Source organism: Bradyrhizobium ivorense (genome assembly GCF_900696085.1).
GTDB lineage: Bacteria > Pseudomonadota > Alphaproteobacteria > Rhizobiales > Xanthobacteraceae > Bradyrhizobium > Bradyrhizobium ivorense.
Window position 1 is genome coordinate 168,775 of record NZ_CAADFC020000029.1, and the last position, 56,094, is coordinate 224,868.

Annotated in this window: 54 protein-coding genes and 1 riboswitch (2 of these 55 cut by a window edge); of the genes, 35 read left to right on the top strand and 19 right to left on the bottom strand. The window is 66.4% G+C overall.

Going from position 1 to position 56,094, the window contains the following annotated elements; translation table 11 throughout:
• From CI41S_RS35725 to CI41S_RS35755, 7 genes are all read left to right on the top strand, one after another.
• On the top strand, nt 1-110 hold the final stretch of the coding sequence (locus CI41S_RS35725; RefSeq protein WP_139863689.1) for a CaiB/BaiF CoA transferase family protein. It extends 1,162 nt beyond the left edge of the window; only the last 110 of its 1,272 coding nucleotides appear in the window; the start codon falls outside the window, past its left edge; its stop codon occupies nt 108-110.
• A gap of 155 nt (nt 111-265) precedes the next feature.
• On the top strand, nt 266-1,102 hold the full coding sequence (locus tag CI41S_RS35730) for an ABC transporter permease (protein WP_139863690.1): 837 nt from the start codon (nt 266-268) through the stop codon (nt 1,100-1,102).
• The gene (locus CI41S_RS35735) at nt 1,102-2,166 is read left to right on the top strand and encodes an ABC transporter ATP-binding protein (protein WP_172628322.1); all 1,065 of its coding nucleotides are present in this window, start codon (nt 1,102-1,104) and stop codon (nt 2,164-2,166) included. The genes CI41S_RS35730 and CI41S_RS35735 overlap by 1 nt, the downstream gene beginning before the upstream one ends.
• Before the next feature lie 59 nt (nt 2,167-2,225).
• Entirely contained in the window at nt 2,226-3,212 is a 987-nt protein-coding gene (locus CI41S_RS35740) for an extracellular solute-binding protein (RefSeq protein ID WP_244626788.1), read from the top strand.
• A gap of 37 nt (nt 3,213-3,249) precedes the next feature.
• Entirely contained in the window at nt 3,250-4,125 is an 876-nt protein-coding gene (locus CI41S_RS35745; RefSeq protein WP_139863760.1) for an ABC transporter permease, read from the top strand.
• Nucleotides 4,126-4,168: 43 nt separating this feature from the next.
• A complete protein-coding gene (locus CI41S_RS35750) occupies nt 4,169-5,776 on the top strand; it encodes an amidohydrolase family protein (protein ID WP_139863693.1) in 1,608 nt (535 codons plus the stop codon).
• The gene (locus tag CI41S_RS35755) at nt 5,773-6,792 is read left to right on the top strand and encodes a CobW family GTP-binding protein (RefSeq protein WP_139863694.1); all 1,020 of its coding nucleotides are present in this window, start codon (nt 5,773-5,775) and stop codon (nt 6,790-6,792) included. The genes CI41S_RS35750 and CI41S_RS35755 overlap by 4 nt, the downstream gene beginning before the upstream one ends.
• Nucleotides 6,793-6,984: 192 nt before the next feature.
• Here the strand turns inward: CI41S_RS35755 and CI41S_RS35760 are convergent, their stop codons facing one another.
• Nucleotides 6,985-7,911 (bottom strand): GlxA family transcriptional regulator, encoded by a 927-nt coding sequence (locus CI41S_RS35760; protein ID WP_139863695.1) that lies wholly within the window; start codon nt 7,909-7,911, stop codon nt 6,985-6,987.
• A 93-nt stretch (nt 7,912-8,004) separates the two neighbouring features.
• Here CI41S_RS35760 and CI41S_RS35765 point away from each other — a divergent pair, with 93 nt between their 5' ends.
• On the top strand, nt 8,005-8,832 hold the full coding sequence (locus CI41S_RS35765; RefSeq protein WP_139863696.1) for a dienelactone hydrolase family protein: 828 nt from the start codon (nt 8,005-8,007) through the stop codon (nt 8,830-8,832).
• On the opposite strand, the gene CI41S_RS35770 is transcribed toward CI41S_RS35765, so the two are convergent.
• From CI41S_RS35770 to cobU, 5 genes are read right to left on the bottom strand one after another with little or no spacing between them, the layout of a single operon-like run.
• The gene (locus tag CI41S_RS35770) at nt 8,815-9,564 is read right to left on the bottom strand and encodes a CbtA family protein (protein WP_139863697.1); all 750 of its coding nucleotides are present in this window, start codon (nt 9,562-9,564) and stop codon (nt 8,815-8,817) included. The genes CI41S_RS35765 and CI41S_RS35770 overlap by 18 nt on opposite strands.
• 4 nt (nt 9,565-9,568) lie before the next feature.
• Nucleotides 9,569-9,760 (bottom strand): CbtB domain-containing protein, encoded by a 192-nt coding sequence (locus CI41S_RS35775; protein WP_139863698.1) that lies wholly within the window; start codon nt 9,758-9,760, stop codon nt 9,569-9,571.
• Nucleotides 9,757-10,068, bottom strand: coding sequence for a hypothetical protein (locus CI41S_RS35780; RefSeq protein ID WP_139863699.1), 312 nt, complete (start codon nt 10,066-10,068; stop codon nt 9,757-9,759). Before CI41S_RS35780 ends, CI41S_RS35775 begins: the two co-directional genes overlap by 4 nt.
• On the bottom strand, nt 10,046-10,678 hold the full coding sequence (gene bluB, locus CI41S_RS35785) for a 5,6-dimethylbenzimidazole synthase (RefSeq protein WP_139863700.1): 633 nt from the start codon (nt 10,676-10,678) through the stop codon (nt 10,046-10,048). The genes CI41S_RS35780 and bluB overlap by 23 nt, the downstream gene beginning before the upstream one ends.
• Nucleotides 10,679-10,721: 43 nt before the next feature.
• Nucleotides 10,722-11,225, bottom strand: coding sequence for a bifunctional adenosylcobinamide kinase/adenosylcobinamide-phosphate guanylyltransferase (gene cobU / locus CI41S_RS35790; protein WP_139863701.1), 504 nt, complete (start codon nt 11,223-11,225; stop codon nt 10,722-10,724).
• A gap of 145 nt (nt 11,226-11,370) precedes the next feature.
• Between cobU and cbiB the strand changes: the two genes are divergently transcribed.
• Together cbiB and cobD are read left to right on the top strand one after the other, a co-directional pair.
• Nucleotides 11,371-12,294, top strand: a complete 924-nt coding sequence (gene cbiB, locus CI41S_RS35795) for an adenosylcobinamide-phosphate synthase CbiB (RefSeq protein WP_139863761.1) — start codon at nt 11,371-11,373, stop codon at nt 12,292-12,294.
• Between the two features lie 10 nt (nt 12,295-12,304).
• A complete protein-coding gene (gene cobD / locus CI41S_RS35800) occupies nt 12,305-13,270 on the top strand; it encodes a threonine-phosphate decarboxylase CobD (RefSeq protein ID WP_139863702.1) in 966 nt (321 codons plus the stop codon).
• A 3-nt stretch (nt 13,271-13,273) separates the two neighbouring features.
• On the opposite strand, the gene CI41S_RS35805 is transcribed toward cobD, so the two are convergent.
• Both CI41S_RS35805 and cobO read right to left on the bottom strand, forming a co-directional pair.
• Complete coding sequence (locus tag CI41S_RS35805; protein WP_139863703.1) at nt 13,274-14,722, bottom strand: cobyric acid synthase; 1,449 nt, start codon at nt 14,720-14,722, stop codon at nt 13,274-13,276.
• 12 nt (nt 14,723-14,734) lie between these two features.
• Nucleotides 14,735-15,388, bottom strand: coding sequence for a cob(I)yrinic acid a,c-diamide adenosyltransferase (gene cobO, locus CI41S_RS35810; RefSeq protein ID WP_139863704.1), 654 nt, complete (start codon nt 15,386-15,388; stop codon nt 14,735-14,737).
• A gap of 36 nt (nt 15,389-15,424) precedes the next feature.
• Nucleotides 15,425-15,630: riboswitch (cobalamin riboswitch) on the top strand.
• 92 nt (nt 15,631-15,722) lie between these two features.
• Here cobO and CI41S_RS35815 point away from each other — a divergent pair.
• Genes CI41S_RS35815 through cobJ form a run of 7 tightly spaced genes read left to right on the top strand, consistent with a single transcriptional unit; the run spans nt 15,723 to nt 23,626 of the window.
• The gene (locus tag CI41S_RS35815; RefSeq protein WP_139863705.1) at nt 15,723-16,094 is read left to right on the top strand and encodes a DUF1636 family protein; all 372 of its coding nucleotides are present in this window, start codon (nt 15,723-15,725) and stop codon (nt 16,092-16,094) included.
• Nucleotides 16,091-17,125 carry a cobalamin biosynthesis protein CobW gene (gene cobW / locus CI41S_RS35820; protein WP_139863706.1) on the top strand — a complete coding sequence of 345 codons (1,035 nt, stop codon included), beginning with the start codon at nt 16,091-16,093 and terminating at the stop codon, nt 17,123-17,125. The genes CI41S_RS35815 and cobW overlap by 4 nt, the downstream gene beginning before the upstream one ends.
• Complete coding sequence (gene cobN / locus CI41S_RS35825) at nt 17,125-20,373, top strand: cobaltochelatase subunit CobN (RefSeq protein ID WP_139863707.1); 3,249 nt, start codon at nt 17,125-17,127, stop codon at nt 20,371-20,373. Before cobW ends, cobN begins: the two co-directional genes overlap by 1 nt.
• Nucleotides 20,370-21,533 (top strand): precorrin-3B synthase, encoded by a 1,164-nt coding sequence (cobG, locus tag CI41S_RS35830; protein WP_139863708.1) that lies wholly within the window; start codon nt 20,370-20,372, stop codon nt 21,531-21,533. Before cobN ends, cobG begins: the two co-directional genes overlap by 4 nt.
• Nucleotides 21,533-22,162 carry a precorrin-8X methylmutase gene (locus CI41S_RS35835; protein ID WP_139863709.1) on the top strand — a complete coding sequence of 210 codons (630 nt, stop codon included), beginning with the start codon at nt 21,533-21,535 and terminating at the stop codon, nt 22,160-22,162. The genes cobG and CI41S_RS35835 overlap by 1 nt, the downstream gene beginning before the upstream one ends.
• Before the next feature lies 1 nt (nt 22,163).
• Nucleotides 22,164-22,895: a precorrin-2 C(20)-methyltransferase gene (locus tag CI41S_RS35840; RefSeq protein ID WP_139863710.1), complete on the top strand. Its 732-nt coding sequence runs from the start codon at nt 22,164-22,166 to the stop codon at nt 22,893-22,895.
• Nucleotides 22,892-23,626, top strand: a complete 735-nt coding sequence (gene cobJ / locus CI41S_RS35845; RefSeq protein WP_139863711.1) for a precorrin-3B C(17)-methyltransferase — start codon at nt 22,892-22,894, stop codon at nt 23,624-23,626. The genes CI41S_RS35840 and cobJ overlap by 4 nt, the downstream gene beginning before the upstream one ends.
• Here cobJ and CI41S_RS35850 read toward each other — a convergent pair.
• Entirely contained in the window at nt 23,602-24,351 is a 750-nt protein-coding gene (locus CI41S_RS35850) for a cobalt-precorrin-6A reductase (RefSeq protein WP_139863712.1), read from the bottom strand. The genes cobJ and CI41S_RS35850 overlap by 25 nt on opposite strands.
• Between CI41S_RS35850 and cbiE the strand changes: the two genes are divergently transcribed.
• Genes cbiE through cobF form a run of 6 tightly spaced genes read left to right on the top strand, consistent with a single transcriptional unit; the run spans nt 24,350 to nt 29,467 of the window.
• Complete coding sequence (cbiE, locus tag CI41S_RS35855) at nt 24,350-25,531, top strand: precorrin-6y C5,15-methyltransferase (decarboxylating) subunit CbiE (RefSeq protein WP_139863713.1); 1,182 nt, start codon at nt 24,350-24,352, stop codon at nt 25,529-25,531. The genes CI41S_RS35850 and cbiE overlap by 2 nt on opposite strands.
• Entirely contained in the window at nt 25,528-25,896 is a 369-nt protein-coding gene (locus CI41S_RS35860; RefSeq protein ID WP_172628324.1) for a cobalamin biosynthesis protein, read from the top strand. Before cbiE ends, CI41S_RS35860 begins: the two co-directional genes overlap by 4 nt.
• Complete coding sequence (cobM, locus tag CI41S_RS35865) at nt 25,893-26,678, top strand: precorrin-4 C(11)-methyltransferase (protein ID WP_139863715.1); 786 nt, start codon at nt 25,893-25,895, stop codon at nt 26,676-26,678. The genes CI41S_RS35860 and cobM overlap by 4 nt, the downstream gene beginning before the upstream one ends.
• Entirely contained in the window at nt 26,675-27,985 is a 1,311-nt protein-coding gene (locus CI41S_RS35870; RefSeq protein WP_139863716.1) for a cobyrinic acid a,c-diamide synthase CobB, read from the top strand. Before cobM ends, CI41S_RS35870 begins: the two co-directional genes overlap by 4 nt.
• Nucleotides 27,982-28,710 carry a uroporphyrinogen-III C-methyltransferase gene (gene cobA, locus CI41S_RS35875; protein WP_139863717.1) on the top strand — a complete coding sequence of 243 codons (729 nt, stop codon included), beginning with the start codon at nt 27,982-27,984 and terminating at the stop codon, nt 28,708-28,710. The genes CI41S_RS35870 and cobA overlap by 4 nt, the downstream gene beginning before the upstream one ends.
• Nucleotides 28,711-28,717: 7 nt before the next feature.
• Nucleotides 28,718-29,467, top strand: a complete 750-nt coding sequence (cobF, locus tag CI41S_RS35880; RefSeq protein WP_139863718.1) for a precorrin-6A synthase (deacetylating) — start codon at nt 28,718-28,720, stop codon at nt 29,465-29,467.
• A gap of 36 nt (nt 29,468-29,503) precedes the next feature.
• On the opposite strand, the gene CI41S_RS35885 is transcribed toward cobF, so the two are convergent.
• From CI41S_RS35885 to CI41S_RS35895, 3 genes are all read right to left on the bottom strand, one after another.
• Nucleotides 29,504-29,695 carry a hypothetical protein gene (locus CI41S_RS35885; protein ID WP_139863719.1) on the bottom strand — a complete coding sequence of 64 codons (192 nt, stop codon included), beginning with the start codon at nt 29,693-29,695 and terminating at the stop codon, nt 29,504-29,506.
• 286 nt (nt 29,696-29,981) lie between these two features.
• Nucleotides 29,982-30,491, bottom strand: a complete 510-nt coding sequence (locus CI41S_RS35890; RefSeq protein ID WP_139863720.1) for a YkgB family protein — start codon at nt 30,489-30,491, stop codon at nt 29,982-29,984.
• Between the two features lie 39 nt (nt 30,492-30,530).
• Complete coding sequence (locus CI41S_RS35895; RefSeq protein WP_139863721.1) at nt 30,531-31,067, bottom strand: carboxymuconolactone decarboxylase family protein; 537 nt, start codon at nt 31,065-31,067, stop codon at nt 30,531-30,533.
• Nucleotides 31,068-31,197: 130 nt separating this feature from the next.
• Here CI41S_RS35895 and CI41S_RS35900 point away from each other — a divergent pair, with 130 nt between their 5' ends.
• Nucleotides 31,198-32,196, top strand: coding sequence for an AraC family transcriptional regulator (locus CI41S_RS35900; protein ID WP_139863722.1), 999 nt, complete (start codon nt 31,198-31,200; stop codon nt 32,194-32,196).
• On the opposite strand, the gene CI41S_RS35905 is transcribed toward CI41S_RS35900, so the two are convergent.
• The 3 genes from CI41S_RS35905 to CI41S_RS35915 form a co-directional block, all read right to left on the bottom strand.
• Nucleotides 32,186-32,860, bottom strand: coding sequence for a peroxiredoxin-like family protein (locus CI41S_RS35905; RefSeq protein ID WP_139482788.1), 675 nt, complete (start codon nt 32,858-32,860; stop codon nt 32,186-32,188). The two genes, CI41S_RS35900 and CI41S_RS35905, sit on opposite strands and share 11 nt — an antisense overlap.
• Nucleotides 32,861-33,026: 166 nt before the next feature.
• Entirely contained in the window at nt 33,027-33,347 is a 321-nt protein-coding gene (locus CI41S_RS35910; protein ID WP_139863723.1) for a hypothetical protein, read from the bottom strand.
• A 162-nt stretch (nt 33,348-33,509) separates the two neighbouring features.
• Nucleotides 33,510-39,956 carry a DUF5801 repeats-in-toxin domain-containing protein gene (locus CI41S_RS35915; RefSeq protein ID WP_139863724.1) on the bottom strand — a complete coding sequence of 2,149 codons (6,447 nt, stop codon included), beginning with the start codon at nt 39,954-39,956 and terminating at the stop codon, nt 33,510-33,512.
• Between the two features lie 412 nt (nt 39,957-40,368).
• Here CI41S_RS35915 and CI41S_RS35920 point away from each other — a divergent pair, with 412 nt between their 5' ends.
• On the top strand, nt 40,369-41,022 hold the full coding sequence (locus CI41S_RS35920) for a FecR family protein (protein ID WP_229174050.1): 654 nt from the start codon (nt 40,369-40,371) through the stop codon (nt 41,020-41,022).
• A gap of 105 nt (nt 41,023-41,127) precedes the next feature.
• Nucleotides 41,128-42,009 (top strand): tetratricopeptide repeat protein, encoded by an 882-nt coding sequence (locus CI41S_RS35925; RefSeq protein ID WP_139863726.1) that lies wholly within the window; start codon nt 41,128-41,130, stop codon nt 42,007-42,009.
• Here CI41S_RS35925 and CI41S_RS35930 read toward each other — a convergent pair.
• A complete protein-coding gene (locus CI41S_RS35930) occupies nt 41,999-42,877 on the bottom strand; it encodes a LysR family transcriptional regulator (protein ID WP_139863727.1) in 879 nt (292 codons plus the stop codon). The genes CI41S_RS35925 and CI41S_RS35930 overlap by 11 nt on opposite strands.
• Nucleotides 42,878-43,067: 190 nt before the next feature.
• Between CI41S_RS35930 and CI41S_RS35935 the strand changes: the two genes are divergently transcribed.
• Complete coding sequence (locus CI41S_RS35935) at nt 43,068-44,231, top strand: patatin-like phospholipase family protein (protein WP_139863728.1); 1,164 nt, start codon at nt 43,068-43,070, stop codon at nt 44,229-44,231.
• 31 nt (nt 44,232-44,262) lie between these two features.
• On the opposite strand, the gene CI41S_RS35940 is transcribed toward CI41S_RS35935, so the two are convergent.
• Complete coding sequence (locus CI41S_RS35940; protein WP_172628325.1) at nt 44,263-45,471, bottom strand: ABC transporter substrate-binding protein; 1,209 nt, start codon at nt 45,469-45,471, stop codon at nt 44,263-44,265.
• A gap of 42 nt (nt 45,472-45,513) precedes the next feature.
• Entirely contained in the window at nt 45,514-46,653 is a 1,140-nt protein-coding gene (locus tag CI41S_RS35945) for an acyl-CoA dehydrogenase family protein (RefSeq protein ID WP_139863730.1), read from the bottom strand.
• An 82-nt stretch (nt 46,654-46,735) separates the two neighbouring features.
• Here CI41S_RS35945 and CI41S_RS35950 point away from each other — a divergent pair, with 82 nt between their 5' ends.
• Genes CI41S_RS35950 through CI41S_RS35965 form a run of 4 tightly spaced genes read left to right on the top strand, consistent with a single transcriptional unit; the run spans nt 46,736 to nt 51,899 of the window.
• Nucleotides 46,736-47,602 carry a FadR/GntR family transcriptional regulator gene (locus tag CI41S_RS35950; protein ID WP_172628326.1) on the top strand — a complete coding sequence of 289 codons (867 nt, stop codon included), beginning with the start codon at nt 46,736-46,738 and terminating at the stop codon, nt 47,600-47,602.
• A gap of 45 nt (nt 47,603-47,647) precedes the next feature.
• Complete coding sequence (locus tag CI41S_RS35955) at nt 47,648-48,457, top strand: enoyl-CoA hydratase/isomerase family protein (RefSeq protein ID WP_244626789.1); 810 nt, start codon at nt 47,648-47,650, stop codon at nt 48,455-48,457.
• 9 nt (nt 48,458-48,466) lie between these two features.
• Nucleotides 48,467-50,695 carry an acyl-CoA dehydrogenase family protein gene (locus tag CI41S_RS35960; protein ID WP_139863733.1) on the top strand — a complete coding sequence of 743 codons (2,229 nt, stop codon included), beginning with the start codon at nt 48,467-48,469 and terminating at the stop codon, nt 50,693-50,695.
• A 10-nt stretch (nt 50,696-50,705) separates the two neighbouring features.
• Nucleotides 50,706-51,899, top strand: coding sequence for a CaiB/BaiF CoA transferase family protein (locus tag CI41S_RS35965; protein WP_139863734.1), 1,194 nt, complete (start codon nt 50,706-50,708; stop codon nt 51,897-51,899).
• A 10-nt stretch (nt 51,900-51,909) separates the two neighbouring features.
• On the opposite strand, the gene CI41S_RS35970 is transcribed toward CI41S_RS35965, so the two are convergent.
• Entirely contained in the window at nt 51,910-52,404 is a 495-nt protein-coding gene (locus tag CI41S_RS35970) for a MarR family winged helix-turn-helix transcriptional regulator (protein WP_139863735.1), read from the bottom strand.
• A gap of 191 nt (nt 52,405-52,595) precedes the next feature.
• On the opposite strand from CI41S_RS35970, the gene CI41S_RS35975 reads away from it, so the two are divergent.
• The 4 genes in view from CI41S_RS35975 to CI41S_RS35990 are tightly spaced (at most 30 nt apart) and all read left to right on the top strand, a layout consistent with a single transcriptional unit that may run on beyond the window.
• The gene (locus tag CI41S_RS35975) at nt 52,596-52,913 is read left to right on the top strand and encodes a hypothetical protein (protein ID WP_139863736.1); all 318 of its coding nucleotides are present in this window, start codon (nt 52,596-52,598) and stop codon (nt 52,911-52,913) included.
• A gap of 14 nt (nt 52,914-52,927) precedes the next feature.
• Entirely contained in the window at nt 52,928-54,247 is a 1,320-nt protein-coding gene (locus tag CI41S_RS35980) for a Rieske 2Fe-2S domain-containing protein (RefSeq protein WP_139863737.1), read from the top strand.
• Nucleotides 54,244-55,290 (top strand): PDR/VanB family oxidoreductase, encoded by a 1,047-nt coding sequence (locus CI41S_RS35985; protein WP_244626790.1) that lies wholly within the window; start codon nt 54,244-54,246, stop codon nt 55,288-55,290. Before CI41S_RS35980 ends, CI41S_RS35985 begins: the two co-directional genes overlap by 4 nt.
• A 30-nt stretch (nt 55,291-55,320) precedes the next feature.
• Nucleotides 55,321-56,094, top strand: the 5' portion of a protein-coding gene (locus CI41S_RS35990; protein WP_139863738.1) for an ABC transporter substrate-binding protein. It continues 450 nt past the right edge of the window; 774 of the gene's 1,224 nt are visible here — the first part of the coding sequence; the start codon lies at nt 55,321-55,323; its stop codon lies beyond the right edge, outside the window.

Below are 56,094 nucleotides of genomic sequence, written 5' to 3' on the forward strand. Positions count from 1 at the left end.
TGGGCGAACTCGGCCTCACCGCGCAGCAGATCGATCAGCTCTATGCCGAGAAGGTGCTGGTGCAGGACCGCGAGCTGCGGGCCGGCAAGCAGCAGCGGCGGATCGCCTGAGAGGCGAACTCCAACCAGCAAAGAACGACGTGGATGGCCGGGACAAGCCCGGCCATGACGGAAAGTGATTCATTCCTATTGCGGGCTTGGCGAGCTCTGCGCAATCGGTCTACGATGCGCAAAACTGGTCGGGTGCTGGAAAAGAACCGCAAAGGATGCCGGCGTCACTGTTTGCCCCCCTGACGGAACGGCCGTCCTTGAATCGCGTCCTGCTGCGGACGCTGGTCGTGATCGCCTATCTCATCATCTTCGCGCCGGTCACGATGATCGTCGTGACCAGCTTTTTCTCGCAGGAGATCGTCAGCTTTCCGCCGACGGCGCTGACCTGGCGCTGGTACGTCAACGCCTGGGACAAGCCGGAATTTTTCCGCGGCCTGCTCACCAGCCTGCAGATCGCCTTGATCGCGGCCGCGATCGGCGTGCCGATCGGCACGGCCGCCGCGCTCGCCATCGTGCGCGGAGAATTTCCCGGCAAGCAGGCAATCAGCGCGCTGCTGCTGGCGCCGCTGGCGGTGCCCGGCGTCGTCGCGGGTTCCGGGCTCTACATGTTCTACGTGCTCGCGGAAAACGCGCTCGACCGCGACATCAAGGCGACGACCGAAGGGCTGGTCGCCGCCCATGTGCTGCTGACCATCCCGTGGACGGTGCGGCTCGTGGTCGCAAGCCTGCAGGGCCTCGACCGCGCGGCGGAGGAGGCGGCGGCCAATCTCGGCGCCAGCCCGTTCACGGTGTTCCGCCGCATCACGCTGCCGATGATGCGGCCCGGCATCGTCGCCGCGGCGATGTTCTCCTTCATCCAGAGCTTTGAGAACCTCGATCTGTCGCTGTTGCTGGTCGGTCCCGGCCGCATCACGCTGCCGGTCGCGATGCTCAACTATCTCGAATTCCGCATCGACCCGACGCTCGCGGCGGTTGCGACGGTGCAGATCCTGATCGTCGGCGTCCTGATGGTCGTGACCGATCGCTTCGTCAAACTGTCGCGGGTGGTCTGATGGCTAGTCTGATGATCGAAAGTTTGACCAAGCGGTTCGGCAGCTCGATCGCCGTCGACGGGCTCGATCTGAAGGTCAGGGAAGGCGAGCTGGTCGCGCTGCTCGGGCCGTCCGGCTGCGGCAAGACCACCACGTTGCGGATGGTCGCGGGCTTCCTGCCGCCGACCAGCGGACGGGTGCTGTTCGATACGGAGGACGTCACGCGATTGCCGGCGCACAAGCGCGCCACCGGCATGGTGTTTCAGTCCTATGCGCTGTTTCCGCACATGACGGCCGCGCAGAATGTCGGCTTCGGGCTCGAGATGCGCGGCCTCGGCGGCGCGGAACGACAGACAAAAGTCGAGGAGGCGCTGAGGCTGGTACGGCTGTCGCATCTCGGCGGCCGCCTTCCGCGGGAACTGTCCGGCGGCCAGCAACAGCGGGTCGCGCTGGCCCGCGCGCTGGTGATCAATCCAAAGCTGTTCCTGCTCGACGAACCCTTGTCCAACCTCGACGCAAAGCTGCGCGCCGAGGTCCGGGTCGAGATCCGCGCGCTGCAGCAGCGGCTCGGACTGACCACGCTGCTGGTGACGCATGACCGCGAGGAGGCGCTGACCATGGCCGACCGCCTTGTGGTGATGGAGGGCGGCCGGGTCAGGCAGATCGGCTCGCCGCGCGAACTCTATGATGCGCCGCAGGATGCGTTCGTCGCCGACTTCGTCGGCCGCTGCAACATCCTCAGCGGCCGGCGCGAGAACGAAACCGGGTTCCGCACCGAGAGCGGGCTGGTTTTACCGGTCGACACGGCGCCGAACGAGCGCGACAATGCCAATGCCTTCGCGCTGCGGCCGGAGCGGATCGCAATCCAGCCCGGCGCCAACGGCGATCTCAACGGCGCTGTCGAGGCCGTGACCTATCTGGGATCGCAGACCGAATACCATGTGCGCATCGGCAGGGAGGTGTTCGTCGTGATCCAGCAAACTCCCGGTGCCGACGAGCCGCTGGCGGCGCTCAAGCCGCAAGACCAGGTTTCACTCGCATGGGACCGCAAGGCTCCGCGGCTGGTCCCGCAAACATCGCTGTGAGGAACATTGCCATGATATCGCGACGTCATTTTTTGTCTGCCGGTGCCGGAGCTGCAACCATGCTGGCTGCGGGAGCGCCTAGCGCGCGTGCCGCATCGGGCCAGGTCGTGGTCGGCACCTGGGGCGGCGATTACGGCCAACTGCTCGGCGACCTCATCGACAAGCCGCTGCTAGCGCCGAAGGGTTTTGAGGTGCTGCAGGACGTCGCCAATGCCGATCCGCGCAAAACCAAGCTGCTGGCGGAGCGGCAGAGCCGGCGCGGCTCGATGGATGTCGCCTGCCTGTCGGACAGCGACCATTACATCGTCGCCGCCACCAACGTGTTCGAGCCGGTCGACGCCGCCAAGGTTTCACGGCTCGACAAGGTGTTTCCCGAGCTACGCACCGAAACCGCGATCCCGCACATCTATTCGGCGCAGGTGATCCTCTACAACGAGAACCTGGTGAAGACGCCGCCGACCTCGTTCGCGGATCTCTGGGACCCGAAATGGCGCGGCCGCGTCGGCCTCGCCGACATTCTCTATCCGGCGAACACGTTTGCCGCGGCGCTTGCCGGCGGCGGCAGCGCCTCGAATTTTGATCCCGCGGAAAAGATGCTGATGGAGCTGCGCTCGCTGGATGCAAAAATCTATCCGTCCAACGAGGCGCTGGCCGCCGGGCTGAAGTCCGAGGAGGTCTGGCTCACCACGATGTGGCTGGCGCGCGGCTTCATGTGGAAGAAGGCCGGCATTCCGCTCGCCCATGTCGTGCCGAAGGAGGGCGCGGTCGCCATCGTGTTCGAGGCCAGCGTGCCGCGCAATGCGCGCAACAAGGACGGCGGCTTCGCCTATCTCGACGCGATGCTCGACGCAAAGGCGCAGATCGCCTTTGCCGACAAGATGGGATATGTGCCGACGGTGTCCGACGCCGCGCTGCCGGAGGACCTCGCAAAGCAGGTCAGCCTCAGCGAGGCCGATCGCGCCCGGCTGCTGAAGCCCGATTACAAATACCAGACCGAGCGCTCGCAGCGCACGCTCGACTTCTGGAACAAGCAGTTCAAGGGCTGATGGCACTGGAGCCGGGACTTTGACGTTGGCTGAAGGCATGCGCGGCAAGGGCGGGGCGAGCGCCAAGGCGGCGTCGCCCGGCACGGCGTTGCTGGTGCTGCCGGCGTGCCTGCTGGTGCTCGGGCTTTTGATCGGCCCGATGCTGCTGATGTTCCGGATCTCGCTCAACCAGTTCAGCCCGACACAGCTGATGATCGAGGCGTTCTCGTTCGGCAATTACGCGCGCGCCGCGGCGGACCCCTATTATCAGGAGATCATCCTGACGACGCTCGGCATGGCGCTGCTCTGCACGGCGCTGACGCTGGTGATCGCCTTTCCGGCGGCGTACTGGCTCGGCCGGCTGCAGAGCCGCTGGAAGAGCCTCGTCGTGATTGCGACCCTGTTCCCGCTCTTGGTCGGCAATGTCGTGCGCTCCGCCGGCTGGATGGCGCTGTTCACGCGCGAGGGATTGATCAACACGGCCTTGCTGAAGGCGCACCTGATCGGCGAACCCTTGACGCTGATGTACACGCCGAAGGCCGTGGTTTTCGGCATCATCGCGGTGGTGCTGCCCTACATGATCCTGACCATCGCCTCGGTAATCGAGAGCATTCCGCGCGATCTGGAGGATGCCGCTGCCAATCTCGGCGCGTCGGGCTTCAGCCAGTTCTGGCGCGTGATCCTGCCGCTGTCGGCGCCCGGCGTTGCCGCCGGATCGATCCTGGTGTTCGTTTTATGCATGAACACCTATGCAACTGCGGTGCTTCTCGGCGGTCCCCGTTTCAAGATGATGGCGCCGGCGATCTTCGATCAGTTCGTGCGCGGCAACAACTGGCCGATGGGCGCCACGCTCGCCTTCATGCTGCTCGCGGTCACCATGAGTTTTACCATTTTCGGCAGCATCGCCTTTGCGCGGCGGTATCGGGCGAGATAGCCGGGCAACGGACAAGACCACTCAACAAGAAGGAGGCATTCCCATGGTCGATCAGGCGAAGTCGGACACGCTCCCGGGCGATGAACTCGCGCGCATCCGCAACAAGGGCGAGGTTCCGATCGTGGCGAAGGCGACCTCGCGCGATCGCGGCATCGGGCCGTTCAAGCGGCTGGCGCTGCGCAGCGCCACCGTGATCGACGGCACCGGCGCGCCGCCGATCGGCCCGGTTGACATTCTCGTCGAGGACGGCCGCATCGTCAGCCTGAAAAAGGTCGTGGGCTATGGCGCGGGCCCGAGCGAGCCGGCCGATCACGAGATCAACTGCCGCGGCAAATGGGTGACGCCGGGCTTCGTCGATTGCCACGCCCATGCCGGCGTTGCCTATCATTCCGCCAATGGCTGGGTGCCGCCGGTCGACTACGTCTACAAGCTCTGGCTCGCCCACGGCGTCACCACCGTGCGCGAGATGGGCTCGATGAACGGCCTCGGCTGGGTGATCGATCAGCGGCAGCGTTCGCAGGAGAACACGATCGCGGCGCCACGGTTGCTCGCCTACGCCTACTTCCCGGCGGTCAACGACATGGTCAAGACCATCTACACGCCGGAGCAGGGCCGCGAATGGCTGCGCAAGGTCAAGGAGCGCGGCGCCGACGGCATCAAGTTCTTCGGCGCGCCGCCGGCGATCATGGAGGCGGCGCTGGATGAATGCAAAAAGCTCGGCCTGCGCTCCGGCTGCCACCACGCCCAGATGGCGGTGACGCGGATGAACGCGCTGACCACGGCGGGCTGGGGCCTGACCAGCGCCGAGCATTATTACGGCCTGCCGGAAGCGCTGTACGAGGATCGCGTCGTGCAGAACTTTCCGCTCGACTACAACTACACCGACGAATATTTCCGCTTCTCGATCTCCGGACAGATGTTCGGCCAGGCCGCAAAACCCGGCACGCGCAAATGGGAGGAGACGCTGGAAAAATTTCTCGAGATCGGCTTCACCTTCGTGCCGACCTTCACGATCTACGACGCCAACCGCGACCTGATGCGCGCGCGCCAGGCCTATTGGCACAAGGACTATACCTGGAAGTCGATGTGGGACTACTTCACCCCGCAGCGCGGCGGCCACGGCTCCTACTGGTACCGCTGGTCGACCCAGAACGAGATCGAGTGGAAGGAAAACTACCGGCTCTGGATGGCCTTCATCAACGAATACAAGAACCGCGGCGGCCGGGTCTGCGCCGGCAGCGACTCCGGCTTCATCTACCAGATCTTCGGCTTCGGCTATATCCGCGAGCTGGAGCTGCTGCAGGAAGCCGGCTTCCATCCGCTCGAGGCGATCCGCGCCGCGACCTCGCAAGGAGCGGCGCTGTGCGGCATCCAGGATGAGGTCGGCACCATCGACGTCGGCATGCGCGCCGATCTTCTGGTGCACGAGCACAATCCGCTGACCGACTTCAAGCTGCTCTATGGCACCGGCGCGATGCGCTTCAACGACGCCACCAACGCGGTGGAATGGCATCACGGCCTGAAATACACCATCAAGGACGGCATCATCTACGACACCGAGGAGCTGCTGGCCGACGTCCGCGAGCTGGTGAAGGCGAGCTGGGAGAGCGACGTGCCGGAGAAATACGCCACCAAGATCGCCGCCGAATGAGCGAGGACGGGCTCGACTTCTACGTGCTGACCGGCTTCCTCGGCTCGGGGAAGACCACGCTGCTGCGTGATTTCCTTGAATTGCCGGAGGCCGCCGACACCGCCGTCATCGTCAACGAGGCCGGCGAGATCGGGCTCGACGGCGTGGTGCTGCGCGAAAGCGGCGGCGAGCTTCCGATCGCCGAGCTCGCCAATGGCTGCGTCTGCTGCCAGATCGGCAGCGACCTCGCGTTCACGATCGACCGTCTGGTGATGGCACCGCGTCCGCCCGGAGCCGGCCCGCTGCGGCGGATCATTCTGGAGACCAGCGGGCTGTCGATGCCGGGGCCGGTGCTGCGCACGCTCGCGACATTGGCCGAGCACCGGATGCGGGTTGCCGTGATCGGCACCTTCGATCTGACCCGCGGCAGCGATGTGGCCGAATACGAGGAAGCCGTGGCGCAATGGGCGGCGGCGCATCGCATCGTCACCACCAAGGCCGATCTCGCCGCGCCCGCGACGCTGACCGACGCGCCGTCGCGCATCGCCGATATCAATCCGGTTGCCGAAGTCGTCGCGATCGCGGATCGGACGGACGCGGTGCGGGCGGCGTTCGCGTCCTTGACGGTACCGCCACGGCTGGACATCGCGAGCGCGCCGGGGGCGGCGCATCCGCGCGTTGTGCTTTGCCTCGCCAGGCCAAGCGGCGAAGTCGCCTATCCCGATCTCGCGGCCTGGCTCGACAACGTCGCCGGCGCGCTCGGCGAACGCCTGCTGCGGATCAAGGGGCTGGTGCAGGTCACAGAGAGCCCGCGGCCGCTGCTGATCGAATGCGTCGGCACCACATTCTCGCCACCGCGTGTGCTCCGGATCGAAAAGCCGCCGTTCACCGGCCTCGTCATCATCGCCCGCGATGCGGCGGCGGCCGAGCTGGCGCAGGTCGCGCCGGCCGGGCTGTTCAAAGTTTCGCCCTGGAAAGCGCCGGAGGCGAGCAACGGCACCGATCGGCCCGCGATCAAGGCCGAGTGGGTCGCTTGAAGCGCTCCATTTCCCCGCCTGCGGGACCCTCCTGCCAAAACCCGAAAAACAACCCCATGCAAAGTAGCCGGCGGTCGGGGTTCGATCAGGCGCTTGACACGTCGGGCAAGTCAGGTGTAATTTTCCAAAATTCCGAAATCATGCACGATCGTCCCATTGCTGGGCATTTGGATTCGCGGGCTTCCCCGCCGCTTACCCGGCAGACCGAAAGTGCCGCGGTGAGTGCCGGGTGTCGCGGCGGATCAGCCGGCGCAAGGTCGACGGCTCGGCATATCCGACCTCGCGCGCGATCTGCTCGACCGAGAGGCGCGTGGTCTCGAGCAGCGCGCGCGCGGTCTCGATCCTGATCCGCTGCACGAACTGGATCGGCGACACGCCGCAGATCGCTTCCAGTCGCCGCGCAAAAGTCCGCGGCGCCAGCGCGACCGCATCGGCGACGTCCTTGATCGCAAAATCGCGCGCGATGTTGCTGCGGACCCATTTCTCGGCCCTGGTGATTTTGGGATCCTGGCTCGCCAGATAGTTGATCGCCATGAACGGCGCCTGCGACTGCCGCTCGTCGAGCAGCAAATAGTTGGCGCAGCCTTTTGCGAGGCCGGGGCTGCCGAAGCGGGCGACCACCGCGAGCATCAGGTCCATCTGCGCCATCGCGGCACCCGCGGTCGCGATCGGCCAGTCGGCGACCACCATGCGCTCGGTCTGCAACTCGACCCTGGGATAGCGCTGCCGGAACAGCGGCGCGAACCACCAGGTCGTGGTTGCGCGCTTGCCGTCGAGCAGCCCGGTTTCGGCCAGCAGAAAGCTGCTGGCGCAGGCGGCGGCGAGCATGGCGCCGTCCGCGAACGCCGTCGCCAGCATGTCGCGCGCGCGCCGGCATGCTGTCGTCGCGAGCTTCTGCTCCAGCAGCTCGGCGGATGCCGATCCGAGCCCCGGGACGATCACGAGGTCAACGCCGCGGATACGGCCGCCGCGGCGCCGCGGGCCGTAACGCAGCGTCGTCACCTCGAAGCGGGCGCGTTTGCCCGTGGCGAGCCGGTTGGCGGTGGCGAGCACGTCGTAGGTGATGGCGGCGCCCGAGGCGAGGCAGCCGTCGATCTCGACAACCGCAACCTTGGTCATGTCCTGAAATCCGCGATTAATGTCATTTTTGACACTAGCCGAGGATGCGGAAAATCGCAACTTTTGCCGCCGTTTCGACAGGGAGCACCGCAAATGCCGACACGGCCGCTGACGCAGGACGACCCGCTGGACGATTTCGCGCGCCGCGAGGTCACGCTCGATGGTGTGAGCAAGATCGTCCATATCGCGGGGCAGGGACCTGCTGTCATCGTGATGGCGGAGATGCCGGGCATCAGCCCGCATGTCGCGCGGTTCGCGCGCTGGGTGCGCGACGCCGGCTTCACCATCTACATGCCGTCGCTGTTCGGCCGCGACGGCGCCGTGGCCGGTGCGGAGGCGGGTGCCGCGGTGTTCCAGCGCGCCTGCGTCAGCGCGGAGTTTCGCGCGATGGCCGCCAACCAGTCGAGCCCGGTGACGCAGTGGCTGCGTTCGCTGGCGCGCTTCGCCCATGGCGAATGCGGCGGTCCTGGCGTCGGCGCCATCGGCATGTGTTTTACCGGAAACTTCGCGCTCACCATGATGCTGGAGCCGTCGATGCTGGCGCCGGTGCTGTCGCAGCCGTCATTGCCGCTGAACGATCCGGCGGGCATCGAGATTGCGCCCGACGAGGTCAAGGCGGTCCGCGAACGGCTGGAGCGCGAGGACCTGACCGTGCTGGCCTATCGTTTCGAGGGCGACAAGTTCTGCATGGCGCAGCGCTTTGCGGCCTATGCCGAGGCGCTCGGCGACCGCTTCGTCGGGCGGGTGCTGCCCGACAGCGCGGCGAACCGCGACGTGCCGCCATTCTTCCAGAATTTCGTCACCACGCCGCACAGCGTCGTGACCGTGCATCTGATCGACGAGGCCGGCCAGCCGACGATCGCGGCCCGCGACGAGATTTTGGCGTTCTTCAAACGGAGGCTGTCAACCGCGCGCGGTTGAGGCAGGACGCTCGAGCCAGGCGTACGCGGCGCTGGTCAGGCCGCCGAGCAGCGACCAGAAGATTAGGCTGGTCATCGTCACCGCGACCACGAACTGGTGCGACAGCGACGACGGCACCTTGGTCTCGACGTGCTCGAGCTCGGGCGCGCCGATCAGATGCGGCAGCATGATCAGCGCGACGCCGGCGATCGCCGCCGGCATCGAGCGGCGGAACACGATCAGGCCGAGGCCCGCTGCGGTGGCCAGCACCGCGGTGAGCCACCAGATCTGACGCGACAGCAGCGGCGCCGTCGGCACGCCCGGCAATTTGGGCGGCAACCCGAGCCCCGGCGCGATGGTGAACACGGCAAAGCCGGCGAGGCCCCACATCAGGCCTTCATGCCATGAGGCCGGCTCGCCGGTCGCGCCGCCGCGCAGCGAGAGGAAGCCGGCGAGCAGCAGCGCAAAGCCGATCGCGGTGAGGATGTTGGCCCCGGCGGTGTAGGCGTTGCGCTCCAGTCCCTCGCGCGGCTCCCACGCCTCCGCGCCGTGATCGTGCGCCGCCTGATCATGGACCAGGATCACGTGCGGCTGCGCCAATGCGGCGTCGTGCCGGTGCTCCGCGGCCTTCTCGTAAACCTCGGCCTTCAGGATCAGGGGGACGGTGCCGAACTGCTGGACCGCGGTGACGATCAGGCCGACCACGAAGCCGGCAATGACCGATGCGAACACGATCGAGCGAAAGGTGCCCATGCGGTCAGTGGCAGGGGAACGCGTTCGAGTGGCGCACGTCGTGCGCGGCGTTGTGGATCACGTCGATGTGAGAGAAGCCGACGACGCCGACGATGAACAGGCCGAGCACCATCGCCATCAGGGATTGCGTCAGCCGTCCGACCTGTCCGGCCGCGACCGGAAGATGCGTGGCTTGCGTAACCTGGGACTGGCTCATGGTTGTTCTCCGCGTTCGGTTTGACCGGCTTCTAGCAGCTTTCGGGCGATGTCGCGACTGGTAAGATGCAGATTTGTGCCAGGTAGAATGCGCTTGCGCGCGATCTTGGCGTGCGCCGCCGCCCGGAATGCAGCCTCAAAGCGCGCGAAATAGCCGAGGCTGGCCTCCGGCGTCGGTTCTGTGCCCAGCAGCGTCCGCAGCGCGCCGCGATGGACCGCGCAGATCGCGCCGTCCCCGACCGGAAAGACCAGCGAGGAGATGTCGGCGCGCCAGCGAGCGCCGCTGCTAGCGCCGGATCGTGAATTCACCCGGACCCCGCCGCGATTCCCATTTGGCCTGCTCGAGCTCCGGCCGATCACACTCGGCCTCGGGGTAGCCGACGCAGAGATAGCCGATGAATTTCCACGATTTTGGCACGTCGAGGATGTCATGGATGCGCAGTGGATCGAGGATCGACACCCAGCCGAGCCCGATGCCTTCCGCGCGGGCGGCCAGCCACATCGAGCAGATCGCGGCGACGACGGAATAGTCGACCGTCTCCGGCATCGTCGCGCGCCCGAGGCCGGAGCCGATGGTCGCGTCCTTTTCCGCAAACACGGCGAGATGGCCTGGTGCCTCCGCGAGGCCCGACAGCTTGAGCGCCGCATATTTTGCCGCGCGCTCGCCGGAATAGGATTTGAGCGCATCGGCGTTGCAGGACTTGAAATCCTCGATCACGGCGCGGCGCCGCGCTGCGTCGTCGACGACGACGAAGCGCCAGGGCTGGCTCAGGCCGACCGACGGCGACAGGCAGGCGATTTCGATCAGCCGCTCGAGCGTGCCATCAGGCAGCGGGTCGGTGCGAAAACGCCGGACGTCGCGGCGCCACACGAACAGCTCGTGCAGCTGGCGGCGAAATGCATCGTCGAATGCGACCATCAGCGGCGTCCCGACTCGGGCAGGGAGCGTATACCAGCAGATGTCATTTGAGCTTCATCGGCAAGCCGGCCACGACGAATTCCACTTCATTCGCGACCTCGGCAATGGTCTGGTTCATCAGGCCCGCGGCGTCGCGGAACGTCCGCGCCAATGCATTGTCAGGCACGATGCCGAGGCCAACTTCGTTGGTGACCAGGATGACCGGGCTTTGTTGCCGCGGCAGCGCGTTGGCGAGGCGCATGACTTCCTGCGGCCAGTCGCGCTCCGCATGCAGCAGGTTCGAGAGCCAGAGCGTCAGGCAATCGACCAGCCTGGCGCCGGCGCCATCGGTCTCGGTCAGCGCCTCGACAAGGTCGAGCGGCACTTCGCGCTCGATCCAGTCGTTGCCGCGCCGTGCGCGGTGTCTTGCGATCCGCTCGTCCATTTCCGCATCGAGCGCTTCGGCCGTTGCGATATAGACGGGCTGTCCCGCAAAGCTGCGCGCGCGGACTTCGGCGCGGCGGCTTTTCCCGGATCGAGCTCCGCCCGTGACCAGAATGACGGTCATCGTGATCTCCTGTTGCGTCCGCACTAGCCGCAATCGCGGCGAAAGACAAAGCCGAAATCCATCGCGGAGGGCTTGCGCTCGGCCAACGTCTTGCGCATCAGGGGAGGCCGAGGCGGGAGAAGGTGCGTTGGTTTTTGCGGGAGCGATGGCGGTGGCGATGGCGCTGGATGCCTTGATCGGCTGGCCAAACTGGCTGTTCGCGCGCGTCGGCCATCCCGTGACCTGGCTCGGCCGGCTGATCGATGCGGTCGATGGCGGCTGGAACCGGAGCTCCGATCCACCCACGGTCCGACGCATGGCTGGTGTGGCGGGAGCTCTTCTCGTGATCGCCTTGGCGGTCGCGCTTGGCTGGGCCGTTCAGACCGCGCTCGGCTCGGGATGGGTACGCGTGATCGTGCTGGGAATTTTGGCATGGCCGCTGGTGGCCTTGCGCTCGCTGCATGATCATGTCGCTGCGGTCGCACATCCGCTCGCATCGGGCGATATCGCGGGGGCGCGCGCTGCGGTGTCGCAGATTGTGGGGCGCGATCCGGCCACGCTCGATGAGGCCGGCATTGCGCGCGCGGCGATCGAGAGCCTCGCCGAGAATGCGTCCGACGGCATCGTGGCGCCGGTGTTTTGGGGCGCCGTGTTCGGGCTGCCCGGCATTTTCGGCTACAAGGCGATCAACACGCTGGACTCCATGATCGGTCATCGCACCGAGCGGCACGAAGCCTTCGGCTGGGCCGCGGCGCGCATCGACGATGTCGCCAACCTGATCCCGGCGCGGCTGACCGGCGTGCTGTTCGTGCTGCTGTCCGCGCAACCTGCGCAGGCATGGTCGTGCATGCTGCGCGACGCGCGCCGCCATCGTTCGCCGAATGCCGGCTGGCCGGAAGCTGCGATGGCCGGCACGCTCTGCGTGCGGCTCAGCGGCCCCCGCATCTATCACGGCAGCACGGCAGACGAGCCGTGGTTGAACGAAGGCGCGCGCGATCCGGATGCGGCCGATATCGGCGGAGGACTGAAACTCTATCGCCGCGCGATGCTGTTGTTGGCTGGGGTGTTCGTGGTGCTTACGTTGCTGTAAGAGGGCGGGCATGCAAGAGCACGGCGGAAATCTCGATGTCGCCCGGCAGCGCTTCGGCGGCCGCGCAGAGGACTGGATCGACCTGTCGACCGGGATCAACCGGCTGCCTTATCCCGACGTCGACGTGGAGCCGCGGCAATGGAGCGCGCTGCCGTCGCGCGCCGACATCGAATCCCTCCATCACGCGGCGCGGCAGGCTTACGCGACCGGCGCGCCGATCGTGGCGCTGGCGGGCGCGCAGGCGGCAATTCAGTTGCTGCCGCGTTTGGCTCCCCGGGGACAGGCACGCATTCTTGGACCGACTTACAATGAATATGCCGCAGTGCTGCGGGCCGCGGGTTGGGACGCCGCCGAGGTGTCCGATCTAGGCGCGCTGGCGGGCGCCGATCTCGCCGTTGTTGTCAATCCGAACAATCCGGATGGGCGCTGCCATGATCGGCGCGAGTTGCTTGCGCTGTTGCCGCGCATTGGGCGGCTCGTCATCGATGAGAGCTTTGCAGACGTTGCTCCGAGCCTGTCGCTCGCACCGGAAGCGGGGCGGCCGAACCTCCTGATCCTGCGTTCCTTCGGCAAGTTTTACGGGCTGGCCGGCTTGCGGCTCGGCTTCGCGATCGGCGGCGAGCGGGATATCGCTGGCCTTGCGGCAATGGCGGGACCATGGCCGGTTTCGGGCGCCGCAATCGCGATCGGCCGGCGCGCGCTACTCGATCGCGACTGGGCAGAGGAGACGGTCAAACGGCTGGCGGGCGACAGCGTCAGGCTCGACGCGGCGGTACGACCGCAGGGCTGGCGGCTGGTCGGCGGCACGCCGCTGTTCCGGCTCTACGAGACCGGCGATGCGCTGGCGGCGCAGGAGAAGCTTGCGCGCGGAATGATCTGGTCGCGCGTGTTCGCGCAGAAGCCGGGATGGCTGCGGCTCGGTCTGCCCGGCAATGAGAGCGAATGGGCGCGCCTTGCGGAGGTGCTGGCGCGCTGACGGTCAGCGGGCCAGCGCGAATATCCCGTCGACATCGAGATGCGCCTCGATGTGATCGGCGAGCGCGTCGAGCGCGCTCTCGACTCTCGCGCCGTAAGGCTGGTCCGTTGCGGCAATATCGAGTTTTGCGAGGAACGACTTGCGAAAATCGTCCGATGCGAACAGCCCGTGCAGATAGCTGCCGTGAACGCGTCCATCGGCGGAGACGGCGCCTTCCGGCTCGCCATCAACAACCGCAAACGGCCGCGCGCGATCGGGCCCATCGGTGCGTCCGATGTGGATCTCGTAGGCGCTGATCGCCTGATCCGTCGCGGCGTGGACAGCGTTGACGCGCGTCAGCGTCTTCTGCTCGGTCATGGTGGTCGCGACGTCGAGCAGCCCGAGGCCAGGCGTTTCGCCGGCGGGGCCTTCGATGCCATCGGGATCGGCGACGGTTTGCCCGAGCATCTGATATCCGCCGCACAGGCCCAGCACATGGCCGCCGCGGCGATGATGCGCCAAGAGATCGATGTCCCAGCCCTGCGCGCGCAGGAAGGCGAGGTCGCCGCGCGTCGATTTCGAGCCGGGCAGGATGACGAGTTTTGCATCGCCCGGAATGGCTTCGCCCGGGCGCACCATCACCAGGTCGACGCCGGGCTCAAGCTTCAGCGGATCGAGATCGTCGAAATTGGCGATCCGCGACAGCGCGAGAAACGCGGTCTTGCACTGGCCTACCTTGCGGGCCTCGCCGAGCCCAAGCGCATCCTCGGCCGGCAGCTCGCCGGCGCGGGCGAACCAGGGCAGCACGCCAAAGCCGCGCCACGCGGTGCGGGCCTCGATCAGCCGGTAACCGTCGTCGAACAGCGTGGGATCGCCGCGGAATTTGTTGATGACAAAGCCCTGGATCATCGCGGCGTCCTCGGGATCGATCACGGTCTTGATGCCGACCAGCTGCGCGATCGCGCCGCCGCGGTCGATGTCGCCGACCAGCACCACCGGCACGTCGGCCTTGCGCGCAAAGCCCATGTTCGCAATATCGGCCTTGCGCAGATTGACCTCGGCGGGACTGCCGGCGCCTTCGACCAGCACGAGATCGGCGCGCGCCTTCAGGCGCGCAAAACTCTCCAGCACCGCGCCCATCAAGGTCGGCTTGATGGCGGCGTATTCACGGGCACGGGCGGTCGCGACGCGCTTGCCCTGCACGATGATCTGGGCGCCGACATCGCTCTCCGGCTTCAGCAGCACCGGGTTCATGTCGGTGTGCGGCTCGACCCCGGCGGCGAGCGCCTGCAGCGCCTGGGCGCGGCCGATCTCGCCGCCGTCGACGGTGACCGCCGCGTTGTTCGACATGTTCTGCGGCTTGAACGGCAGCACGCGCAGCCCGCGCCGCCTGGCGGCGCGCGCCAGCCCCGCGACGATGAGCGACTTGCCCACGTCCGAGCCGGCACCCTGGATCATCAATGCACGCGCCATGGTGATATCAGCTCAGAACTCGACGCCCGGCTGGGCCTTGATGCCGGAGCGGAACGGGTGCTTGACCAGCGTCATCTCGGTGACGAGGTCGGCGATCTCGATCAATTCCTCCTTGGCGTTGCGCCCGGTGAGCACGACATGGGTCATCGGCGGCTTCGACGTGGTCAGGAAGTCGACGACGTCGGCGATCGCCAGATAGTCGTAGCGCAGCGCGATGTTGATCTCGTCGAGCACCACCATGCGCAGGTTTGGATCCGCGATCAGCTGTTTTGCTTTTTCCCAGCCGGCCTGCGCCGCCGCGATGTCGCGGGCGCGATCCTGCGTTTCCCAGGTAAAGCCTTCGCCCATGGCGTGGAATTGGCAGAGGTCGCCAAAATGTCCGGTGAGCAGGCGGCGCTCGCCGGTATCCCAGGCGCCCTTGATGAACTGCACCACGGCGCAAGGAAAGCCATGCGCCACGCAGCGCACGATCATGCCGAACGCCGAGGACGATTTTCCTTTGCCGGCGCCGGTATGAACGATGATCAGGCCTTTTTCGCCGCTCTTGGTCGCCATGATCTTGTCACGGGCAACCTTCTTCTTCGCCATCTTGGCGGCATGCCGCGCCTCCTGCGACGACTCGCTGCCCGAGGCCTCGTCCTCAGTGGCGTTTTCGTGGGAAGTCATGACGTTCCTTTGGCTTGACAAGTTGGAGCCGTGGACGAATGGTGGGCCCGCGTTGGTTCCTGTCCTACGACAGGCGAAGAGGGAATGCGATAGGGCGAAAGCCCGAAGCGCAGCCGCCCCCGCGACCGTGACCGGAGAGATTCCCAAAGCCACTGATTCCTTGACGGAATCGGGAAGGCGGGGATCAAAGGACAAAATCCTGCTCCGCAAGCCGGGAGACCTGCCAGCGCAGTGATGTGAGAACCGGCGGACGGGGTGTTCCGCGACGGGGAACGAACCTGTTCATCGTCGGTTCGGTTGCCTCATCGCCCCCGCTGCCAATCTGGGATGGGCGATGAGCGTTACACTGCATGTCTGCATCACCTGCCGCGCCGGGCAGACGCTGGCCGAAGGTGAAATCCCGCCCGGTGCGCGGCTGCATGCCGCGCTGCTCGACGCCGGCGTGCCCGACGGCGTCAATCTGGTTCCCGTCGAATGTCTCTCGGCCTGCAGCCAGGGCTGCTCGGTCGCGCTCAGCGCGCCGGGCCGATGGTCCTATGTCTACGGCCGGCTGTCGGCGGCCAATGCGCAGGATGTGATCGCGGGCGCGTCGGCTTACGTGGCGGCGCCTGACGGCATCGTGCCGTGGCGCAGCCGCCCGGAAATCTTTCGCAAGCAATCGCTCGCCCGTATTCCGCCCGTCGTCGTACCCGAGGCCGCCGAATGAACGCGCTCACCAAAATTCCGGTCACCGTCGTCACCGGCTTTCTCGGATCGGGCAAGACCACGCTGATCCAACATCTGATCAGGAACGCCAACGGCAAGAAGCTCGCGGTGCTGGTCAACGAATTCGGCAGCGAAGGCGTCGACGGCGAGATTTTGAAATCCTGCGCCGACGCCAATTGTCCGGCCGAGAACATCGTCGAGCTCGCCAATGGCTGCATCTGCTGCACCGTTGCCGACGATTTCATCCCGGCGATGGAGCAGCTGCTGGCGCGCCCGGTGAAGCCGGATCACATCGTGATCGAGACATCGGGGCTGGCGCTGCCAAAGCCGCTCTTGAAGGCATTCGACTGGCCCGAGATTCGTTCGCGGATCACCGTCGACGGCGTGATCGCGCTGGCCGATGCGGAGGCCGTTGCCGCCGGGCGCTTTGCGCCCGATCCGGCGGCGGTCGATGCGCAGCGCGCCGCCGCCGACAATCTCGATCACGAGACGCCGCTGTCGGAAGTGTTCGAGGACCAGATCGCCTGCGCCGATATCGTGCTGCTGACCAAGGCCGATCTCGCCGGGGCGGAGGGGATCAAAGCAGCGAAGGAGGTGATCACCGCGGAAATGCCGCGCGAGGTGCCGATGCTGCCGGTGGTCGAGGGCGCGATCGATGCCCGCGTGATCCTGGGCCTCGCGGCGGCGGCGGAGGATGACCTCGCATCGCGCCCGTCGCATCACGACGGCGAGGACGAGCACGAGCACAATGACTTCAATTCGGTGGTGATCGACCTGCCTGAAATCGCCGACGTCGATGCGCTGATGGCGTCGATCAAGGGGCTGGCGCGCGAGCAGAACGTGCTGCGCGCCAAGGGTTATATCGCGGTTGCGGGCAAGCCGATGCGGCTGCTGGTGCAGTCGGTCGGCGAGCGCGTGCGGCACCAGTTCGACATGCCCTGGGGCGCACGGGCGCGGCAATCAAAGCTCGTCGTGATCGGCGAACACGGCGATATCGATGTATCGGCCATTCGGGCGCGGCTGGGTGTGTGATGCACGTCGTCTTCCGCGAGAGCCGCGGCCTCGAAGAGACCGCGACGCCAAGGGACCTCGGCCAGTATCCGGCCGATCTCGTGGTGCTCTCGTTTTCCGACAGCGACCTTGCAGCGTTCGCGGCCGGTTGGCGGCGCGGCCGCGCGTCATTGCCGTCGCTGCGGCTCGCCAATCTCGCAGAGCTGCGCCACCCGCTGTCGGTCGACACCTACATCGAGCGGACGCTGTCGGAGGCCCGCGGCATTCTGGTGCGGCTGATCGGCGGCGAACCGTATTGGCCGTATGGATTGGCCGCGCTGCATCGATTGGCGCAGGAGCGCAACATCGCCCTGGTGGTGCTGCCGGCCGACGGCCGCGACGATCTGCGGCTGGATGAATTTTCGACACTGCCGGTCTCGACGCTGCGGCGGCTGAAGGCGCTGTGCGACAAGGGCGGTCCGGTCGCGGCGCAGGCGGTGATCGCGCAGCTGGCGCTGGCGTCGGGGCTCTATGCCGGACCCGTCGTCGGCGAGATCGATCTGGCGGAGATCGGGTTCTACGATCCGCAACGCGGTCCGATCCGGACGCTGCCAGATGCCGATGACCGGCCGCGCGCGATCCTCAGCTTCTATCGCGCGTATCTCGCGGCCGGCGACATGGCGCCGGTCGATGCGCTGATCGCGGCGTTGCGCCAACAGGGCTTTGACGTCTATGGCGTGTTCGTCACCTCGCTGAAGGCCGCCGGCGTCGCGGACTGGCTGCGCGCGCAGTTCGCGCAAGGCCCGCCGGCCGCGATCGTCAATGCGACGGCGTTCTCCGCGATCGGTGACGACGGCACGACGCCGTTCGACGGCATGACGTGCCCAGTGTTCCAGGTCGCCTTGTCGACCGCACGGCGCGAGAATTGGGCGGAGTCGCTGCGCGGGCTTTCACCCGGCGACCTCGCGATGCATGTGGTGTTGCCGGAGGTCGACGGCCGGCTGTTCGCAGGCGTCGTCAGCTTCAAGTCGGCCTCGGATCGCGATCCCGACCTGCAGTTCTCGCATTTGGCACATCGGCCGGACGACGAACGCGTCGCCGCCGCGATTGCGCGCGTGACAACCTGGCACCGGCTTGCCGGCAAGCCGGCGCATGACAAGCAGCTCGCGATCGTGCTCTCGAACTATCCGGGCCGCCCGCACCAGATCGCGCATGCCGTCGGCCTCGATGCGCTCGCTTCGGTCGATGCGCTGCTGTCCGATCTCGCCGCAGCGGGTTACGATCTCGCGCCGGCAGCGGCGCTGGGCGAGGTACTCTTGCGCGAGAAGCTGGCATGGAGCGTCGCCGACTATCGCGCGGCGCTGTCGTGCCTTCCGCAAGCGCTGCAGGATGATCTGGCGCGCGCCTGGGGCGCGCCCGAGGATGATCCCGATTGCCATGGCGGCGCGTTTCATTTCGCCGCGATCCGGTCCGGCAAAGGCATCATCGCCGTGCAGCCGGAACGCGGCGAGGTCGGTCATCGCGACGCCGATTATCACGATCTCGCGCGCACGCCGCGCCATGCCTATGTCGCGTTCTATCTCTGGCTCCGGCAGCAGGGCATCGATGCGCTGGTGCATATGGGCGCGCATGGCACGCTGGAATGGCTGCCTGGCAAATCCGTCGCGCTGTCGCCCGCGTGCTGGCCGGAGGCGCTGATCGGCGATCTGCCGGTGATCTATCCCTTCATCGTCAACGATCCCGGCGAGGCGGCGCAGGCCAAGCGGCGCATCGGCGCGCTCACCATCGGCCATCTGCCGCCGCCACTGATGGCCGCTGCGTTGCCGGAGCGGCTGCGCCGGCTGGAGCAACTGCTCGATGAATATTCGACCGCCGACGGGCTCGATCCGGCGCGGCGGCAGCGCCTGATCGCCGATATCCGCGAGGAAGCGCGCGTCGCGGGGCTGGAGGACGATCTGGGGCTTGCCGCCTCGGTTGCGGCCGCGGAAGCGATTCCGCAGATCGATCGCTTCGTCTGCGACCTCAAGGAAAGCCAGTTCGGCGACGGCCTGCATGTGTTCGGCCGTGGCGCCTGCGGCGAGGCGGAGCGCGACGCGCTGCTCGCTGCGCTTGCCGGCCGGCGCGTCGCGCCAGGACCGTCGGGCTCGCCGTATCGCGGACGCAGCGACGTGCTGCCGACCGGCCGCAATCTGTTCGCAGTCGATCCGCGCGCAGTGCCGACGCCCTCGGCGCATGCGCAGGGCGTCAAGCTCGCGGAGGAATTGCTGCGCCGCCATCTGCAGGATCACGGCGACTGGCCGAAGGGGCTGGTCGTCGATCTCTGGGGCTCGTCGACGATGCGCACCGCCGGCGAGGATTTTGCGATGGCGCTGCATCTCGCCGGCATCGCGCCGCGCTGGGATCACGGCTCGGGCCGGGTGTCGGGTTACGACATCCTCGCGCCGGCGGAGCTTGGCCGTCCGCGCATCGACGTCACGCTGCGCGTGTCGGGTCTGTTCCGCGATGTCTTTTCCGGTCTCGCCCAGCTGTTCGAAGCCGCGGCCGAAGCGCTGGCCGAACGCGGCGAGGAGGGCGATGAAAATCCCTATACGCAGCGCGTGTCGCGCGTGTTCGGGCCGCGCCCCGGTCAGTACGGCGCGGGTGTTGCCGCGGTGCCGGATGATTTTACGCAGGAGACGCGCGAGGCGGCCGGCGAAGCCTGGCTCGCGGCGTCGTCCTGGGCCTTCGCATCCGATGGCGAGATGCGGCCTGACCGTGTCGGCATCGAGGCGAGGCTCATTGCGGCCGACAGTTTTGTTCACACCCAGGACTTGCCGGAGACCGATCTGCTGCTGGCGGCGGATTATGCCGCGCATGAGGCCGGCATCGCGTCCGCGGCCGCGCGCATCGGCACGAAGGCCCCGGCACTCTACCATCTCGACGCGACGCGGCCCGATCAGCCGCATGCGCGCTCGCTGACCGAGGAGATCGCGCGGGTGGTGCGGGCGCGCGCCGCCAATCCGGCGTGGATCGCGGGCATGATGCGCCACGGCTTTCGCGGCGCCGCCGAGATTACCGCGACGCTGGAGCACATGGCGGCATTCGCGCATCTCGCCGGTGCCGTGCCGCCGCATCTGTTCGACCTCTATTACGATGCGACGCTGGGCAATGACGACGTCCGCGCCTTCATGGCGCGCGAGAACCCGGCGGCACTGGCGGCGATCGAAACTTGCTTCACGCGGCTGCACGAGGCTTCGCTCTGGCGCACCCGGCGCAACTCGATCGCCGCGGCGCTGCAGGAGGCGTCATGAGCGCGGTGGCGATCAAGGGCTGGTGTCCCGGCGCGCTGCGGCCGATGCGCTCAGGTGATGGACTCGTGGTGCGGATTCGCCCGCGCGGTGGGCGGTTGGATGCTGCACAGGCGGCAGGTATCGCCGATCTTGCCGAGCGCTACGGCAACGGCCTGATCGATTTGACCACCCGCGCCAATCTGCAGATCCGCGGCGTCAGCGATCGCAGTCACTGGCCGCTGATCGATGGGCTCGCGGACCTCGGTCTGCTCGACGCCGATCCCGACAGCGAGGCGCGGCGCAACGTGCTCGTGACGCCGTTCTGGACCGCCGGCGACGAAACCCGGTCGCTCGCCGCCGAGCTCGAGGAGGGCCTTGCTCGCGCGGCGCCCGATCTGCCGACCAAGTTCGGGTTCGCGATCGATGACGGCCGCGAGCGCGTGCTGGCGGATGCCTCTGCGGATATCAGGATCGAGCGCGATGGTGCCGGCGAGCTGCTGGTGCGCGCCGATGGCGCCGAGTTCGGCCGCCGCGTCACGCGGAGCGAAGCGGTGCCGCTCGCACTCGCGCTGGCCGAATGGTTCGTTGTCTCCAGCGGCATGCGCGGCGACAGGCGGCGGATGGCAGCTCACCTCGCTGCGGGCGCGAGGCTGCCCGAGGCATTTCGCGGCGATGCCGAGCCGGTGCAGCGAGGGTCCGCTGCCGTGCCTGGTCTTGGCCCGCTCGGTGCGATCGTCGGCGTTGCGTTCGGGCAGTTGCCGCATGAGACGCTCCGCAGTCTCGCCGCTCGTTCACAAGGCATTCGCATGACGCCGTGGCGGATGCTGCTGGTCGAAGGAATGCATGAGATGCCCGCAGGCGCGGACCTGATCATGCAGCCCGATGAACCCGCGCTTCGCGCGATCGCCTGCAGCGGTGCGCCGCGCTGCCGTGACGCGCATGCCGACACGCGCGCGCTGGCAGCGGCGCTGGCGCCGCATATCCCGGCCGATGCACGGCTGCACGTCTCCGGCTGCGCCAAGGGCTGTGCCCATTCCGGCGTGGCCGAGATCACGCTGGTTGCGACACGCGATGGCTTCGATCTCGTCCGCAATGGGTCGACGCGGGATACACCGGTTATGCGTGGATTGAGCCGCGCGCGCCTCGTTGCCGATCCCTCCTTGCTGGTGGGAGGCCACTGATGCCGCATACCTACGAGACCGACGGCGCGGCGATCTACCGGCAATCCTTTGCCACCATTCGCGCTGAGGCCGATCTCGCCCGCTTCACTGCGGATGAGGAGCCGGTGGTCGTGCGCATGATCCATGCCGCGGGCATGGTGGGGCTCGAAGCGCATGTCCGCTTCACGCCAGGCATGGCCACCGCCGCGCGCGCCGCCCTGCAGAACGGCGCGCCGGTCCTGTGCGACGCGCGCATGGTGTCGGAGGGGATTACGCGCGCACGGCTGCCCGCGGGCAACGCCGTGATCTGCACATTGGGCGACCCTGCCGTTCCCGCGCTGGCGCAATCGATGCGCAACACGCGCTCTGCGGCGGCGCTGGAGCTCTGGCGGCCGCATCTCGGCGGCGCGGTCGTTGCCATCGGCAACGCGCCGACGGCCCTGTTCCATCTGCTCAACATGCTGGAGCACGGCGATTGCCCGCGGCCTGCGGCGATCATCGGCTGCCCGGTCGGCTTCGTCGGCGCGGCCGAGTCCAAGGCGGCGTTGATGACCGACCCGCCTGCGCCGGCGCTGACGGTCGAGGGACGGCTTGGCGGTTCGGCGATCACCGTTGCCGCCGTCAACGCGCTGGCGAGCCGGAGCGAGTAGGATGGGGCGCATCATCTGTTGCGGCCTCGGGCCGGGCGATCCTGACCTGATGAGCGTGCGTGCCGACCGCACCGTGCGCGCCGCAAAGCATGTCGCGTTCTTCCGCAAGAAGGGTCAGCTCGGACAGGCCCGCCGCATCGTCGATGGGCTGCTTGCCGCCGATGTCAGCGAATATCCGATGGAATATCCCGTGACCACGGAGATCGCCTTCGACAGCGCGGAATACACGCAACTGCTGGCGAGCTTCTATGACGAATGGGCGGAACGCCTGGCGCGGCTAGCGCGCGCGATCGACCTTGTCGTGCTGTGCGAGGGCGATCCCTATTTCTACGGCTCGTTCATGCATTTGCATGCGCGGCTGCAGGGGCGCGTCGCGCTCGAGGTGATCGCCGGCATTCCCGGCATGGCGGGCTGCTGGAACGCGGTCGGCCAGCCGATCGCGCTCGGCGACGACGTCACGACCGTCCTGATGGGCACGCTGCCGGAAGCCGAGCTCGCGCAGCGGATGCGCAATTCCGATGCGCTGGTCGTGATGAAGACCGGGCGCAATCTGGAAAAAATCCGCCGCGCGCTCGCTTCCGCAGGCCGCCTCAATGACGCCTGGCTGGTCGAGCGCGGCACCATGCCGGACCAACGCGTCAGCCGGCTCGTCGATATCCATGACGCCGAGTGCGCGTACTTTGCCATCGTGCTGGTGCACGGGCAGGGGTTGCGCCGGGAGGCCGCCGAATGACCGGCAGCTTGACTATCGCGGGACTGGGGCCGGGCGACGAGGCGCTGATCACGCCGGAAGTCTCCGCTGCGCTTGCGCGGGCGACCGACATTGTGGGCTATGCGCCCTATGTTGCGCGCGTGCAGCCGCGCGACGGCCTCACGCTGCATCCGTCCGACAATCGCGTCGAGCTGCAACGCGCCGGCGAAGCGCTACGGCTGGCGTCGGAAGGGCGGGACGTCGTCGTGGTGTCGTCGGGCGATCCCGGTGTGTTTGCGATGGCTTCCGCGGTGTTCGAGGCGCTGGAGGATGCGCCAGAGTGGCGCGACCTGCCGATCCGGGTGCTGCCCGGCGTGACGGCGATGCTGGCGGCAGCCGCCGCCTGCGGTGCGCCGCTCGGTCATGATTTTTGCGCGATCAATCTCTCCGACAATCTAAAACCGTGGCCGGTGATCGAGAAGCGATTGCGGCTCGCCGCGGAGGCTGATTTTGCCATCGCGATGTACAATCCGCGTTCTGCTAGCCGGCCGGACGGCTTTGGCCGCGTCCTCGAGATTCTGCGCGAGGCCGGCTGCGGCGAGCGCATCGTCGTGTTTGCCCGCGCGGTTTCTACGCCGGAACAGCGGATCGAGATGGTCGAGCTGCGCGAGGCGCGGCCGGAGATGGCCGATATGCGCACGCTGGTGATCGTCGGCAATTCGGCGACGCGCCGGGTCGGCCGCTGGGTCTATGCGCCGAGGCAGGTGCGATGACCGAGCCATTCGATCACCTCGTAGACGCTTTCCACCCGTGGCCTGTCGGGAAGCTGTGGCCTTGTGATCATGATGACGGGAAGGCTGAGCGCGCGGGCGGCGTCGATCTTGGCGCGCGCGCCACTTCCGCCGGAATTGCGCGCGACGATCCATTCGATTGCGCGTGTGCGCATCATCGCGAGCTCGCCGTCGAGGGTGAAGGGGCCGCGCGATACGATGATCTCGGCGCCGGGCAACGGCAGCGCACCTTCGGGCGGATCGACGAACCGCAACGTGTAGACATGCTGCGGGCGGGCGGCGAACGGTGCGATGTGCTGGCGGCCGATGGCGAGGAAGATTCGGGCGCTGCGCTCCGGCAGGGCCGCGACCGCGGAGGCGATGTCTTCGACCTCGATCCAGTTGTCACCGGGTGCCTTGCTCCACGGCGCGCGCTCCAGCGCAAGCAGCGGCGTTGCGGTGTCCGCGCAGGCGGCCACCGCGTTGCGGCTCATCTCGGCCGCGAACGGATGCGTCGCGTCGACCACATGGGTGATGCGCTCGCGGCGAAGATAGTCGGCGAGACCGCTGGCGCCGCCGAAGCCGCCACTACGGGTCGGCAGCGGTTGTTCGGCGGGCGCGCGGGTGCGGCCGCCATAGGAATAGAGCGCGTCGATCCCGGCGCGCGCGATGGCTTCGGCGAGCAGATTGGCGTCCGTCGTTCCGCCCAGGATCAGGGCGCGTGTCATGGGTAATCCCTGGTTGACCATCATCGGCATCGGCGAAGATGGCCTTGCCGGCCTCTCCGAAGCAAGCCGAAAGGCGCTTGCCGACGCGGAGACGGTGTTCGGCGGTGAACGGCATCTGACGCTGGCCGGCATCACCGATCGCGGCCGGGCCTGGCCGGTGCCGTTCGATGCGGATGTCGTGCTAAGCTGCCGCGGCCGTCCGACCGCGGTGCTCGCCTCGGGCGACCCGTTCTGGCACGGCGCCGGCGGCAGCCTTGCCGAGAAATTGCAAGCCGGTGAATGGATCGCCTATCCCGCGCCGTCGACCTTCTCGCTCGCGGCGGCGCGTTTGGGGTGGCGGCTCGAGAACGTCATCTGTCTCGGACTGCACGCCGCGCCGTTCGAACGGCTGGTGCCGCATCTGGCACGGGGCGCACGGCTCATCTGTTTGGTGCGCGACGGCACGGCGGCCGGCGAGCTCGCGCGCTGGCTCACCGAGCGCGGCTGGGGGACATCATCGATGTGGACCTTGTCCGCGCTTGGCGGTCCGCGCGAAGCTGTCAGGCAGCATCGTGCAGACGGCTATTCGGCCGACACGGACGAAAGCCTGGTCGCGGTCGCGCTGGAGATGGAAGGAGCGCTGGGGATCGCGCGCAGCTGCGGTCTTCCGGACACGCTGTTCGTGCATGACGGACAACTGACGAAGCGGCCGATCCGCGCGCTGGCGCTGTCGGCGCTTGCGCCGCGGCCCGGCGAACGGTTGTGGGACATCGGCGCGGGCTCCGGCTCGATCTCGATCGAGTGGGCGCTGTGCGGCGGGACCGCGATTGCCGTCGAGGCGCGCGGCGATCGCGTCGCGAACATCCACCGTAACGCAGCAAGCTTTGGCGTGACGCATCGGATCACGGTGATCGAGGGTGAGGCGCCCGGCGCCCTGTCGGGTCTCGCGAGTCCGGACGCCGTGTTCATCGGCGGTGGCCCCGACGCTGTTATGTTCGACGCTGTCTGGTCGCACATTGCGCCGCGCACGCGGCTGGTGGTGCATGCGGTGACGCTGGAGACCGAGGCGCTGCTCGCCGATCTCGAGCTTCGCCATGGCGGCGAACTGATGCGGGCCGAGATTGCGCACACGGATCAATTGGGCCGCTACCGCTCCTGGAAAGCGGCGCGGCCGGTCGTGCAATGGAGCACGGTGAAATGAAGGTCGCGGGTCTGGGATTCAGACATGACGCCACGCTTGCGTCGCTGCGCGAAGCGCTCGACGCGGCCGGCGGTCGTGCCGGCCTCGCAGCCGTCGCGACGCTGCGTGACAAAGCCGACGCGCCGGCGCTGCGGTTGCTCGCGGACGAACTGGGATTGCCGATCCGGGGCTTTACCGCCGAGAGGTTGGACGGGATCAAGACCACGACCCAGTCCGCGTTGGTCAACGCCAGGTTCGGCACCGGCTCCATCGCCGAGGCCGCGGCACTCGCCGCCGCGGGGCGCGGCGCCCGGCTGATTGCGTCCCGCAGCGTTTCGCAGGATCGGATGGCCACCGCGGCGATCGCGGAAGGAGACGGCGAATGACAGTGCATTTTATCGGCGCAGGACCGGGCGCCGCCGATCTCTTGACCCTGCGTGGCCGCGACCTGATCGCATCATGCCCGGTGTGTCTCTATGCGGGATCGCTGGTGCCGCAGGGCGTTCTCGCGCACTGCCCGAAGGACGCGCGTATCGTCAACACCGCGCCGCTGTCGCTCGACGAGATCGTCGCGGAGATCGCCGCCGCGCATGCCGACGGCAAGGATGTCGCGCGGCTGCATTCCGGCGATCTCTCGATCTGGTCGGCGATGGGCGAGCAACTGCGCCGGCTGCGTGCGCTCAACATTCCCTATTCGATCACGCCCGGCGTGCCGGCGTTTTCCGCCGCCGCGGCGGCGCTCGAGGCCGAGCTCACGCTGCCCGGCCTCGCGCAATCGGTGGTGCTGACGCGCACACCGGGCCGGGCGAGCGCGATGCCGGAAGGCGAGCGGCTGGCCGCATTCGCCGCCACCGGCGCGGTGCTCGCGATTCATCTGTCGATCCATCTGCGGGACAAGGTGGTCGCCGAGCTCGTGCCGCATTACGGGGCGGATTGTCCGGTGGCGATCGTCTGGCGTGCGAGCTGGCCGGACCAGCGCATCGTGCGCGCCACGCTGGCGACGCTGGACGCCGCCGTCGGTCCCGAGCTCGAGCGCACCGCGCTGATTCTGGTCGGCAGAACGCTCGGTGCGGAAGAGTTCTCCGAGAGCCGCCTCTACGCCGCGGACTATGATCGCCGCTATCGGCCGATCGGGGCGGCACCGCGTTTTCCGGAGCCGTCGCGATGACGGCGGGGCTGATGATCTCGGCGCCGGCATCCGGCGCCGGCAAGACCACGCTGACGCTGGCGCTGGCGCGCGCCTATCGGGGCCGCGGGCTCAACGTGCAGTGCTTCAAGAGCGGGCCCGATTACATCGACCCCGCGTTCCACGCCGTCGCGACAGGACGCGCTTCAGTCAATCTCGACAGCTGGACGATGCCGCGCGAGGCGATCGAACACCTGGCAGGCCGCGGTGCAGATGCGGATCTCGTTCTAGCCGAGGGTTCGATGGGCCTGTTCGACGGCGTCGCCGCGCGCGGCGCCGCGGGCACCGGCGCGACGGCCGACATTGCCGAGATGATGGGATGGCCGGTGCTGCTGGTAATCGACCCGTCCGGCCAGGCGCAAACCGCGGCGGCGGTGGCCGCCGGACTGCGCGATTTCCGCGCCGGCGTGACGCTCGCCGGCGTCGTCCTCAACCGCGTCGCCAGCCCGCGCCACGAGGCGCTGGTGCGCGGCGCCATGACGGATGCAGGCATTACCGTGCTCGGCGCGCTGCCGCGCCACGCCGAGATCGCCTTGCCGAAGCGGCATCTCGGCCTGGTGCAGGCCGAAGAGCAGGCGGAGGTCGACGGCCTGATTGCGGAAGCCGCGCGCTTCGTCGCAGAGCACGTCGATCTCGACGCCGTGCTGCGATCGTCGCGCGCCTGGTCGCCGCCGGCCAAAACCGGCAGCTTGCGCGTGACGCCGCCGGGACAGCGCATCGCTCTGGCGCGCGATGCGGCCTTCTCCTTCGTCTATCCGCACATGCTGGAGGCCTGGCGCAGCGCGGGCGCCGAGATCGTGACGTTCTCGCCGCTGGCCGATGAAGGTCCCGATGCGGATGCCGATGTGTGCTGGCTGCCGGGCGGTTATCCCGAACTGCACGCCGGCCAACTCGCCGCCAACACGCGGTTTCTCGACGGCGTACGCGGCTTTGCCGAAACCCGGCCGGTGCATGGCGAATGCGGGGGATACATGGTGCTTGGCACGGCGCTGACCGACGCCGACGGTGTCCGCCACGCGATGGCTGGATTGCTCGGCCTCGAGACCAGTTACGCCAAGCGCCGCATGCATCTGGGCTACCGGCTCGCCGAGCTTGGCTCGCCGATGCCCGGGCACGCAGCGGGGGCTCTGCTTCGCGGCCACGAGTTTCACTACTCGACGATCATCGCGCAGCCCGACACGCCGCTGGCGGTAGTGCGCGATGCGACCGGTACGATCGTTGCCGAGACCGGCTCGCGGCGCGGCCACGCGACCGGAACGTTCTTTCACCTGATTGCGGAGGACCGATGAGCGGCTTTGTCTCCTTCGTTTCCGCCGGCCCCGGCGATCCCGAGCTCCTGACGGTGAAAGGCGCCGCGCGTCTGTGCGAGGCCGATGTCGTCCTGTACGACGATCTCGCTGCGGGTCCGGTTCTCGATCTCGCGCGCGCCGGTGCCAATCTTGTCGCCGTCGGCAAGCGCGCCGGCCGGCCGTCGAGCCGGCAGCAGCACGTCAGCCGCCTGCTCGTCGACTACGCCGCGACCGGCGCGCGCGTGGTGCGGCTGAAGTCGGGAGACGCAGGAATTTTTGGCCGGCTCGAGGAGGAGATCGAAGCGGTGCACGCCGCCGGGATCGGCTACGAGATCGTTCCCGGCGTCACCTCGGCCTCCGTCGCCGCTGCGCAAGCCGGCATTCCCCTGACACGACGACAGACTTCGCGCCGGGTGCAGTTCATCACCGGGGCCGATGTCAGCGGCGGGCTGCCGGCTGACATGAACTGGTCGGCGCTGGCCGATCCCGAAGCGACCACCGTGGTCTATATGGGCCGGCGCACATTCCCGGCGCTGGCGGCAAAACTGATCGCGCAAGGCCTTGCGCCCACGACGCCCGCATTGCTGGCGGAGTCGCTCGGCCATCCCGAGCAGCGGATCGTCCGCACCACGATCGCGGGCCTCGCCGAGCTGCTCGCGGATGCGGGCACGGCGACCGCGGCGTCGGTCATCCTGTTCGGCGCGTTGGCGCCGGGTCATGGGTGATGCGGCCATGCTGACGCTCTCCCTGATCGGCATCGGTTGCGGCGATCCGCAGCAGCTCACGCGGGCCGCGATCGTTGCGATCAACGCCGCCGACCTGATCCTGATCCCGCGCAAGGGCAGCGCGAAATCGGATCTCGCCGATCTGCGGCGCACGATCTGCACTGAGGTGCTCGGCAACGACAATACGCGGATCGCCGAGTTCGACCTGCCGGTGCGCGATGCCGGCGAGGATGATTATCGCAAGGGCGTCGACGATTGGCATGACGCGGTTGCCGCGACCTGGTCGCAGGATATCGCGCGTCACCTCGGTGATGAGGGGCGCGTTGTGCTGCTGATCTGGGGCGATCCGTCGCTCTATGATTCAAGCCTGCGGATCGCGCGGCGGCTGGATCCGCTGCCGGCCATCGAGGTGGTCCCGGGCATCACCTCGATCCAAGCGCTGTGCGCGGCGCATGCGCTGCCGCTCAACGATATCGGCGAGCCGTTTCTCGTCACCACGGGCCGGCGGCTGCGCGAAGGTGGCTGGCCGCCCGGCGTCGACACCGTCGCCGTGATGCTCGATGGCGCAACGGCCTTCCAGACGTTGAATCCTTCAGGACTGCAAATCTGGTGGGGCGCCTATCTCGGCATGCCCGACCAGATCATCATGGCCGGTGATCTCACCGAGGTCGGTCCTCGCATCACCTCTGCACGCCGCGAAGCACGCGAACGGCACGGCTGGATCATGGACAGCTACATCCTCAAGCGGCGATCGTGATTGTGATCGCGTGCCGACACGTCATCCGCGCGGTTGCTACCCCTTGAACGCCCGGATGGACGGCTGGATGGTCAGGCGATAGGCCACGAGCTTGTCGCCATCGAACAGCTCGAGCGTCGTTTCGCAGACTGGGCAGCGATACTGGCCTTCGGTTCCAGACTCGGACGCCAACTCAAGGCGGCGGAATCCGGCGCCACAGCGCGGGCACGTTACGTCGTCCTTCTTCATTAATCTCACCCCAGAAACAAAACCGGCGGTATTTTTAATGCAGGCCGCGCGGCGGAACTATGTTCACGGTCGGAGAACTACGGAGCTTCCGTTAACGCAAATCGCGATGTTCCCCAAATCAAACCCAAGGCCACCGCAGCCCCGCATTGTCGGAACGGATTGGCAACGCCGGAACATTCGATAGGTTCAGCAACAGTTTATGCTTCTGTCCGCTGAATCCTGATCACGCGCAATCGCCGGCGAGCTGGGGACTCGCCGGCGACCATCGCCATCGGCAGCGGGCCACCTATTGCCGCGTCAGGCGAACCACGTCCTGCTTCAAGAGGTAGAACGAGACTGCGAGCAGGACGACGTCCTTCATCAGGAAGGGCACGTTGCCGGTCATCGCGGGGAACCCGCCGGCCGCGACGTCCCAGCCTTCCGGCATGAACGGGATGATGGTGACCGTCGCGATGAAGGTGCCGGTCGAGCCGAGGGCGCCGAGCACGCCGAGCCGCTTGTCCCAATAGCCGGCGAGCAGCAGCGATCCGAATGTCCACTCCGAGACGCCGAGGAAGTAGCTGGCGCCGGCGTGGCCGAACAGCGGATACAGCCACCAGATCAGCGGTCCGTTGCTGATGAACGGGACCAGGCGTTCGAACTCGTACGGAAACCACTTCTGGTAGCCGAAGAAGAAGAACATGATTACCATCGAGGCCCGCACGACGTGATAGTCGATGTCGTCGGAGAGCAGGCCGGACTTGTAGAGCGTGCGGACAAGCGGACCTTGGGTGGCGGTGGTGGAGAGCGTGGTCATGGTCGTGATCCTTCTCATGTGACTTGCAGCCCTGTCGCTTCACGCGACTGCGGGGAAGTCGATCTCGGTGTCGTTGATGCGGTTGAAGACGTTGGTGAAGATGGTGGTCGCAAACGCCAGGCTGATCTCGACCAGCTGGGCGTCGCTGTAGCCGGCGGTCCTGATCGCGGCGAAATCGACGTCGCTGACCGTGCCGCTCGACTGCGCGAGCTTGCGGACGAAACGCACCAGTGCATCGCGCTTGGCGTCACCGGTCTGCTCGCTCTCGCGGATCTGCCGGAGCACGTCCGGATCCACGCCGGCGAGCTTGGCAAGATGGGTGTGTGCGGCGACACAATAGTCACAGCCGCCGGCATCGCTGATCACGAGCTTGATCACTTCCCGGTCGCTCTTGGACAGGCTGCCGCCGGCAAGCACCGCGTCGGCAGCAAGCACCGACTTGAGCGCCGCCGGACCGTGCGCGGCGATCGCCGCATACGTGTTCGGGACGCTGCCGATCGCCTTCTTGATCTGGGCGTAGATCTGGCCCGACGGGCCGGCATCGGCTTCGAGATTGGGAACTGAAAGACGGGACATGGTGGCACTCCGTGGTTGGTTGGTGAACGACTGCGGAGTGAACGTAGACCTGGTGTATGAGACATTGAATGTCGATAAATCTCGACTGTATGCTCAATCGTCTCATGAAATGGCGTTGGAGGGGCCCGGTATGGATTGGCTGAGCCGGCTGTTCGAAATGATCCCGGTGCGCGGGCGGCTGGATCTGCGCTGCAGCTACGGCGTGCCCTGGCGCATCGATCAGGGGCCGGCCGCGACCAACGAGATCCCCTATCACGCGGTGCTCGCCGGTTCGGCGATCCTGGACGATCCCGCCGGCGGCCAGCCGCTGCAGCTCAAGGCCGGCGACATCCTGCTTCTGCCCAGCAACCCGCGGCACGTGATGCATGATGGCGGCGGCGCCGCGCCGCGCCCGGCGCGCAACCGGCCGGCGTTGAATTTCACGATCAGCGAAAATCTCGGCTCGGACCAACGGCTCGATCTGCTGTGCGGACATTTCGCCATCGCGCCGCCGCACGATCGTCTGCTGCGCAGCTATCTGCCGCCGCGCCTCGTCGTGCATGCCGGTGCTGAAGCGGGAGAGGGCACGGCCGCGCAGCTCGCCGGACTGGTGTCGATGATGCGCAGCGAAGCCGCAGACGATCATCTCGGCGGTCACGCCATGCTGAACGCGCTGTCGACCGCGATGTTCGCGCTGGTGCTGCGGCTCGCCAGCGAGAGCGGCGCCGCACCGCGCGGTTTGCTGGCGCTGGTCGGTCATGCCAGGCTCGCGCCGGCGGTGGCCGCGATGTTCAACGATCCCGCGCATGCGTGGTCGCTGCCGGAGCTGGCACAGCTCTGCAACATGTCGCGCGCCACGCTGGCACGGCAATTCCAGGACAAGCTCGGGCGGTCGCCGAGCGATCTTTTGACCGATATCAGGATGACGCTCGCAGCCAACGAGTTGAAGAGGTCGTCGCTCTCCACGGGCGCGGTAGCGGAGCTTGCGGGATACCAGTCGGAAGCGGCATTTCAGCGCGCCTTCAAGAGCCACATGGGCGTGACGCCGGCACAGTGGCGAAAGGCGCAGCGGCCGTCGGGACAGGATGTGTTGGCAAGTGCTGCGGCCGATGGCGATGCGCCATCGGCCGCGTCGCGCATCACGCCTTGACGGCGGCGGCCTGCTGCAGAACCGGGATCATGTCCTCGGGCTCGGGGCGACGGGTGTAGTCGGGGTTGACTTCGGAGTAGAGGATCACGCCGTCCTGTCCGATCACGTAGCGTCCCGGCATCGGCAGCGTCCAGCTTGGATCGTTGTTGAAGCTCGGCAGATCGTTCTTCAGCTGCTTGTAGAGCTCGACCAGATAGTCGGGCAGGCGGAAGCGCAGCCCGAAAGCCTCGGCGAGCTCGCCGTTTGCATCGGACAGGATCGGGAACGAGAGCTTGTTCTGGCGCACCGATTTGCGGCTGTTCGGCGCGGTCTGCGGCGAGATCGCGACCAGCGATGCGCCGTATTTCTCGAACTCCGGCCTCGCAGCCTCGAGCGCCTGCAGCTCCATGTTGCAATACGGGCACCAGACGCCGCGGTAGAAGCTGAGCACCAGCGGGCCGCGCTTCAAGAGGTCCGCCGAGTTGACGACGTTGCCGTCCGGATCGGTGAGCGAGAACGACGGCGCGACGTCGCCGGCCTTCCTGGCGCGCTGCGCGGCGCCGGAGGCGATCAGCTCCGCGGTGGCGCGGTGCATGATCTCGATGACGGCCGGCGGAACGTTATAGGGCGGCTTGCCGGCTTCGAAATCGGCTTTGAAGGCGTCGAGCCTGGCTTGAAGTGACATATTGGCTTGAAGTGACATGGCGGGATCCTTGGGTGCTGCGTGGAGGGCGGCGGCGCCGTCCGCTAGGTTGAACTCACACCTGAGAAGCTAACGGAGGCGGCCGTGCGGGGTAGCAGGGGCGTCCGACTATCGTCTATTCCTGTTCGGAATAAGTGGTTCGGGCGGGTTAGCAGCCGCGGCAGATCACCGGCTTGCGGTCCAGTTCGTGGTCGAGCTGCTGTTGCTGCCGCTCCCACGCCGACGCGGTCTCGGGCCGGGGAACGTCGGCCAATTGCGGTTGCCGATGGCCGACCGGCGCAAGCCAGGGACGGCGCGACGTCAGCTCGATCGGCCGGCTACGCGCAGCCGACTTGGACTGATCTGCAGTCGCGCTAACCGGCAGGTCGGGGAAGACGCCGACGGGCTGGTTCGCGCTGGCCGGCGCAAGCAGGCCGGCGAAGACGACAATCGCGGCGGCGGTGCGCTTCAGGATCGAATTGCGGGACATGGCGGCACTCCTTGGCTGGAGGCTCGGGATGAGCAACTCCGTTGCCCGTCACCATACCCATGCGCGAAAGACGCTGAATGCCACTATTGATCGAATGCATGCTCGTTCGTCTCACCGAGCCGTCGACGCGGCCAATGCGGACCTTCGCGATGCGCGAAGCCGCTACACCACCAGATCGTGCGTCAGGTGGGGCGCAAGGATGGCCGTATGGGTTGGAACGAACGCGTCCGAGATCGGCGCCGGCAGAATTGCAGCGGCCGCTTCGTGCTGGCTCGACGACGCCAGGGTGTCGCCGGGCATTGACGTGTCGATCGCGGCAAAACTCCCGGGCGCCGTGCTCTGGTCGCTGGCCTGGAACGAACTGAAGTCGAATGCAGTGCTGTCCAGGGTGGCCGCCGAGGTGAGAGTGCCGCCATGCGTGCCGCCAACGAGATCGACCCGAAGGTTGGTCGCAGCCGAATCGCCGTCCTTGTCGAATGCCGACACATCGAACAGCAGATCCGTGCTCGGGATCGTCGTCATCTCGTTATAGGTGATGTCGTTGACGGTGAAACTGGTGTTTCCGTTGACCGCTTGATTGTAGTCGATCTTGATCTGACTGAATTCCTGTCCAACGTAGAGCGTGTAAGTCTGGGTCGTGCTGTCGAAAGCAGATGTATTGATCAACGCAGCATCCGAGGTTTCCAGAACCACGACGTTGGTAACGCCGCCCGATGGCTTCGGGACGTCGATGTTGAAGTCATGGACCTCGGTGCTGCCGTCAACCACCTTGAAGGTGACATTCGCCGTGCCGTTTCCTTGCCACTGCGTAAGAATGAAACTGACGTGCGACTGCTCCTGCAGGAAGCCGAGGTTCAGTTGTTCGTCGGGATCCATTTTCAGTTCGGTCGCGCCGACCGCGATACCGTTGCTCGACGCCTTGACGTTAACGGGATTGCCGGCGTTGTCGGACCCGGTGATGATCAATTGTCCGTCCGGGGCGGTGAGCGACGGCGTGCCGCCGCCGGAGGCTCCGAAATCGGAGCCGCTCACGGTGACTTCCTTCAGCACCTCGACGCTCTTGAGATTGACCGAGTAGGTTCCGTCCGGGTTGATCAGCAGCGTGAAGTAGGGATCGCTCAGCGCTCCGCTGGTATTTGTAAAATAGGCGTCCAGCTCCACGCCGCCATTCGCCGCATGAGTCGAATAATAGAAGGTGTAGTCGTCGCCATTCCCGGTCACGTGCACCGACGTGATGCCGCCACCGAGGTCTGACGTCGCCAGATTGTAGCCGGTGTCGTCGACCGCGCCATTGTGGATGGCGACCAGCATCGCGGCGTCGCCGTCCGCGCCGAATTTGATGTTGTAGTTGCCGGTGGCGGTCTGATCGTTTTGCGCGGGGATGACGGTGTGGTCGAACCCGCCGATGGTCGGGCCGTCGTCGGTGATGGTGAGCCGGCTGCCGAGATCGAGGCTCGCGGTCTGGAAATCGCCGTCCTTGTCCGTAATGGTCGCGACCAGGCTGACGACGCCGGATGTCAGCGACTTGCCTTCGCCGGTGTCCGGGTTGGTGCCGGACGGCTGCGTCACCGCACGGTACTCGGTGAAGGTCACGAGCCCGCTCACCGGATCGACCGCGATGGTGAAAGCCAGCGCGCCGAGGGCCGTACCGACATGGCCCTCGATGGTGTTGCCATTTTGAACCAGCACGTCGGCGAGGCCGGTGTGCGAGTCGACCAGCCCGGAGGCGGCACCACTGATCTTCAACGAGTAACCGATCGTCGCACCGTCAGCGCCCTGAACCGAGTTGAACGCCGTGGAGAAATTCGCCGACGTCATCGTCAGGCCGGCATTCGGCGCGGTGCCGGGGGTGTTGTCATTCTGTGCCGTTGCCGTCAGATGCGTCTCGCTCAGGCTCAGCGACGGCACCGTTCCGGTTGCGGCGATGGACGGGCCGTCGTCGGTGATGGTGAGCCGGCTGCCGAGATCGAGGCTCGCGCTCTGGAAGTCGCCGTCCTTGTCCGTGATGGTTGCGATCAGATTGACGATGCCTGATGTCAGCGACTTGCCTTCGCCGGTGTCGGGGTTGGTGCCGGAAAGCTGCTTCACGGCGCGAGACTGGCTGAAGGTCACGAGCCCGGTCGCCGGGTCAACCGCGATGGTGAAGGCCAGCGTGCCGCCGGCCGTGCCGACGTGGCCTTCGATGCTGTTGCCGTTGCGAACCAGCACGTCAGCAAGACCGGTGTGCGCATCGACCAGACCGGACGCGGTACCGTCGCCGCCGGTGATGCTCAGCGCGTAGGCGATAACAGCAGCATCGGCGCCCTGAACTGAATTAAATGCCGTGGCGAAATTGCCTGAGATTGTCGTCAGCATCGCATTCGGCGCTGAGCCCGCGATGTTGTCGTCCAGCGTGGTTGCGGTCAGGTGCGTCTCGCTGAGGCTCAGCGACGGCACCGTTCCCGTTGCCGCAATCGTCGGGCCGTCGTCATTGATGGTCAGCCGGCTGCCGAGATCGACGCTCGCGCTCTGGAAGTCGCCGTCCTTGTCGGTGATGGTTGCAACCAGGCTGACGATACCGGATGTCAGCGACTTGCCTTCGCCGCCGTCCGGACTGGTGGCAAGCGGCTGTTTCACCGCCCGGTAGTCGGTAAAGGTCACGAGCCCGGTCGCCGGATCGACCGTGATGGTGAAGGCCAGCATGCCGCCGGTCGCGCCGACGCGGCCTTCGATGGTGTTGCCGTTTTGAACCAGCACATCGGCCTGACCGGTGTGCGCGTCGATCATGCCCGACGGGGTGCCGTTGCCGCCGGCAATCGTCAGCGCATAGCTGATCGTTGCGCCGTCGGCGCCTTGAACCGAGCTGAATGCCGTGGCGAAGCTGCCTGAAATCGTCATCAGCGCCGCGTTCGGCGCCGAGCCGGCGATATTGTCGTTCTGCGCGGTTGCCGTCAGATGCGTCTCGCTCAGGAACAGCGCCGGACCCGGTCCAATCGCCGCAATCGCCGGGCCGTCGTCGGTGACGGTGAGCCGGCTGCCGAGATCGAGGCTCGCGCGCTGGAAGTCGCCGTCATTGTCCGTGATGGTGGCAACCAGGCTGACAACGCCCGATGTCAGCGACTTGCCTTCGCCATCGTCCGGGCTGGTGCCAAGCGGCTGCTTCACCGCCCGGTACTGGGTGAACGTCACGACCCCGCTGACCGGATCAAGCGTGATGGTGAAGGCCAGCATGCCTTCCGCCGCGCCGACACGGCCTTCGATGACGTTGCCGTTGCGCACCAGCACGTCGGCGAGACCGGTGTGAGAGTCGACCAGGCCCGATGCGGCGCCGTTGCCGCCGGTGATCGCCAGCGCGTAGGCGATCGTTGCGCCATCGGTGTCCTGAGCCGAGCTGAACGCCGCGGAGAAGTCGCCCGAAATCGTGGTCAGTGCGGCGTTCGGCGCCGAGCCGGCGATGTTGTCGTTCTGCGCCGTTGCCGTCAGATGGGTTTCGCTCAAGGACAGGGCCGGACCCGGTCCGGTCGCCACAATCGTCGGGCCGTCGTCGGTGATGGTCAGCCGGCTGCCGAGATCGAGGCTGGCGCTCTGGATGTCGCCGTCCTTGTCCGCGATCGTTGCCACCAGATTGACGACGCCCGAGGTCAGCGACGAGCCTTGGCCGATGTCGGAATCGGCGCCAAGCGGCTGCTTGACCGCGCGGTATTCGGTGAAGGTCACGAGCCCGGTTGCCGGATCGAGCGCGATCGTAAAGGCCAGCGCGCCGCCGGCGTTGCCGACGCGGCCTTCGACGGTGTTGCCGTTCAGAACCAGGATGTCGGCGAGGCCGGTGAGGGAATCGGTCAGGCCCGACGCTGCCCCGTTGCCGCCTTTGATCGTCAGCGCGTAACTGATGGCGGCGCCATCGGCGCCTTGCACCGAATTGAACGCCGCCGAAAAGTCTCCCGAGGTCGCGGTCAGTTGCGTCTCGCTCAGCGTCAGCGAAGGAGCGACGCCGGTCGCCGCGATGGTCGGCCCGTCGTCGGTGATGGTCAGGCGGCTGCCGAGATCGAGGCTCGCGCGCTGGAAGTCGCCATCGGCGTCCGCGATCGTTGCAGTCAGGCTGACGATCCCGCCGGCGAGCGAGATGCCTTCACCGTTGTCCGGATCGCTGCCAAGTGGCTGTGTCACGGCGCGGTACGCGACGAAGGTCACGAGCCCGGTCGCCGGATCGAGCGTGATGGTGAATGCCAGCATTCCGCCGATGCTGCCGACATGGCCTTCAATGGTATTGCCGTTTTGAACCAGCACGTCGTCAAGGCCGGTGTGCGAGTCGACGAGGCCCGACGCCGCCCCATCGCCGCCGGCGATCGCCAGCGAGTAGCTGATTGCAGCGCCATCCGCGCCGCGAACCGAACTGAAGGCCGCAGCGAAGTCGCCCGACGTCGCCATCAGCACTGCGTCGGCGGCCGAGCCCGCGATGCCGTCGTCCAGCGCGGTTGCCGTCAGATGGGTCTCGCTCAGCGTCAGATGTGGAACCGCTTCCGTCGCCGCGATGCTCGGGCCGTCGTCGGTGATCGTCAGCTGCTTGCCGAGATCGATGCTGGCGCGCTGGAAGTTGCCGTTCTGGTCGGTGACGGTCGCAACCAGATTGACGAGCCCGACGGGCAGCGACACGCCTTCGCCGCCGTCGGGGTTGGTGCCGAGCGGCTGCGTCACGGCCCGGTACTCGGTGAACGTCACGAGCCCGGTCGCCGGATCGGCGGTGATGGTGAAGGCCAGCGCGCCGCCGGCGACGCGGCCCTCGATGGTGCTGCCGTTCAAAACCAGCACGTCGGCCAGGCCGGTATGCGAGTCGATCAGACCCGACGCGGTCCCGGTGCCGTCGGTGATCGTCAGGGCGTAGCTGATCGTCGTGCCCTCGATGCCCTGGGCCGAGGCGAACGCCGCCGAGAAGTCCGCCGTGGTCGACGTCAGGGCGGCGTTCGGTGCCGAGCCGGCGACGTTGTCGTCCAGCGCCGTTGCCGTCAGATGCGCCTCACTCAGGACCGGCGACGGGCCCGGTCCTGCCACTCCGATCAACGGGCCGCGGACCACGACCGTCACCACCTGCGGGGTGCCGCCGATCGTGGTCACTGTGAAGCTGTCGGTCACCACGTCGCCGACCTTGAGCGCTTGCACGGACTTGCCGGCGTTGTCGAGCGTGTAGGTCCACACGCCGGCCGTCGTGATCGTGAACGTGCCAAGGCCACTCGCGCTTTTCGTCGGCGAGGTGACGGCCGTGAAGGTGTTGGCGGGATCGTCGACATCGGTGTCGGCGAGCGTGCCGGTTGCAATCAACAGGGCGGGCGACGCATCGGTGACGCCGACTGCCCCGACCACCGTGCCGGTCGTGGGGCCGGAAATGTGGGCGGCGTCGTTGGCGCCCACGATGGGAATATTGAAGACCTGGCTGCTCGAAAGCACGCCGTCCGATACCGTGATGGTGAAGCTTTGGGTGGTGTTCTCCTTCAGCGCATTGATCGCGTCATTGTTCGGAACGAAGGTGTACGCGCCGGTGGTGCTGTTGAGATAGAACGTGCCAAACGTGCCAACGCTCGAGATGTCGTAGGCCTGCTGGCCCTGCACCATTTTGGCTGCAGTCCCGCCGGCGAGGCTGAAGATCAGTTGGCCGTTGTTGCTGGTGCTGGCGGAGAACGTGCCGTGCACCGCGGTGAAAGCGTCAAATACCACCGTGTCGACTTCGGTCGGCGCGGCCCCGAGGTTCAGGATTGGCGGTTTCGGCGGCGGTTTGAACGGCTCGTAGAGTAGCGTGAGAAACCCCGGCAGCGGCCCGAGCGCATCTGGCACCGTCAGCGAGTCGGCATTGTTAAAATTGATCGGCTGCAGCAGCTGCAGCTTGTCGAACGGAGTCGCGCCGGATCCCTTCGCGTCCATTCCCTTTTCGTAATTGCCGAGCGTCTCCTGTTGGGCCGCCCGCAATTCCTGCATGCGCGCCAACGTATTCGTGACCTGGATCGCGCTGATCGATGACTCGCGCTTGGTCAGGACGATGGTCTGTCCGGGATCCTCGACCGTGAAGTGTCGGGGGATCGCCTCCTTGGTGACGAGCTCGAACCAGCCGTGCTTGAAGTGCTTGTAGGTGATGGGTTCGTCGTCCAGGAAGGTGACGTCGGGGTCCGCGGCCTGGGCTTCTTCCAGAAGCGCGAAGGTCAGTGCCGTCAGCGACAGCATGCCGAAGCCGCCGGCGGCGGCGCGGCTGCGAATGCTGCCGACGGGCGTGTCCACCGTGAGAGCGCCCGCCTTTGCCAGCTGGCCGCCCAAGAAGGCGAAGATGCCCTTGCTGATTGCGACCAGGGCCGACTGCGGGGCGCCGCCGGAATCTCGGGTGAATTCGCTGAGCTCCGCGCGGGTATCGCCGGACAGGTTGAGCACGGTGCCATCGATCAGGCGGATTTGGATCCGCCCGTCGGCTGCGGTCTCGATGGCGTCGCGCTGATAGAGCGCGATGCCGGTCGCGACCGGAATGACAATGCCGTTGGCGCTCCTGAGGGTGACGCTGCCCGTCGCCGCCTGGATATGACCAATCAACTGGGGCTGCTGGCCCAACGCGGCCTGACACGCCCCGAGCTCCGCGCCGGACGCAACAAACATTGGCTTTTCGCCTGCCGAGTACTCAGGCGGAGCGTGGTGCCGCAGTGTTTTTGGTCTGGCGTGCTCGCGCCGCGAAGTGAAAATATTCCAGTGCCGGCAACCAGAATTCTGCCGGGCCGAAAAGTCTCGATTGAACCTTAATTCGGTAGCAAAAACTAACTTTCAGGAGAGCGCCTGTTCGTCGATACGACAGCGATGCTGACGTATTGTCAGAAGTGCGGTTCCATGGAAAATATTGTATAATTCGTAAGTAGATTGTCCAGATTTTAATTTGTTTCGGCTCCGCCAGGCTCCGAATCGGCCTGTCCGCAATTGCGCGCCTGGCACACTTTAAAGGTCCTGCGGTCCCGGCTCGGCGGTCCAATTCAACTCTCGGGCTGTGACACAAGATCTTCTCAGCATGGAGGGGATCATGCGTGCGCGTTTGATTGGTCAATTGCTCGCGGGCGGCCTGCTGGCGCTGGCAATTGCCACCGTTGGTCCGGCGCATGCGGAGGAGACTGGCGTGCAGCCCGCGGTTCAGGACGCCGGACCGAAGCTCATCGGGAAGGTCGTGTCCGTGACCGGTACCGCCGTGATTGAACATCGCGGCGCGGCCGTCGTCCAAGCGAATACGTCCGGTCAACCCCCCCAGGCGAAGGTCGGCGACCTCGTCTATCAGGGCGACGTGGTGCGGACCGAAGCCAACAGCAAGCTCGGAATCAATTTCATCGATGGGACCTCGTTCAACCTTGCGAGCAACGCCCGCATGGTGATGACCGACTTCGTGTATGACCCGAACAGCACATCGAATTCGACCTTGCTCAGTTTGACCAAGGGGACGTTCACGTTCGTTGCCGGCAATATTGCGAAGACCGGCGACATGCAGATCGATACCCCCGTTGCAACGATGGGAATTCGGGGCACCACGCCGCGCATCGAGATATCAGAGGACGGCACGTACAGATTTGCGACGCTGATCGAAGAGGGCAAGTCCACGCTGGCGAAAAAGCCCGGGAAACGGGCCGCGCTGAAACCGGTGCAATATACTCACAAGTTCGATCCCAACGTCTGCCGGGGGTGCTAGGAGCATATTTTTGAGCGCAGGCCATTCCCGGTGCACGCAAGGCTGCGGCCTTGCGGTGACCCGCGGGAATAGGCGACTGCATATTTTCAAGAACCGGGGCCCGAGATGAGAGTTCGTGCAAGGACCGGGGTCATTGGCAGCCTTGCGCCGCTTGTCATCCTGCTGCTGCTGTCGTTGCCGGCGGTCGCGCAGAACCCGAAGAAGGATAACTATCTCCGGAACATGGCCTTGTGCAGCGGCGCTGACCGCGCGCCCACCGATGCTCGTATCACCGGCTGCACGGCGCTGATCGATGCGCATGACGACTTGTCGACCGATGCCTTGGCTGTCGTCTACAACAATCGCGGCATCGCCTATGCAGCGAAGCGGGACTACGACCGCGCCATCGGGGATTTCGATCAGTCGATCGAGCTCAATCCAAGCTACGCCAGGGCATTCAACAATCGCGGCGTGGTTTTCCTGAAGAAGCGCGACTACGATCTTGCGACCGAAGCTTTCGATCAGGCGATCCGGATCAACCCCAATTACGGCCAGGCCTTTGCCAACCGTGCCGAGGCTCACCTGAAGAAGAACGAGTACGAGCGTGCAGCGCAGGACTACGATCGGGCGATCCAGATCGAGCCGAAGCTGGATGGCGTGTGGAATGGCCGCTGCTGGACCCGCGCGATCCTCGGCGCGCTGAAGGAGGCGCTGGAGGATTGCAACAAGGTGCTGCAGTCGGGGCCTGGCAACGCCGCGACCTACGACTCGCGCGGCCTGATCTACCTGAAGACCGGCCAGCTTGCCGCGGCGATCGATGACTACAGTGCTGCGCTTCGGATCGATCCGAAGCTGGCGAGCGCGCTCCATGGGCGCGGACTGGCGAAGCTCAAGCAGGGCGACAAGGCGGGCGCCGACGGCGATATTGCGGCGGCCAGGGCAATCCAGCGCAACATCGCCGACGACTTCGAACGTTACGGCGTGAAGATAGAAGCGCCTATGCGTTGAGCGTACGCTCGAAGAAATCCACGAATGCGCGCGCCTTGGCGGTCGCGGCGCGCCCGGTGGGCAGCACGGCCCACAGGTCGAGTGCCGGAAGGCTCCAGTCCGACAGCACCGCGCGCACGGCGCCCGATCGCAGTTCGGGGCTGAACATCCACTCGGACGCGACCGCGATCCCGGCATCGGCAAGCACGGCCGCCCGGACGCCTTCCGCCGCCGTCACGCGCAGCCGGCCCTGTACGGTCACGGCGAGTTCGGTGCTCTCGCGCTGGAACGACCACACGCTGCCTTCGCGGATGTAGATGACGGCCTGATGCCGGACCAGCTCGCTCGGCGTCGCCGGCGTGCCGGCGCGATTGAAATAGGTCGGGGTGCCCAGCACCAGGCGTTTGCATCGCGCGACACGGCGTGCGGTCAACGTCGAATCCAGCATCCGGCCCATGCGCAGCGCGACATCGATGCCTTCCTGGACGAGGTCGATCTGACGGTCGTCGAGAATGACCTCGAGCTCCAGGTCCGGATTGTGCGCGAGGAATTTCGGCAGCGTCGGAATGAGATGGATCCGGGCGAAGGTGACGGCGGCGCAGACCCGCAGGCGCCCCTTGAGGCCGGCGCCGGCGCCGCGCGCGGCGAGCTCGGCTTGCGCCGCTTCCTCCAGCGCCCGCCTCGCGCGTTCGAGATAGCCGATCCCGGCCTCGGTCGGGCTGAGGCCGCGGGTCGAGCGGGTCAGCAGCTTGACCCCGAGATACTCCTCGAGCTGCGCGACCGACTTCGAGACGGCCGGCTGGCCAACCCGGAGCTGCCGCGCCGCGCCGGAGAAGGAGCCGGTTTCGACGACCCGCACGAACGTCTCCATCGCTGCCAGACGATCCATCCTATTCTCCGCAGGAATGAGGGCTATCGCTGTGTCTGTCTGCCATGATCGGCCGAAATTGGCCATTTTCTTCGCTGCGCCGGCGGCGAACAGGCGAGGCGGGACACGCGTTTGTGCGATTGACAGGACCGGCCGGGGCCGTCAATCAGGCGCGGGTGCGTATGCCGGGATGCGACAGCAGGAGGCCTGAATGCAGCGACCGACGACATCGTCCGGTGTTGTGGATTTTGCGCGCGGCGGCTCGAAGAACCTGCCGGGGCAAATCGTGCTGGTGCTGCAGGGCGGCGGCGCGCTTGGCTCCTATCAGGCCGGCGTCTATCAGGCGCTGCATGAAGCCGGCGTCGAGCCGGACTGGATCGTCGGGACGTCGATCGGGGCGATCAACGCCAGCCTGATCGCCGGCAACGCGCCGCAGCACCGCCTGGCGCGGCTCACCGAATTCTGGAGCCGCGTGCAGCGCTCTTCCAGCTGGGATCCGCCGGAGGCCTTTTCGGGGCTCGGAAACAGCTGGTCCTACTGGACGACGCTGGTCCAAGGCATTGCGGGCTTCTTCACGCCCAATCCGTTTGCCCATGCAGGCCACAGCTATCCACTCGGCGCCGATCGCGCCGGCTACTATTCCACGGCACCGCTTCAGAGCACGCTCGGCGAACTCGTCGACTTCGATCTGATCAATCAGGGCCGCCCGCGCCTGACGGTGGGCGCCGCGCACGTGCGCAGCAGCCAGATGACCTATTTCGACAGCAGCCGCTGCAAGCTCGACGCCCGGCACATCATGGCGTCCGGCGCGCTGCCGCCGGCGTTTCCCGCGGTGCGCGTCGACGGCGAACTGTACTGGGACGGCGGCATCCTCTCCAACACGCCGACCGAAGTGGTGTTCGACGACAATCCGCGCCGGGACTCGCTGATCTTCAGCGTTCATCTGTGGAATCCGATCGGCCCCGAACCGGCGACCATGGCAGACGTGCTCAACCGCACCAAGGACGTGCAGTATTCCAGCCGGATCGCCAGCCAGATCACGCGCCATCAGCAGACGCATCGTTTGCGCCACGTCATCAACGAGCTGGCGGCGAGGTTGCCGGAGGCCGAGCGCAGCCGGCCCGAAGTCAGGGAATTGATGAGCTATGGCTGCCAGACGCGCATGCATGTCGTGCAATTGCTGGCGCCGCAGCTGTCGCACGAAGACCACACCAAGGACGTCGACTTCAGCCCGTCCGGCATCAGGCAGCGCTGGGAGGCCGGCTACGCTCATGCCCGCGACGTGCTGGCCCGCAAGCCCTGGGCCGGCCAATTCGATACGCTCTCAGGCGTGATCCTGCACGAGGCAGGGTACGGCGCGATCGCCGCGGAGTGAACCCGGCCTGCTTGTGGGATGCCGGCGGCGCTCAATCGGCCGACAGCGGTTCGCCGGTCAGTGACCAGCTTTCGCCGTCGAACGTTGCGATCCGCAAGGTGCGGAACGGCGTGTAGTCGCCGGGCTTGGTGCTGATCGAGATGCCGGGCAGCATCATCGGCAGCCGCTCGCCATGGAGCAGGGTCGCCTGCTTGATCAGGTTTTCGCGGGTCAGCTGATCGCCGCATTTTTGCAAGGTCCGCTCGATGGCGTGGACATTCATGTAGGCCACGAGCACCGAGTAGTCGTCCGGATTGGCCGAGGAAGCGTATTTTTTCAGGAACTCCTTGTAGGCCTTGACCTCAGCGTCATTGGCCCAGGCCGGATCGCCGGGCTGCTTGAGAAATTGCGTCGTCACCAGCCCCTTCGACGCTTCGAGGCCCGCCGGCTTCAGGATGGTCTCGACCGATGCCGTCGATCCGCCGATGATGTGCAGGGGCTTCCAGCCGAGCTCGTAGACCTTGCGGATCGACTGCGCCGCCGCCTTCGACGACGATTGCTCGATCAGGGTGTCGACGCCGGCCGCCTTGAGCTGCACGATCTGCGAGTCGATCGTGGGATCGGCCAATTCGTAGGAAGCCTGGGCAACGATCAGCGTCTCCTTGGCGCCGAGGCCAGCGCGGAGACCCTTGAGGTAGTCCTTGCCGTAATCGTCGTTCTGGTAGAGCACGCCGATCTTCGCGTCAGGCTTTGCGGCCAGGATGTACTTGGCAACGACGCGGCCTTCGGTTTCGAAGTCCGGGTACAGCGGAACCGTCCACGGGAATGTCTTGGGATCGTTGAAGCGGCGTCCGCCCGCGGTGATGAAGAGCTGCGGCACCTGCTTGCCATTGAGGTATTTCTGGATCGCAACGTTCGGCGCGGTCCCGATGGTACCGACTTCGGCCAGAATGCCGACATCCTCGACCAGCTTGCGCGATTGCTCGACGGCCTTCGGGGCGCTGTAAGCGTTGTCGAGCTGCGTGAAGCTGATCTTGCGGCCGTTGATCCCGCCCTGCCCATTCAGCATCTCGAAATATCCGACCACGGCCCGTCCGGCGCCCGCGCCGAACGCCGAGGCCGGACCGCTCAGCGGCGTCGACTGGCCGAGCTTGATCTCGGTATCGCTGGCGCCGGGGTCATAGGCCTTTTGGGCATAGGCGGGGGCTCCCAGCAGGCACGACAGCGCAGCGGCCGCCAATACGCGGTTGATGTGGTTCAAGACGATTTCCTCCCTCTTGTATTTTCTTGAGAATATTTTGCTCTAGCGCAGCAGCTCGCGGGCGATCACGACGCGCTGGATCTGGTTGGTGCCCTCGAAAATCTGGGTCAGCTTGGCGTCACGCATCATGCGCTCGACCGGATAGTCCATGGTGTAGCCGTAGCCGCCGAAGATCTGGACCGCGTCGGTCGTCACCTTCATCGCCATGTCGCTGCCGACGCATTTGGCCATGCTGGCGAGGACGTTGAGGCGCTTCCAGTCGCCGGCATCACCGGCGCGGGCGCATTCATAGACCAGCGCGCGCGCCGCCTCGATCTGGATCGCCATGTCGGCGAGCATGAACTGCACGCCCTGGAATTCGGCGATCGGCTTCTTGAACTGCTTGCGCTCCTTGGCGTAGGCCACGCAGGCATCGAGCGCGCCCTGCGCGAGGCCAACCGACTGCGCGCCGATGGTCGGGCGGTTGAGGTCGAGCGCGCGCATCGAGGCGCGAAAACCCTTGCCTTCCTCGCCGACCAGATTTTCCGCCGGGACCCGGACATTGTCGAAGAAGATCGGCGTGTTGGGGGCACCGCGAAAGCCCATCTTGCGCTCGTGGCGGCCGAACGAGATGCCCGGCATCTTCTTCGGCTCGACGATGAACGCGCTGATGCCGTCGGCGCCGTTGCCATCGCTGGTCCGCGCCATCACCACGATGTAGTCGGCGACGACGCCGTAGCTGCACCATTGCTTGCGGCCGTTGAGGACGTAGCTGTCGCCATCCTTCACGGCGCGGGTGTTGAGCGCGGCGACGTCGGAGCCGGCTTGCGGCTCGGAGATCGCGATCGCCGTCACGACGCCGCCCTCGGCGATAACAGGCAGGTATTTTTTGCGCTGCTCTTCCGAGCCGAAATGCAGCAGCGGCATGATGAACATGGTGTTGAGCGCCGCGATCGACGCGCAGGCCGGCGAGACCTTGGAGATCTCCTCGCGCGCGATGCAGGCCATGGTCAGATTGCCGTTCGGGCCGCCATAGCGTTCCGGCACCCAGAGCTGCATCAGCCCCATCTCGCCGAACAGTTTGACGAGCTCGAGCGGGAAGCGATCGGTCTCGTCGATCTCGGCGGCGATCGGCGCCACGTGCCTTGCGACCATCTTGCGGACGTTGTCGCGGAACGCGATCTGCTCCTCGGTGAAACTCATGCGGACTCCCCGGTCGTTTTCTTTTGCCGGAAGCCAAAAAGGGGCTTCCATTGAATGGGTGATCCATTTAATAATCCACCTCATGAGCACCAAGTCAAGCCCTCGCGCGCCCGCGCGTCCCCGGGCCGCCGCTCCGAACCGGCGCGAGCGCGCCATCGATCTGCGCGCCGCAGGTAGTGCGGCCGCGCCGACCTTCAAGCCGATCCACACTAGGCGGACGTTCGAGGAAATCTGCGAGCGGATTCGCGAGCAGCTGGCGCTCGGCGTCTTGAAGCCCGGCGACAAACTTCCCGCCGAGCGCGAGCTGGCGCAGCAGCTCGGCGTCAGCCGCAACGTGCTGCGGGAGGCGCTGCGCAGCCTCGAGATGGCTGGCGTGCTGAAGCTGCAGAAGGGCGTCAAGGGCGGCGCCTTCATCCAGCAGGGCGATACCCGCCGCATGAACGAGGTGATGCGGGACATGCTGAGCCTCGGCACGATCTCGGTCGGGGAATTGTCCGAGGCGCGGGTTCACGTGCTCGATCTGGTGGTGCGGCTGGCCTGCGCCAATGCGCGGCGTGCCGATCTCGATGCGCTCGAGGCCAACATCGCGCGGACTGAGCTGGCGACCAAGGAGGGCCGGCTGCTCGACCGGGTCGAGTGCTCGCGCGAGTTCTACAAGCTGCTGGCAGCGTCGACCGGCAACAAGGTGATCGCGATGATCGTGGATTCCGTCACCGAGATCCACATGCGCTTCGTCTACGCCAAAGTGGCATCGAGCGGGGTCGCGATGGCGCGGCTCGCCGAGAAGCGACGCCAGTTCCTGGCGGCGCTGAGCGACAGAAACGTGACGCTGGCGAGCCGGCTGCTGCGAGCGCACCTGGAATCCGTGCAACGGATGCTCGAGCAGGATCCGGGCGCGATGTCGCTGCACGTCGCGCTGGCGGACGTTCAACCCGGAATGCGACGCTAGACGCAGCAAACCGATACTCAAACAGCAATAACAACGGAGGCAAACGTGTCCAATTACGCCAAGTACGAGTGTCTGAAGGTCGAGGTTGCGGACAAGGTCGCGACCGTGACCTTGAACCGCCCGCAGGCGCGCAACGCGATCAATCAGAAGCTGATCCGCGAGTTGCGCACGATCTGGGACGATCTTGCCGACGATCACGCCGTCAATGCCGTGGTGCTGACCGGCGCCGGCGACTTCTTCAGCGTCGGCGGCGACGTCAAGGCGATGTCGGAGCGGCCGGGCGGCGACGTGCTCGAGGAGGGCGAGGTCCACGATCCCATGATCAGCCGGCGCGGCGTCACTCGCCAGCTCGAGCTCGACAAGCCGATCATCGCGGCGATCAACGGCGATGCGATCGGCCTGGCCGCGACCCACGCGCTGCTCTGCGACATCACCGTGATGGCCGAGGATGCGCGGATCGGCGATACGCATGTTTCGCGCGTCGGCCTGGTCGCCGGCGACGGCGGTACCGTGATCTGGCCGCTCTTGGTCGGCATCAGCAAGGCCAAGGAATTTTTGATCCGCGGCACGCTGCTGAAGGGCGCCGAGGCGGAGCGGATTGGCCTCGTCAATCATATCGCGCCGCGTGCCGAGGTGCTGGCGAAGGCCCGCGAGATCGCGGTCGAGCTTGCCAACGGCCCGACCTGGGCGATCCGCTGGACCAAGCTGTCGATCAATCAGGTTATCAAGGACCGCGTCAACATGCTGCTGGAAGCGTCAATGGCGCTGGAGCAGGTGACGTTCGAGACCGCCGACCACAAGGAAGCGACGATGTCGTTCAAGGAGAAGCGCAAGCCCAGATTCGGCCGGGGCTAGGTACGGCCGATGGTAGCGCCCGACCCGTGCGGCGATGATATCGCCGGCATGCTGCGCGACTCCTTGCGCGGATTCCTCGACGAGCATTGGCGCACGCGCGGCATGGCGGCGGCCTCTTCGTCGGACGAGATCTCTGCCATATGGCGCAGGCTCGTCGGGCAGGGCGTTGCCGCGCTCGGCTCCGGGGGCGACGAGGGCGGGCTGCGCGAGATATTGGTGGCGATGGAGGAACTCGGCCGCGCCGCCTGTCCCGCACCGATGTGGTCGGCGGCGCTCGCCAATCTCGCGCTGACGGGATCACGGGCCGAAGCGGCGCGGGATTTGCTGGCCGGACTGCACGCCGGCACGGCGGTCGCGGCCTTCTCGTTTGGCGGGCTCGATCCCGACGCCGGCACAGGCGCGATCGAGGTCACGGACCGCAAGGGGACGGGCGTACTTCGCTTCGTCGAGGCCGCGGCAAGTGCCACGCATCTCCTTGTCGCGGTCGACAAGTCCAGCCTTGCGCTGGTCGAACTCGCGGCTCCGGGCGTCGATCGTGTCGCAACACGCGCGATGGGCACTTGGGGGCTCTACGAGGTCAGGCTGAACGCAGCGCGGGTGACGCCTATCTCCGCCGAGTTGGTCGCGGTGGAGGATCTCCGGCTCAAAGGCAGGGTCGCGCTAGTGGCGCGCGCCTATGGCGCCGCGCGGCGCGCGTTCGAGCTCGCGGTGGATTACGCCAAGGAGCGGCACCAGTTCGGCCAGCCGATCGGAAAATTCCAGGCCATTCAGCACAAGCTGGCGAACGGCCTGATCGCGCTGGAAGGTATCCGCCTCGTTCTGGATCATGCCGCGCGGCTGCATGATGGCGGCGATGCCGCTTGGCACTATTTCGCCGATTGCGCATTCGCGTTCTCAGGCGACGCGTTGCGCCGCGTCTCGCTCGAGACGCAGCACACGTTCGGTGCGATCGGCTATGCCGAGGAACACGAGGCCCCGCAGCATTTCAAGCGCGTGCACCTCGACACGATCGCGCTTGGCGGCGCGGTGGATGCGAAGCGCAGGCTAGCTGCTTACCTGCTGGACGCTGGCGGCGCTGGTCTGCCGCAATACGACCTCGGATCCGCCGGAAATGCCTTGCGCGAGCGGGTTCGGCGCTGGCTCGACCAAAACTGGTCGGGCGACCGGAAGGCCGAGTTCGATCAGAGGCCGTTCGCGAAGCGTGAGTTCGACGCCGGCTTCGCCCGCGACATCGGCGAGACCGGATGGATCGGTCTCGGGTGGCCGGAACAATTCGGCGGCGAGGGGCGCTCCGCGCTGGAACAGATCGCCTTCATGGAGACGATGGAGCGCGCTGAGGCGCCGCGGATCGGTGCGGCGATCCAGGCTAATGCGCTGATGATGTTCGGCACGCCGGAGCAGCAGCAAAAATACCTGCCGGAGATCCTGCGCGGCGAAGCCATGCACGGCATGGGCTACAGCGAACCGCAGGCGGGCTCTGATCTGGCGGCGCTGCGCACCAGCGCGGTCAGGGACGGCGACCATTGGGTGCTCAACGGCCAGAAGATCTGGACCACCACCTGGTGGGGGAAATACATGTTCCTTGCGGCGCGGACCGACAGGGACGCGAGGCCGCCGCACGCCGGCATCAGTATGTTCATCGTCCCGATGGATGCGCCGGGCATCGCGATCCGGCCGTCGAGCACGATGTACGACGGCACCTTCGCCAACATCTTCTATGACAACGTCCGCATTCCCGCCGAGAATCTTGTCGGCGAGGTCAATGGCGGCTGGAAGGTGCTGACCGGTGCGCTCGCCTTCGAGCGCGGATTGGTCGGCGGCGGCATCGTGCTGAAAGTCGCGCACGCCTTCGAGCAACTGCGCCTGCGCGTCGCGGGTGATCCGTCGTTGGCCCAGGACCCGCTGGTTCGCGACCGGATGGCGACGCTGGCGTCGGAGATCGAGATCGGCCGCCAGCTGATGATGCATTGCGCCGGGCTCGCCGCCGACGGCGTGACCCCGCCGGAATATGGCGCGATCAGCAAGGTGTTTTCCGGCGAACTGATGGAGCGCTTCGGCGAGGCCGCGCTCGACATTCTCGGCATGCGCGCCGCGCTGTCCGAGCAGATGCCGGGCGCGATCGACAATGGCCGCTTCGAGCAGAACCTGCGGCATTCGCTGATGTGGGTCATCAGCATCGGGACCAACGAAATTCAGCGCAGCCTGATCGCGCAGCGCGCGCTCGGGCTGCCGAGATAGGAGAGAGCGGATGCAAAAGGACGGCGACAGGGCACCGCTCGCGGGCGTGCGGGTGCTCGATTTCTCGATCATGCTGGCGGGGCCTTATTGCGCACGGCTGCTCGCCGATGTCGGTGCCGAGGTGATCAAGATCGAGCCGCCCGAGGGCGACGATATGCGGCTGCGGACGCCGCTGCGCGAGGGCCACAGCACCTATTTCGGCCAGCTCAACGCCGGCAAGCGGAGCCTGGCGCTCGACCTGAAGAACGCCGACGCCATCGAGCTGGTGCATCGCCTGGTCGCGGAGACCGACATCCTGGTCGAGAATTTTCGTCCCGGGGTGATGGACCGGCTCGGTCTCGGCTACGAGGCGCTGCGCGAGATCAATCCGCGCCTGATCTATTGCTCGATCTCGGGCTACGGCCAGTCCGGCCCGGCGGCCGAGCGCGCCGCCTACGCCATGATCGTGCATGCCGAGAGCGGCTTCGATCATTCGTTGATGCGCTATGCGGGGGATCGCGAGCGGCCGGCGGCCGGCGCCATCTTCGTCGCCGACGTGCTCGGCGGCATTTTTGGCTACTCCGCGATCCAGACCGCGCTGGTTCAGCGTAACAGAACCGGCAAGGGCCAGCGGATCGATGTGGCGTTGATGGACTGCATGCTGAACCTCCTGGTCTACGAGCTGCAGGAGGCCCAGTTCCCGATCAGCGCGCCACGCCCGACCTATGGCCCGGTGCGCACCCGCGACGGCGATATCCTGATCGCGCCGGTCACCGCGCGCAATTTTACGGCGTTGTGCGAGGTGACGGGGCAGGAGGATTTGGTGACCGATCCCCGCTTCGCCACCGTCCCGGCACGCGGCGCAAACTGGACCGCCATGATGCAGGTGATCGAAAGGTGGACCGAACGTCACACCAAAGCCGAGTGCCTCGCGGCGCTCGATCGCGCCGGCGTTCCCTGCGCCGAATATCGTGAACCGGGCGCGGCGCTGAGCGATCCGCATCTTCAGGCACGCGGTGTCTTCGGCGCGATCACGGATGGGGCCGGCGAGTTCGCCGGTGTCAATACGCCATGGAAGATGTCGGAGGCAGATACATCGATTGGACGGGCTGTGCCCGCGGTCGGTGCGCACCGCGACGAGGTGCTTTCAAGGACACTTGGCCTGTCGCCGGATGCAATCGCCGGGCTTGCCGCAGCCGGCGCATTCGGAAAGGCGCCGGCCTGACGCCGGAACTTCAAGAGTCGGATGCGGACTCCGGCGGCGCAGCCTTTGCGATCGCCAGCAGGCATTTGAGAAAATGCGCCCGGTCTTCCTTGCGCAGGGGAGCGAGCATGATGTTCTGCAGCTCGGCCGCGGCCGGCACCACGGACAACAGCGCCTCCTCGCCCTTGGCGGTGATCTGGACCTGAAGCGACCGGCGGTCGTCCGGGTTGCTCTTCTTAGAAACCAGCCTGCGCTCCGCCATCCGCTTGAGCATTTCGCTCAGCGTGTTGCGATCGCAACTGATGCGGTCGGCCAGCACGGAAGGGGTCAGCGGGCCCACTTGGTACAGCGCCATCAGCACGCCGAACTGCCGGGGCGTGATGTCGCTCTGCTGCGTCATGCTCTGGTAGAGCCCGTCGTAGCGGGCCTCCAGCAGCCGCAGCAGAAACCCGACGCCGCCTTCGAGCTGCCAGTTGCGCGCAAGCTCCGCGGCCGAATTCGTCTTGCTTGCCTTGTGGGCTGCCATCCCGTCGTCGGACCCCTGCTGGAAATTTGCGTTAGCCGTTAGCAGCTTGGCTGAAAGCCCTCAACCCCTCGGTGAAGCAGCGGCGAAGTTGATTCAAGGGGACGAATCCTTGCCGGGCCCTTGCCAGCCGTCAGTCTATGTAGTACGTATACGTACTAAAGAGAAGCGGGACGTCGTTCAGGGAGGTTGTCTTGGAGCTGCGCGAGCTGCTGTCGATTCCCTATCTGCTAGAGGCCGAGGCGGTCGAGACCGAGCCCGGACGCTGGCTGATCCGTCTCGCCTATCCCGAGTTGCCGGGCTGCACCGCGGAAGCTGCCGTCGTCGAGGACGCCCTGAGCGAGCTCGAGCGGCGCCGCATCGAAATCATCGTCAGTCTGGTGGAAGAGGGAAAGCAACCTCCGATTCCACGACAATCGCTCACCGCATCCGATCCGCTCTGGACCGCGCAGGACCTCGGACTGTCGGAACGCGTCGCCGCACTGCTCGGCGGAGCAGCGACTCGCAATTGAATGGAGGCAAACCCATGCTCTCGCACGATGACAACGAACGCTTGGTGAGGGTCGGCAAAGGCACGCCGCTCGGAAACCTGTTTCGCCTCTATTGGATTCCCTTTCTGCCGTCGGCGGATCTTGCCAAGGACGGCCAGCCGAAGCGCATTCGGTTGCTCGGCGAAGACCTCGTCGCCTTCCGCGATTCCGAGGGCCGCGTCGGGCTGGTCGACCAGGCCTGCCCGCATCGGGGGGCGCCGCTGATCTTCGGACGCAACGAGGATTGCGGACTGCGCTGCGTCTATCACGGCTGGAAATTCGACGTCACCGGCGCGGTGACCGACATGCCGGCGGAGCCGGTGCGCAGCCGCCTCAAGGAACGGGTGCGGATCAAGGCCTATCCATGCCGCGAGCGCAACGGGATGATTTGGACCTATATGGGTCCCGACCAGGCCGAACTTCCTCCGCTGCCGAACCTCGAATGGAATTTGGTGCCGCCGGAACAGGTTCACATCTCGGTCCGCGTCCAGGAGTGCAACTGGCTGCAGGCGGTCGAGGGCGAGATCGACTCGGCGCATGCGCCGCTGTTGCACGGCCGGCTCGACGCGCAGGGCACGACCAGCGCCTGGATCCAGAAGCGCGACCTCCGGCCGACCTTCGAATGCGTCAAGCAGGATTTCGGCATGAGCATCGCGGCGCGGCGCAACTACGACGCCAACACGCTGTATTGGCGCGTCAACCAGTTCCTGCTGCCGTTCTACACGCTGGTTCCGCCGCTGTCGCCGTTCCCGGACCTCAGCGGTCATGCCTGGGTGCCGATCGATGACGAGAACACGCTTTGCATCATGTTCTCGTATCATCCGTCGGAGCCGCTTTCGCCGAAGACGCGGCAGATCTTTGCCGAAGGACACAACGGTCGCGAGAGCGGCCATGCCAGCCGCCATGCGCTGGTCCAGCACCCGGTGACGGTGCCGTATGCCGGCTACTGGACCAAGTACAATCCGCAAAACGGCTTTCAGTTCGACTATCAGGCGCAGCAGACCACCTGGTTCTCCGGCCTGCCGGGCCTCTGGGTGCAGGACGGCGCCTGCCAGAGCGGGGTGTCGCCAATCTTCGATCGCACCAAGGAGACGCTGTGTTCGAGCGACACCGGGATCGCGATGACGCGGCGCTTCATTCTCGAAGCGCTCGGCGCCTATCGCGATCACGCCGTCAGGCCCAAGGGTGTGTCGGACCCAGATGTGTTCATGGTGCGCGCCGTGTCGCTGCGGTTGCCGCCGGAGGATTCCTGGGTCGATGTCGGCGCGCCGTTCATGCGGGCGAAGCTCGGCGCCGATTTCGGGTACGAGTTGTGAGCGCGGCAGCCGCACATCGCTCGGCCGTCGTGGCCGCCGACTTGCCGGTTGTGGATGATGGCGGCCAGCGGCGCGACGCCGCGGTCGCGGGCACATTCGACGTCCGGGTCAAGCGCATCAGCTACGAGGCCGACACCATCAATTCCTACGAGCTGCTGTCGCCGACCGGCGGCGATCTCGTTCCTTTTACGGCCGGAAGCCATATCGACCTGCATCTGCAAAACGGCTTGATCCGTAGCTACTCGCTGATCAACGACCCGCGCGAACGCCATCGCTATGTCATCGCCGTCAACCGCGACAGCGCGAGCCGGGGCGGCTCCAGCTTCGTGCACGACACGGTGAAGGCCGGAGACATCATCACGATCTCGGGGCCGCGCAACAATTTTGCACTTTGCGAGGAGGCTGAACATTCCGTCCTGATCGGGGGCGGCATCGGCATCACGCCGCTGCTGTCGATGATCCGCCGTCTCGACGCGCTGGGGCGGCGTTGGGAGCTGTTCTATGCCGCGAGAACGCGCGCGGCTGCTGCCTTTACCGACGAGCTCAGTACGCTCAGCTCAGACATTCATCCGAACCTGCATCTCGATTTCGATGACGAGCGCTCGGGACGCGTGTTCGACCTTGCGGCGATCGTCAAAAATGCACCGGCGCATGCGCATCTCTACTGCTGCGGCCCGGTTGCGATGCTCGAAGCGTTCGAAGCGGCGACGGCGGACCGACCTGCCGATCAGGTGCACGTCGAGTATTTCCAGGCCAAGCAGCCGGCCGCGGTGGAAGGCGGCTTCGAGGTCACCCTCGCGCGCAGCAACCGCACGATCGCGGTCGAAGCCGGCAAGACCATCCTCGACGCGCTGCTGGATGCCGGAATTGCAGTGAACTACGCCTGCGCGGAAGGCGTCTGCGGCACCTGCGAGACCCGCGTCCTCGACGGCATCCCCGATCATCGCGACCAGTTTCTGAGCACCGACGAGCAGGCGGCGAACAAGAGCATTATGATCTGCTGCTCGGGCGCCAAGAGCCGGAAGCTCGTGCTCGATCTCTGAAACAACAACAAATCGAATGGGAGGACACAAATGAAGTATTTTTCGCGGAGCCTTGCAGCTTCCCTTCTCGCCGTTTGGGCGTGCTCGCCGGCGTTGGCCGACACGCCACGCAGCATCAAGATCGGCGTGCTCAACGACGCCTCCGGCCCGTACTCGGACAATGCCGGTGAGGGCTCGGTGACGGCGGCAAGGATGGCCGCTGAGGACTTCATGCGGCTGCATCCCGATTTCAAGGTCGAGATCATCTCGGCCGATCACCAGAACAAGGCCGACGTCGGCGCCGCGATTGCGCGCCGGTGGATCGACCAGGAGAAGGTCGACGCGGTCGCCGACGTGCCGAACTCGGCGGTTGGCCTTGCCGTCAATGAGGTCGTGCGCGGCAGCAAGGCGGCGCTGATCGCCTCGAGCGCGGCCACCTCGGACCTGACGGGGAAATACTGCTCGCCCAACACGATCCAGTGGACGTTCGACACCTGGGCGGCCTCGCACACGATCGGCGCCTATCTTGTCCGTCATGGCGGCAAGAAATGGTACTTCATCGCGACCGACAACGCACTCGGCAAGTCCATGGTGCGCGACGGGACCGCGGTGATCGGCGCGGGCGGCGGCACCGTGCTCGGTTCGGTCAACGTCCCCATCAATAATGCAGACTATGCCTCGTTCATTCTGCAGGCCGAAGGTTCCGGCGCCGACGTGATCGCGTTTGCAACCGCCGGCGGTGACACCGTCAACCTGATCAAGCAGTCCGCGGAGTTCGGCTTGAAGCAGAGCGGCAAGACCTTCGCAGCGCTGCTGACCACAACC

Coding starts and splice junctions, on each gene's coding strand:
- CI41S_RS35730 (WP_139863690.1), top strand. CDS start 266: ATGCCGGCGTCACTGTTTGCCCCCCTGACGGAACGGCCGTCCTTGAAT.
- CI41S_RS35735 (WP_172628322.1), top strand. CDS start 1,102: ATGGCTAGTCTGATGATCGAAAGTTTGACCAAGCGGTTCGGCAGCTCG.
- CI41S_RS35740 (WP_244626788.1), top strand. CDS start 2,226: ATGCTGGCTGCGGGAGCGCCTAGCGCGCGTGCCGCATCGGGCCAGGTC.
- CI41S_RS35745 (WP_139863760.1), top strand. CDS start 3,250: ATGCGCGGCAAGGGCGGGGCGAGCGCCAAGGCGGCGTCGCCCGGCACG.
- CI41S_RS35750 (WP_139863693.1), top strand. CDS start 4,169: ATGGTCGATCAGGCGAAGTCGGACACGCTCCCGGGCGATGAACTCGCG.
- CI41S_RS35755 (WP_139863694.1), top strand. CDS start 5,773: ATGAGCGAGGACGGGCTCGACTTCTACGTGCTGACCGGCTTCCTCGGC.
- CI41S_RS35760 (WP_139863695.1), bottom strand. CDS start 7,911: ATGACCAAGGTTGCGGTTGTCGAGATCGACGGCTGCCTCGCCTCGGGC.
- CI41S_RS35765 (WP_139863696.1), top strand. CDS start 8,005: ATGCCGACACGGCCGCTGACGCAGGACGACCCGCTGGACGATTTCGCG.
- CI41S_RS35770 (WP_139863697.1), bottom strand. CDS start 9,564: ATGGGCACCTTTCGCTCGATCGTGTTCGCATCGGTCATTGCCGGCTTC.
- CI41S_RS35775 (WP_139863698.1), bottom strand. CDS start 9,760: ATGAGCCAGTCCCAGGTTACGCAAGCCACGCATCTTCCGGTCGCGGCC.
- bluB (WP_139863700.1), bottom strand. CDS start 10,678: ATGGTCGCATTCGACGATGCATTTCGCCGCCAGCTGCACGAGCTGTTC.
- cobU (WP_139863701.1), bottom strand. CDS start 11,225: ATGACCGTCATTCTGGTCACGGGCGGAGCTCGATCCGGGAAAAGCCGC.
- cbiB (WP_139863761.1), top strand. CDS start 11,371: ATGGCGGTGGCGATGGCGCTGGATGCCTTGATCGGCTGGCCAAACTGG.
- cobD (WP_139863702.1), top strand. CDS start 12,305: ATGCAAGAGCACGGCGGAAATCTCGATGTCGCCCGGCAGCGCTTCGGC.
- CI41S_RS35805 (WP_139863703.1), bottom strand. CDS start 14,722: ATGGCGCGTGCATTGATGATCCAGGGTGCCGGCTCGGACGTGGGCAAG.
- cobO (WP_139863704.1), bottom strand. CDS start 15,388: ATGACTTCCCACGAAAACGCCACTGAGGACGAGGCCTCGGGCAGCGAG.
- CI41S_RS35815 (WP_139863705.1), top strand. CDS start 15,723: ATGAGCGTTACACTGCATGTCTGCATCACCTGCCGCGCCGGGCAGACG.
- cobW (WP_139863706.1), top strand. CDS start 16,091: ATGAACGCGCTCACCAAAATTCCGGTCACCGTCGTCACCGGCTTTCTC.
- cobN (WP_139863707.1), top strand. CDS start 17,125: ATGCACGTCGTCTTCCGCGAGAGCCGCGGCCTCGAAGAGACCGCGACG.
- cobG (WP_139863708.1), top strand. CDS start 20,370: ATGAGCGCGGTGGCGATCAAGGGCTGGTGTCCCGGCGCGCTGCGGCCG.
- CI41S_RS35835 (WP_139863709.1), top strand. CDS start 21,533: ATGCCGCATACCTACGAGACCGACGGCGCGGCGATCTACCGGCAATCC.
- CI41S_RS35840 (WP_139863710.1), top strand. CDS start 22,164: ATGGGGCGCATCATCTGTTGCGGCCTCGGGCCGGGCGATCCTGACCTG.
- cobJ (WP_139863711.1), top strand. CDS start 22,892: ATGACCGGCAGCTTGACTATCGCGGGACTGGGGCCGGGCGACGAGGCG.
- cbiE (WP_139863713.1), top strand. CDS start 24,350: ATGGGTAATCCCTGGTTGACCATCATCGGCATCGGCGAAGATGGCCTT.
- CI41S_RS35850 (WP_139863712.1), bottom strand. CDS start 24,351: ATGACACGCGCCCTGATCCTGGGCGGAACGACGGACGCCAATCTGCTC.
- CI41S_RS35860 (WP_172628324.1), top strand. CDS start 25,528: ATGAAGGTCGCGGGTCTGGGATTCAGACATGACGCCACGCTTGCGTCG.
- cobM (WP_139863715.1), top strand. CDS start 25,893: ATGACAGTGCATTTTATCGGCGCAGGACCGGGCGCCGCCGATCTCTTG.
- CI41S_RS35870 (WP_139863716.1), top strand. CDS start 26,675: ATGACGGCGGGGCTGATGATCTCGGCGCCGGCATCCGGCGCCGGCAAG.
- cobA (WP_139863717.1), top strand. CDS start 27,982: ATGAGCGGCTTTGTCTCCTTCGTTTCCGCCGGCCCCGGCGATCCCGAG.
- cobF (WP_139863718.1), top strand. CDS start 28,718: ATGCTGACGCTCTCCCTGATCGGCATCGGTTGCGGCGATCCGCAGCAG.
- CI41S_RS35885 (WP_139863719.1), bottom strand. CDS start 29,695: ATGAAGAAGGACGACGTAACGTGCCCGCGCTGTGGCGCCGGATTCCGC.
- CI41S_RS35890 (WP_139863720.1), bottom strand. CDS start 30,491: ATGACCACGCTCTCCACCACCGCCACCCAAGGTCCGCTTGTCCGCACG.
- CI41S_RS35895 (WP_139863721.1), bottom strand. CDS start 31,067: ATGTCCCGTCTTTCAGTTCCCAATCTCGAAGCCGATGCCGGCCCGTCG.
- CI41S_RS35900 (WP_139863722.1), top strand. CDS start 31,198: ATGGATTGGCTGAGCCGGCTGTTCGAAATGATCCCGGTGCGCGGGCGG.
- CI41S_RS35905 (WP_139482788.1), bottom strand. CDS start 32,860: ATGTCACTTCAAGCCAGGCTCGACGCCTTCAAAGCCGATTTCGAAGCC.
- CI41S_RS35910 (WP_139863723.1), bottom strand. CDS start 33,347: ATGTCCCGCAATTCGATCCTGAAGCGCACCGCCGCCGCGATTGTCGTC.
- CI41S_RS35915 (WP_139863724.1), bottom strand. CDS start 39,956: ATGTTTGTTGCGTCCGGCGCGGAGCTCGGGGCGTGTCAGGCCGCGTTG.
- CI41S_RS35920 (WP_229174050.1), top strand. CDS start 40,369: ATGCGTGCGCGTTTGATTGGTCAATTGCTCGCGGGCGGCCTGCTGGCG.
- CI41S_RS35925 (WP_139863726.1), top strand. CDS start 41,128: ATGAGAGTTCGTGCAAGGACCGGGGTCATTGGCAGCCTTGCGCCGCTT.
- CI41S_RS35930 (WP_139863727.1), bottom strand. CDS start 42,877: ATGGATCGTCTGGCAGCGATGGAGACGTTCGTGCGGGTCGTCGAAACC.
- CI41S_RS35935 (WP_139863728.1), top strand. CDS start 43,068: ATGCAGCGACCGACGACATCGTCCGGTGTTGTGGATTTTGCGCGCGGC.
- CI41S_RS35945 (WP_139863730.1), bottom strand. CDS start 46,653: ATGAGTTTCACCGAGGAGCAGATCGCGTTCCGCGACAACGTCCGCAAG.
- CI41S_RS35950 (WP_172628326.1), top strand. CDS start 46,736: ATGAGCACCAAGTCAAGCCCTCGCGCGCCCGCGCGTCCCCGGGCCGCC.
- CI41S_RS35960 (WP_139863733.1), top strand. CDS start 48,467: ATGGTAGCGCCCGACCCGTGCGGCGATGATATCGCCGGCATGCTGCGC.
- CI41S_RS35965 (WP_139863734.1), top strand. CDS start 50,706: ATGCAAAAGGACGGCGACAGGGCACCGCTCGCGGGCGTGCGGGTGCTC.
- CI41S_RS35970 (WP_139863735.1), bottom strand. CDS start 52,404: ATGGCAGCCCACAAGGCAAGCAAGACGAATTCGGCCGCGGAGCTTGCG.
- CI41S_RS35980 (WP_139863737.1), top strand. CDS start 52,928: ATGCTCTCGCACGATGACAACGAACGCTTGGTGAGGGTCGGCAAAGGC.